At 69.8% G+C, this 54,878-nt stretch carries 55 protein-coding genes (2 of these 55 running past the window's edge); 38 read left to right on the top strand and 17 right to left on the bottom strand.

Annotated features, from left to right (window positions below):
- From dnaX to ACFQZQ_RS05045, 4 genes are all read left to right on the top strand, one after another.
- Positions 1 to 1,685: the 3' portion of a DNA polymerase III subunit gamma/tau gene (gene dnaX / locus ACFQZQ_RS05060; protein WP_386811566.1), read on the top strand. The gene continues 94 nt to the left of window position 1, outside the view; only the last 1,685 of its 1,779 coding nucleotides appear in the window; its start codon lies off the left edge, out of view; it ends in the stop codon at positions 1,683 to 1,685.
- A gap of 127 nt (positions 1,686 to 1,812) precedes the next feature.
- Positions 1,813 to 2,136 carry a YbaB/EbfC family nucleoid-associated protein gene (locus ACFQZQ_RS05055; RefSeq protein WP_386811565.1) on the top strand — a complete coding sequence of 108 codons (324 nt, stop codon included), beginning with the start codon at positions 1,813 to 1,815 and terminating at the stop codon, positions 2,134 to 2,136.
- 95 nt (positions 2,137 to 2,231) lie between these two features.
- Positions 2,232 to 2,828, top strand: a complete 597-nt coding sequence (gene recR / locus ACFQZQ_RS05050; RefSeq protein WP_386811564.1) for a recombination mediator RecR — start codon at positions 2,232 to 2,234, stop codon at positions 2,826 to 2,828.
- A gap of 118 nt (positions 2,829 to 2,946) precedes the next feature.
- Positions 2,947 to 3,300, top strand: coding sequence for a histidine triad nucleotide-binding protein (locus tag ACFQZQ_RS05045; RefSeq protein ID WP_386811563.1), 354 nt, complete (start codon positions 2,947 to 2,949; stop codon positions 3,298 to 3,300).
- 53 nt (positions 3,301 to 3,353) lie between these two features.
- On the opposite strand, the gene ACFQZQ_RS05040 is transcribed toward ACFQZQ_RS05045, so the two are convergent.
- The 4 genes from ACFQZQ_RS05040 to ACFQZQ_RS05025 are packed head-to-tail and all read right to left on the bottom strand — an operon-like array spanning position 3,354 to position 7,779.
- Complete coding sequence (locus tag ACFQZQ_RS05040; protein WP_386811562.1) at positions 3,354 to 3,839, bottom strand: Slp family lipoprotein; 486 nt, start codon at positions 3,837 to 3,839, stop codon at positions 3,354 to 3,356.
- Positions 3,836 to 5,839 carry a transglutaminase TgpA family protein gene (locus ACFQZQ_RS05035; RefSeq protein ID WP_386811561.1) on the bottom strand — a complete coding sequence of 668 codons (2,004 nt, stop codon included), beginning with the start codon at positions 5,837 to 5,839 and terminating at the stop codon, positions 3,836 to 3,838. Before ACFQZQ_RS05035 ends, ACFQZQ_RS05040 begins: the two co-directional genes overlap by 4 nt.
- A complete protein-coding gene (locus ACFQZQ_RS05030) occupies positions 5,832 to 6,797 on the bottom strand; it encodes a DUF58 domain-containing protein (protein WP_386811560.1) in 966 nt (321 codons plus the stop codon). The genes ACFQZQ_RS05035 and ACFQZQ_RS05030 overlap by 8 nt, the downstream gene beginning before the upstream one ends.
- A gap of 28 nt (positions 6,798 to 6,825) precedes the next feature.
- Positions 6,826 to 7,779, bottom strand: a complete 954-nt coding sequence (locus ACFQZQ_RS05025; RefSeq protein ID WP_386811559.1) for an AAA family ATPase — start codon at positions 7,777 to 7,779, stop codon at positions 6,826 to 6,828.
- Positions 7,780 to 7,824: 45 nt separating this feature from the next.
- Here ACFQZQ_RS05025 and ACFQZQ_RS05020 point away from each other — a divergent pair, with 45 nt between their 5' ends.
- Positions 7,825 to 9,702, top strand: coding sequence for an ArnT family glycosyltransferase (locus ACFQZQ_RS05020; RefSeq protein WP_386811558.1), 1,878 nt, complete (start codon positions 7,825 to 7,827; stop codon positions 9,700 to 9,702).
- Positions 9,703 to 9,716: 14 nt separating this feature from the next.
- Here the strand turns inward: ACFQZQ_RS05020 and ACFQZQ_RS05015 are convergent, their stop codons facing one another.
- Together ACFQZQ_RS05015 and ACFQZQ_RS05010 are read right to left on the bottom strand one after the other, a co-directional pair.
- Positions 9,717 to 10,289 (bottom strand): Maf family protein, encoded by a 573-nt coding sequence (locus ACFQZQ_RS05015; RefSeq protein WP_386811557.1) that lies wholly within the window; start codon positions 10,287 to 10,289, stop codon positions 9,717 to 9,719.
- 45 nt (positions 10,290 to 10,334) lie between these two features.
- Positions 10,335 to 10,706, bottom strand: coding sequence for a hypothetical protein (locus ACFQZQ_RS05010; RefSeq protein ID WP_386811556.1), 372 nt, complete (start codon positions 10,704 to 10,706; stop codon positions 10,335 to 10,337).
- Positions 10,707 to 10,851: 145 nt separating this feature from the next.
- Here ACFQZQ_RS05010 and ACFQZQ_RS05005 point away from each other — a divergent pair, with 145 nt between their 5' ends.
- The 13 genes from ACFQZQ_RS05005 (at position 10,852) to ACFQZQ_RS04945 (ending at position 22,085) form a co-directional block, all read left to right on the top strand.
- Positions 10,852 to 11,379, top strand: a complete 528-nt coding sequence (locus ACFQZQ_RS05005; RefSeq protein WP_386811555.1) for a YceD family protein — start codon at positions 10,852 to 10,854, stop codon at positions 11,377 to 11,379.
- Between the two features lie 98 nt (positions 11,380 to 11,477).
- A complete protein-coding gene (gene rpmF / locus ACFQZQ_RS05000; RefSeq protein ID WP_386811554.1) occupies positions 11,478 to 11,672 on the top strand; it encodes a 50S ribosomal protein L32 in 195 nt (64 codons plus the stop codon).
- Between the two features lie 202 nt (positions 11,673 to 11,874).
- Positions 11,875 to 12,930 (top strand): beta-ketoacyl-ACP synthase III, encoded by a 1,056-nt coding sequence (locus tag ACFQZQ_RS04995; protein ID WP_386811553.1) that lies wholly within the window; start codon positions 11,875 to 11,877, stop codon positions 12,928 to 12,930.
- Between the two features lie 117 nt (positions 12,931 to 13,047).
- A complete protein-coding gene (gene fabD, locus ACFQZQ_RS04990; RefSeq protein WP_386811552.1) occupies positions 13,048 to 14,040 on the top strand; it encodes an ACP S-malonyltransferase in 993 nt (330 codons plus the stop codon).
- The gene (gene fabG, locus ACFQZQ_RS04985) at positions 14,037 to 14,783 is read left to right on the top strand and encodes a 3-oxoacyl-ACP reductase FabG (RefSeq protein WP_386811551.1); all 747 of its coding nucleotides are present in this window, start codon (positions 14,037 to 14,039) and stop codon (positions 14,781 to 14,783) included. Before fabD ends, fabG begins: the two co-directional genes overlap by 4 nt.
- Before the next feature lie 118 nt (positions 14,784 to 14,901).
- Positions 14,902 to 15,141, top strand: a complete 240-nt coding sequence (gene acpP / locus ACFQZQ_RS04980) for an acyl carrier protein (RefSeq protein WP_386811550.1) — start codon at positions 14,902 to 14,904, stop codon at positions 15,139 to 15,141.
- Positions 15,142 to 15,364: 223 nt separating this feature from the next.
- Positions 15,365 to 16,633 carry a beta-ketoacyl-ACP synthase II gene (gene fabF, locus ACFQZQ_RS04975; protein ID WP_386811549.1) on the top strand — a complete coding sequence of 423 codons (1,269 nt, stop codon included), beginning with the start codon at positions 15,365 to 15,367 and terminating at the stop codon, positions 16,631 to 16,633.
- A 135-nt stretch (positions 16,634 to 16,768) separates the two neighbouring features.
- Positions 16,769 to 18,139: an aminodeoxychorismate synthase component I gene (locus ACFQZQ_RS04970; RefSeq protein WP_386811548.1), complete on the top strand. Its 1,371-nt coding sequence runs from the start codon at positions 16,769 to 16,771 to the stop codon at positions 18,137 to 18,139.
- Positions 18,136 to 18,984, top strand: a complete 849-nt coding sequence (gene pabC / locus ACFQZQ_RS04965) for an aminodeoxychorismate lyase (protein WP_386811547.1) — start codon at positions 18,136 to 18,138, stop codon at positions 18,982 to 18,984. Before ACFQZQ_RS04970 ends, pabC begins: the two co-directional genes overlap by 4 nt.
- 35 nt (positions 18,985 to 19,019) lie before the next feature.
- Positions 19,020 to 20,042: an endolytic transglycosylase MltG gene (mltG, locus tag ACFQZQ_RS04960; protein WP_386811669.1), complete on the top strand. Its 1,023-nt coding sequence runs from the start codon at positions 19,020 to 19,022 to the stop codon at positions 20,040 to 20,042.
- A complete protein-coding gene (gene tmk / locus ACFQZQ_RS04955; protein WP_386811546.1) occupies positions 20,039 to 20,689 on the top strand; it encodes a dTMP kinase in 651 nt (216 codons plus the stop codon). Before mltG ends, tmk begins: the two co-directional genes overlap by 4 nt.
- Entirely contained in the window at positions 20,686 to 21,723 is a 1,038-nt protein-coding gene (locus tag ACFQZQ_RS04950; protein WP_386811545.1) for a DNA polymerase III subunit delta', read from the top strand. Before tmk ends, ACFQZQ_RS04950 begins: the two co-directional genes overlap by 4 nt.
- Positions 21,720 to 22,085 (top strand): PilZ domain-containing protein, encoded by a 366-nt coding sequence (locus ACFQZQ_RS04945; RefSeq protein ID WP_386811544.1) that lies wholly within the window; start codon positions 21,720 to 21,722, stop codon positions 22,083 to 22,085. Before ACFQZQ_RS04950 ends, ACFQZQ_RS04945 begins: the two co-directional genes overlap by 4 nt.
- 222 nt (positions 22,086 to 22,307) lie before the next feature.
- On the opposite strand, the gene ACFQZQ_RS04940 is transcribed toward ACFQZQ_RS04945, so the two are convergent.
- On the bottom strand, positions 22,308 to 24,380 hold the full coding sequence (locus tag ACFQZQ_RS04940) for a 3-hydroxyacyl-CoA dehydrogenase NAD-binding domain-containing protein (protein WP_386811543.1): 2,073 nt from the start codon (positions 24,378 to 24,380) through the stop codon (positions 22,308 to 22,310).
- Positions 24,381 to 24,671: 291 nt separating this feature from the next.
- On the opposite strand from ACFQZQ_RS04940, the gene rpoE reads away from it, so the two are divergent.
- The 9 genes from rpoE to recO all read left to right on the top strand — a co-directional run bounded on the left by rpoE (position 24,672) and on the right by recO (position 33,610).
- Entirely contained in the window at positions 24,672 to 25,265 is a 594-nt protein-coding gene (gene rpoE, locus ACFQZQ_RS04935) for an RNA polymerase sigma factor RpoE (RefSeq protein WP_386811668.1), read from the top strand.
- On the top strand, positions 25,262 to 26,209 hold the full coding sequence (locus ACFQZQ_RS04930) for an RseA family anti-sigma factor (RefSeq protein WP_386811542.1): 948 nt from the start codon (positions 25,262 to 25,264) through the stop codon (positions 26,207 to 26,209). The genes rpoE and ACFQZQ_RS04930 overlap by 4 nt, the downstream gene beginning before the upstream one ends.
- Positions 26,210 to 26,303: 94 nt before the next feature.
- On the top strand, positions 26,304 to 27,830 hold the full coding sequence (locus ACFQZQ_RS04925) for a DegQ family serine endoprotease (RefSeq protein ID WP_386811541.1): 1,527 nt from the start codon (positions 26,304 to 26,306) through the stop codon (positions 27,828 to 27,830).
- Positions 27,831 to 27,946: 116 nt separating this feature from the next.
- Entirely contained in the window at positions 27,947 to 29,740 is a 1,794-nt protein-coding gene (gene lepA / locus ACFQZQ_RS04920; RefSeq protein WP_386811540.1) for a translation elongation factor 4, read from the top strand.
- A gap of 149 nt (positions 29,741 to 29,889) precedes the next feature.
- Entirely contained in the window at positions 29,890 to 30,675 is a 786-nt protein-coding gene (gene lepB / locus ACFQZQ_RS04915; protein WP_386811539.1) for a signal peptidase I, read from the top strand.
- A gap of 38 nt (positions 30,676 to 30,713) precedes the next feature.
- Positions 30,714 to 31,091, top strand: a complete 378-nt coding sequence (locus tag ACFQZQ_RS04910) for a DUF4845 domain-containing protein (protein ID WP_386811538.1) — start codon at positions 30,714 to 30,716, stop codon at positions 31,089 to 31,091.
- A 6-nt stretch (positions 31,092 to 31,097) separates the two neighbouring features.
- Positions 31,098 to 31,775: a ribonuclease III gene (gene rnc, locus ACFQZQ_RS04905; RefSeq protein ID WP_386811537.1), complete on the top strand. Its 678-nt coding sequence runs from the start codon at positions 31,098 to 31,100 to the stop codon at positions 31,773 to 31,775.
- Between the two features lie 139 nt (positions 31,776 to 31,914).
- Complete coding sequence (gene era, locus ACFQZQ_RS04900) at positions 31,915 to 32,823, top strand: GTPase Era (protein WP_386811536.1); 909 nt, start codon at positions 31,915 to 31,917, stop codon at positions 32,821 to 32,823.
- A gap of 19 nt (positions 32,824 to 32,842) precedes the next feature.
- Positions 32,843 to 33,610 (top strand): DNA repair protein RecO, encoded by a 768-nt coding sequence (recO, locus tag ACFQZQ_RS04895; protein ID WP_386811535.1) that lies wholly within the window; start codon positions 32,843 to 32,845, stop codon positions 33,608 to 33,610.
- On the opposite strand, the gene ACFQZQ_RS04890 is transcribed toward recO, so the two are convergent.
- Positions 33,586 to 34,335, bottom strand: coding sequence for an Hpt domain-containing response regulator (locus ACFQZQ_RS04890; protein ID WP_386811534.1), 750 nt, complete (start codon positions 34,333 to 34,335; stop codon positions 33,586 to 33,588). The two genes, recO and ACFQZQ_RS04890, sit on opposite strands and share 25 nt — an antisense overlap.
- A gap of 33 nt (positions 34,336 to 34,368) precedes the next feature.
- On the opposite strand from ACFQZQ_RS04890, the gene ACFQZQ_RS04885 reads away from it, so the two are divergent.
- From ACFQZQ_RS04885 to ACFQZQ_RS04845, 9 genes are all read left to right on the top strand, one after another.
- Complete coding sequence (locus ACFQZQ_RS04885) at positions 34,369 to 36,450, top strand: hypothetical protein (protein WP_386811533.1); 2,082 nt, start codon at positions 34,369 to 34,371, stop codon at positions 36,448 to 36,450.
- Positions 36,451 to 36,507: 57 nt separating this feature from the next.
- Positions 36,508 to 37,107 (top strand): YdbL family protein, encoded by a 600-nt coding sequence (locus ACFQZQ_RS04880; protein ID WP_386811532.1) that lies wholly within the window; start codon positions 36,508 to 36,510, stop codon positions 37,105 to 37,107.
- Positions 37,108 to 37,317: 210 nt separating this feature from the next.
- Positions 37,318 to 38,676, top strand: coding sequence for a 23S rRNA (uracil(1939)-C(5))-methyltransferase RlmD (gene rlmD, locus ACFQZQ_RS04875; RefSeq protein WP_386811531.1), 1,359 nt, complete (start codon positions 37,318 to 37,320; stop codon positions 38,674 to 38,676).
- A 131-nt stretch (positions 38,677 to 38,807) separates the two neighbouring features.
- Positions 38,808 to 39,323: a CYTH domain-containing protein gene (locus ACFQZQ_RS04870; protein WP_386811530.1), complete on the top strand. Its 516-nt coding sequence runs from the start codon at positions 38,808 to 38,810 to the stop codon at positions 39,321 to 39,323.
- A gap of 28 nt (positions 39,324 to 39,351) precedes the next feature.
- Positions 39,352 to 40,347 (top strand): beta-N-acetylhexosaminidase, encoded by a 996-nt coding sequence (gene nagZ, locus ACFQZQ_RS04865; RefSeq protein ID WP_386811529.1) that lies wholly within the window; start codon positions 39,352 to 39,354, stop codon positions 40,345 to 40,347.
- Positions 40,347 to 40,901 carry a hypoxanthine-guanine phosphoribosyltransferase gene (locus tag ACFQZQ_RS04860; RefSeq protein ID WP_386811528.1) on the top strand — a complete coding sequence of 185 codons (555 nt, stop codon included), beginning with the start codon at positions 40,347 to 40,349 and terminating at the stop codon, positions 40,899 to 40,901. Before nagZ ends, ACFQZQ_RS04860 begins: the two co-directional genes overlap by 1 nt.
- A gap of 1 nt (position 40,902) precedes the next feature.
- The gene (locus ACFQZQ_RS04855; protein WP_386811527.1) at positions 40,903 to 41,667 is read left to right on the top strand and encodes an S-methyl-5'-thioinosine phosphorylase; all 765 of its coding nucleotides are present in this window, start codon (positions 40,903 to 40,905) and stop codon (positions 41,665 to 41,667) included.
- 139 nt (positions 41,668 to 41,806) lie between these two features.
- On the top strand, positions 41,807 to 42,013 hold the full coding sequence (locus ACFQZQ_RS04850) for a cold-shock protein (RefSeq protein WP_386811526.1): 207 nt from the start codon (positions 41,807 to 41,809) through the stop codon (positions 42,011 to 42,013).
- Positions 42,014 to 42,166: 153 nt separating this feature from the next.
- Positions 42,167 to 43,783 (top strand): acyl-CoA dehydrogenase family protein, encoded by a 1,617-nt coding sequence (locus ACFQZQ_RS04845; RefSeq protein WP_386811525.1) that lies wholly within the window; start codon positions 42,167 to 42,169, stop codon positions 43,781 to 43,783.
- A gap of 45 nt (positions 43,784 to 43,828) precedes the next feature.
- On the opposite strand, the gene ACFQZQ_RS04840 is transcribed toward ACFQZQ_RS04845, so the two are convergent.
- The 4 genes from ACFQZQ_RS04840 to ACFQZQ_RS04825 all read right to left on the bottom strand — a co-directional run bounded on the left by ACFQZQ_RS04840 (position 43,829) and on the right by ACFQZQ_RS04825 (position 45,776).
- Complete coding sequence (locus tag ACFQZQ_RS04840; RefSeq protein ID WP_386811524.1) at positions 43,829 to 44,425, bottom strand: dioxygenase family protein; 597 nt, start codon at positions 44,423 to 44,425, stop codon at positions 43,829 to 43,831.
- Between the two features lie 158 nt (positions 44,426 to 44,583).
- The gene (locus tag ACFQZQ_RS04835) at positions 44,584 to 44,973 is read right to left on the bottom strand and encodes a hypothetical protein (RefSeq protein WP_386811523.1); all 390 of its coding nucleotides are present in this window, start codon (positions 44,971 to 44,973) and stop codon (positions 44,584 to 44,586) included.
- An 84-nt stretch (positions 44,974 to 45,057) separates the two neighbouring features.
- Entirely contained in the window at positions 45,058 to 45,261 is a 204-nt protein-coding gene (locus ACFQZQ_RS04830; protein ID WP_386811522.1) for a hypothetical protein, read from the bottom strand.
- 173 nt (positions 45,262 to 45,434) lie between these two features.
- Positions 45,435 to 45,776, bottom strand: coding sequence for a hypothetical protein (locus ACFQZQ_RS04825; protein ID WP_386811521.1), 342 nt, complete (start codon positions 45,774 to 45,776; stop codon positions 45,435 to 45,437).
- A 241-nt stretch (positions 45,777 to 46,017) separates the two neighbouring features.
- Between ACFQZQ_RS04825 and ACFQZQ_RS04820 the strand changes: the two genes are divergently transcribed.
- Complete coding sequence (locus tag ACFQZQ_RS04820; RefSeq protein ID WP_386811667.1) at positions 46,018 to 46,962, top strand: integron integrase; 945 nt, start codon at positions 46,018 to 46,020, stop codon at positions 46,960 to 46,962.
- Between the two features lie 191 nt (positions 46,963 to 47,153).
- Here ACFQZQ_RS04820 and ACFQZQ_RS04815 read toward each other — a convergent pair whose 3' ends face one another.
- The 4 genes from ACFQZQ_RS04815 to ACFQZQ_RS04800 form a co-directional block, all read right to left on the bottom strand.
- A complete protein-coding gene (locus ACFQZQ_RS04815; protein ID WP_386811520.1) occupies positions 47,154 to 48,914 on the bottom strand; it encodes an ABC transporter transmembrane domain-containing protein in 1,761 nt (586 codons plus the stop codon).
- A gap of 192 nt (positions 48,915 to 49,106) precedes the next feature.
- Entirely contained in the window at positions 49,107 to 49,760 is a 654-nt protein-coding gene (locus ACFQZQ_RS04810) for an IMPACT family protein (protein WP_386811519.1), read from the bottom strand.
- Positions 49,761 to 49,866: 106 nt separating this feature from the next.
- Entirely contained in the window at positions 49,867 to 50,886 is a 1,020-nt protein-coding gene (locus ACFQZQ_RS04805) for a hypothetical protein (RefSeq protein ID WP_386811518.1), read from the bottom strand.
- A complete protein-coding gene (locus ACFQZQ_RS04800; protein ID WP_386811517.1) occupies positions 50,883 to 51,437 on the bottom strand; it encodes an RNA polymerase sigma factor in 555 nt (184 codons plus the stop codon). Before ACFQZQ_RS04800 ends, ACFQZQ_RS04805 begins: the two co-directional genes overlap by 4 nt.
- Positions 51,438 to 51,680: 243 nt before the next feature.
- Here ACFQZQ_RS04800 and ACFQZQ_RS04795 point away from each other — a divergent pair, with 243 nt between their 5' ends.
- Complete coding sequence (locus tag ACFQZQ_RS04795) at positions 51,681 to 54,572, top strand: bifunctional diguanylate cyclase/phosphodiesterase (RefSeq protein WP_386811516.1); 2,892 nt, start codon at positions 51,681 to 51,683, stop codon at positions 54,570 to 54,572.
- Positions 54,573 to 54,750: 178 nt separating this feature from the next.
- On the opposite strand, the gene ACFQZQ_RS04790 is transcribed toward ACFQZQ_RS04795, so the two are convergent.
- Positions 54,751 to 54,878 carry the final stretch of an aldehyde dehydrogenase family protein gene (locus tag ACFQZQ_RS04790; RefSeq protein WP_386811515.1) on the bottom strand. Its footprint extends 1,306 nt past the window's final position, so only the last 128 of its 1,434 coding nucleotides appear in the window; its start codon lies beyond the right edge, outside the window — the gene reads right to left on this strand; its stop codon occupies positions 54,751 to 54,753.

Here is a 54,878-nt window from a genome sequence, read left to right as displayed (position 1 = left end):
TCGATTCGGGCCGCGTGCACCACGCGTTCCTGTTCAGCGGCACCCGCGGGGTCGGCAAGACCACCATCGCGCGGATCTTCGCCAAGTCGCTGAACTGCGAGCGGGGCACCTCGGCCGAGCCATGCGGAGAGTGCAACAGCTGCCGCGACATCGACGCCGGCCGCTTCCTCGACCTGCTCGAGATCGATGCGGCCAGCAACACCGGTGTCGACGACGTGCGCGAGGTGATCGAGAACGCGCAATACATGCCGTCGCGCGGGCGCATGAAGGTGTACCTGATCGACGAAGTGCACATGCTGTCGAAGGCGGCGTTCAACGCGCTGTTGAAGACGCTCGAGGAGCCGCCGGGGCACGTCAAGTTCCTGCTCGCGACCACCGACCCGCAGAAGCTACCGGTGACGGTGCTGTCGCGTTGCCTGCAGTTCAACCTCAAGCGCCTGGACGAGGCGCAGATCGGCGGCCAGATCACCAGGATCCTCGCCGCCGAGGGGATCGCCGCCGAACCCGGCGCGATCCGCCAGCTCAGCAAGGCGGCCGACGGCAGCCTGCGCGACGGCCTGTCGCTGCTCGACCAGGCGATCGCCTACACCGGCGCCGGCGGCGGAGTCGAATTGGGCGACAACGCGGTGGCGGCGATGCTCGGCACGGTCGATCGCACCCGCGTGGGAGCGTTGCTGGATGCGCTGGCCGATGGCCATGGCGAGGCGCTGCTCGCCGAGGTTGCGGCGCTGGCCGAGTTCTCGCCCGACTGGGGCGGGGTGCTCGAGGCGATGACCGACGCGCTGCACCGGATGCAGGTGCGCCAGCTGGTGCCCGATGCGGCGATCGAAGTCGATGGCGTCGACGTCGACGCGCTGGCCGGCCGGCTGCGCCCGGAAGTCGTGCAGCTGTGGTACCAGATAGCGGTTAACGGCCGGCGCGACCTGCCGCTGGCACCGAGCCCGCGCGCCGGGTTCGAGATGTGCGTGTTGCGGATGCTCGCGTTCCGGCCGGCAGCTGCGGACGATGCCCGGCCATCCGCGATACCGGCGCCCGCGCGAACCGCCGCGCCGCCGCACGCGGCGGCAATGAGGCCGACGCGCGCGCCCGCGCCAGCGATGCGCGCCCCGGCCGAACCGCGCGCCGAGTCCGCGACACCCACCGCCCCGCAGGCTCGTCCAGATCCCCGCGATGCCGCCGTTGGCGAGCCCGTGACCGCATCAGCGTCGCTGGCTTCGGCCGCGATACGCGAACCCTCACCACCGGTCTCCGCCGCGCCCCCTGGCGCCGTCGGCGCGGCGGCGATCGAGGGCATCGCCGACGGCGAGGCCTGGCACGCGCTGGTCGCGCGCAGCGGGCTGAAAGGCCCCGCGCGCCTGCTGGCCGAACACGCCGGCTTCGTGGCCTACGGCGACGGCGTGCTGAGCCTGTCGCTGGCGCCGACCGACGACCACCTGCGCGGTGCGGCGATGGTCAAGATGGTCGCCGATGCGCTGGCTCCGGCCTTGGGCGCGTCGCCGCAGATCAAGTTCGAGACCGCCGACAAGCCGGTCGAATCGCTGCGCGACCGCAACGAGCGCGCCCGCGACGAGCGCCAGGCCAGCGCCGAACAGCTGTTCATGGGCGACCCGGACGTGCAGCGGCTGATCTCGCAGCACGGCGCTAAGGTCGTTCCCGACTCGATCCGGCCGTTCGAGGACTCTTGAGGGTCGCGCATTCGACCCAATGACGTGCTGATCGGACAGCACCGCAGCAGCGGCCCGGCCGCGGTTCGCCCGTCCCCGGCGGGATCGCGGCCCGCCCACCCACCACCCTTTAGACGAGTACACGACCATGCGCGGAAACATCGCCCAACTCATGCAGCAAGCGCAGAAGATGCAGGAAAACATGCAGCGTGCGCAGGAAGAACTGGCCAGCCTGGAAGTCACCGGCAACGCCGGCGGCGGCATGGTCAGCGTGACCCTGACCGGCCGCATGGAGTGCCGCAAGGTACGCATCGACCCCAGCGTGCTGTCCGACCCGGAGATGGCCGAGGACCTGATCGCGGCGGCGTTCAACGACGCGGTCAACAAGGCCAACGCCGAATCGCAGGCGAAGATGGCCGGCGCCACCGCGGGCATGCCGATCCCGGCGGGCATGAAGATTCCGGGCTTCTGATCGGTGCCTAAGGTAGGCCAGGTTTCAACCCGCTGCCCCCAGCCAGCCCAAAGACGGCGGGTTGAAACCCGCCCTACGGACCGACGCCTTCGAACGTGAGCGCCTTACTAGAACAACTGATCGACGCGCTGCGCGTGCTGCCCGGCGTCGGCCCGAAATCGGCGCAGCGCATGGCCTACCACGTGCTCGAACGCGAACGCGCCGGTGGCCAGCGGCTGTCCGAGGCGTTGGCCGCGGCGGTCGAGAAGATCGGCCACTGCGAACGCTGCCGCGACTTCAGCGAGACGCCGGTGTGCGCCACCTGCGCCAGCGCCTCGCGCGACGCGCACCTGCTGTGCGTGGTCGAGTCGCCGGCCGACCGGCTGGCGATCGAGCAGGCCACCGGCTACCGCGGCCTGTATTACGTGCTCCAGGGCCGGCTGTCGCCGCTGGACGGGATCGGCCCGCGCGAACTCGGGCTGGACCGCCTGTCTGAGCGCCTCGCCCAGGGCGAAGTGCAGGAACTGATCATCGCCACCAACCCGACGGTCGAAGGCGAGGCGACCGCGCACTATCTCGCGCAACTGGCGCGCCAGCAGCGGGTGCGGCCGAGCCGGCTCGCGCACGGCGTGCCGCTGGGCGGCGAGCTGGAGTACGTCGATCGCGGCACGCTGTCGCATGCGTTCGGCAGCCGCAGCGAGATGGTGGATTGAGGCGGGGAACAGGGAACTGGGAAGCACCAGCTTCGCTGTTTCGGGTTTGGCGTCCCCGTTCCCCGTTGCCCGTTTCCTCCCGCTACGCTTGATCGCCGCCCACGCCGGAGTGCCAGACATGCCCAGCGACACCATCTTCGACAAGATCATCCGCCGCGAGATTCCCGCCGACATCGTGTTCGAGGACGAGCACCTGATCGGGTTCCGCGACATCGCGCCGCAGGCGCCAGTGCATGTGCTGTTCGTGCCGAAAACGCCGATCGCGACCCTCAACGACGTGCAGCCGTCGCAGGCCGAAGTGCTGGGACGGCTGGCGATCGCCGCGGCGGATTTCGCCAAGCAGCAAGGTTTCGCGCAGGACGGCTACCGCGTGGTGATCAACTGCAACGGCCATGGCGGGCAGACCGTGTTCCAGGTCCACCTGCACCTGTTGGCGGGCGCGCCGTTGGGCCGATTCGGTACCGCGCGCTAGTCGTAAAAAAAGCCCGGCAATGCCGGGCTTTTTCATTCAAGTCGACCAGCGGCTCACCACCAGCCCCACCACGGCCACGGCGCCGGCCGGGTGACGACGTCGACGCGTTCGCGCACCGGCCACAGGTAGACGATGTCGGCTTCCACGCGCGGGAAGCGGTAGTCGTACTGGCCGATGCGGCGGTTTTCGTAGCCGTCGATGCGCCCGGTGAAGGACACCTCGCGGTTCTTCTCGAACAGTGCCGGGTCGTAGAAGCCGGTGCGGCAGGCGATGAAGCGGCCGCCGACGTCGTCTGTGGCCCAGTACGGGCGCGCGTAGACGTCCAGCCGGGTCGAGATCATCTCGAAGCAGGTGCGGTTGGCCTGCGGTTCCACCTGCACGATGCGGCCGCCCCAGCGCACCATCGCGCCGGTGCTCTCGGTGGCCGCGGCGTCACGCGGGCTGATCTGCGCAAACGTGCCCTGCAGCGGCTTCGGCTGCGTCGCACAGGCGGACAGCAGTGCGGTGGCGGTTGCGAGTACGGCGAGTCGGGTGTTCATCGGCGTTCTCCATGGAGGCGTGGGCGGTGCGCGCGCAGGTCGCGGATCAGGGCATGGGCGGCGCGGCGTTCCGGTTCGGTGCGAGCGTACCGCCAATCATTGAAACGGCGGGTGAGCGATTGCAGTGGGCCGGCCAGTTCCGGGCGGGCCTGGCTGACTCGTTCAGCCCACTCGTGGGCGGGCTCGTGCGGTTCGCGCGCCAGGTCCAGGCGCGCGTAGCGGCGGCCGAGCCGGTGCCAGGCACGCAGCACCGGATCGGCCTGGCGCGGGCCGCGCGCACTGAGCCAGGCCATCCACAGCAGGGCGAGCGCGGCGGCCATCGCGAACAGCACGATCAGCGTGCGCGGCTCGAGCTTGTCGACGCCCAGCGGCTTGAGCAGGCGTTGCTGGCGGTCGGCGTTGAAGCCGAGAACGAAGTCGTTCCAGCCGCGGCGCATGAAATCGCGGACGTCGAAGAGCCGCGTACCCGCGGCGCGGTCACCCCACACCGAGCCGAGCAAGCCGGCGATCAAGCCGTCGGCGCCAGGCGCGCGGTCGGCGAGGGTGTCGTAGATGCGCTCGGGCGCGACCGCGGCGGTCGGGTCGACCCGCACCCAGCCCCGACCCGGCAGCCAGGCCTCGGCCCACGCGTGCGCGTCGGAACGCCGCACCAGCCAGTAGTCGCCGATCGCGTTGCGGTAACCGCCGGCGTAGCCGGTGACCACCCGCGCGGGGATGCCGGCGCCGCGCATCAGCACCACGAACGCAGAGCTGAAGTGCTGGCAGAAGCCAGCCTGCTGGTCGAACAGGAACTCGTCGACGCCGTGGCGACCCGGACGCGGGGTGTCAAGCGTGTAGGCGAAGCGCGCCCTGATCCACGCCAGCGAGCGCTGCACGATCGCGGCGTCGTCGCGGCCGGCCTCGCTGCGCCATTGCCGCGCCAACGCCAGCGTGCGCGGGTTGTAACCCGGCGGCAACGCGAGGGCCATCTGCCGCAGCACCGGATGCAGGCGCGGCTCGTAGCGCGCCGGCGGTGCCGACTGCACGCGCCAGCGGGTCAGCGCGCTCAGCGGGGCCGCCGCGTACAGGCCGTGGTCGAGCGTCAGTTCGCTGCCCGTCGGCGCGGACAGCGGCAGGTCGAGCGCGACCAGTTGCCGGCGGTCGGTGGGCTCGATCGCCATCTCGTAGTCCCAGCGCGTCGCCGCGGGTTGGGTCGCGGCGGGCGGCAGGCCGCGCAAGCCACCCGGCTGGGTCCAGGTCTGGCCGTCGAAGTCCCACAGCACCGGCCCGCGCCAGTACAGCTGCGCGGGCAGGGGCGCGGCGCCAAAGAAGCGCGCGCGTAGGACCGGCGTCTCGTCGTTCATCAGTTCGGCCCATTCCCCCGGCGACATCCGGTCCGACAGGCCCGGACGCGCCAACGCGCGGTCGGGCACGCCCCACGCGGGCGTGGCCAGGCGCGGGAACAACCAGAACACCGCCAGCGCCATCGGCAGGCCGATCGCCAGCAGCCGGCCGATGCCGAGCAGCCGGCGCACGGGCGAGGGCGGCGCGGCGCTGTCGCCCGATTCGATCTCGGCGAACCGCTGCAGCGCGGTCAGCGCGAGGACCGCGGCGATCAACCCCAGCGCGAGCGACAGGGGCCCTTGGTCGAGCAGGAAGGTCGCGAACGGCGCGAACAACGCGAACCCGACCAGGCTGCGCGCATCGCGCAGGCTGAAGGTTTCCGCCGGCTTGATCGCCAGCATCGCCGCCAGCAGCGCGCAGCCGGTGTCGCGGCCGAAGCGGAACCCGGACAGGCTCAGCACGATCCCCAGCACCGACAGCGCGAGCAGCAGCCGCAGCCAGCCGGGCAGCGGCCGGCGCCAGGTCAGCAGCGAGATCGCCACGCTCGCCGCGCCGATCAGCAAGCCCTGCAGCAGCGGCAGCTGCAGCAGCAGCGGCAGCACGCACACCGCGCCGACCAGCAACGCCCAGCGGCGGCTGGCCGGATCGAAGGCGAGGCTGGCCCGGGGCTCAACCATGCGGCATCAGGGCCAGCGCGCGCAGGCAGGCGTGGCGGTGGAACGGGCCGTGGTCCGCGCCCAGGTCGGCGTGGCCGGGCAGCACCAGCCGGTAGCGGCGGTCGTCGCGCTCGGCTTCGTCGATCCAGCGGGCGAGGCGGGCGATCCGTGCCTCGTAGGGCAGCGAGTCCATCGCGTGCCAGTCGAGCAGCACGTCGGCGCCCAGCGGCTGCTCGTACTCGCGCACGAGCAGCGTGTCGCGACGCGCCGAGGGCTTCCACGCGATCGCGCGGCGCGCATCGCCGGCGCGGTAGGCGCGCAGGTGGTGGACGTCGTCGCCGCTCGGGTGCAGGCGCGCCTGTACCGGGTCGCCGGAGCCGCTGGGCAGCGGCGGGCCGTGTGGTTCCGGCGCCGGGTAGACCAGCAGCGGCGCCTCCGACCAGACATAGGCCCACGCCCGCGCCAGGCCCAGCGGACGGGTAGTGGAGACGCGCAACTTCGGCAGGTCGAACCAGCCGCGGCGCTCGGTGGCGAACGCCAGTTGCACCTCGCCGTGGTCGCCGTCGAGGTTCAGCACCGCCTGCGCGTCGGAGGCGCGGTCGTCGTCGACCTGCAACCCGCGGCGGACGCGCTTGACCACGCCATGCGCGTGCACCCGCACCTGCAGCGGCGTGCCGGCCGCGACCGGCTCGGCCTCGATCGCGACCACGCGCAGGCCGGTCAGCTGCAGCTGCGCGGCGACCAGGCTGGCCAGCCCGGCGCCCGCGAGCAGCAGGCCCAGCAGCAGCGCCGGGTTGTTGTTGTAGTTGAGCGCGCCGCCGACCATCACCAGCAGCAGCGCCGCGTAGAACATCCCGAAACGGGTCGGCAGCACATACACGCGGCGCGGCACGAACTGCACCGGCAGCGCTTCAGGATCGCGCGGGCGGGTCAGCGCCAGCATGCGCGCGCGCAGGCGTGGCCAGCGGGTCCTGCTCATCTGGCGTCCACCGCGTCGCGCACGGCGCTCAGTCGACCGCCACCGCGTGCAGGATCGACTTGGCCAGGGCGTTGCCGGCCCCGGCCTGGGTTTCGGCCACCAGGCGGTGCGCGGCCACCGCCTCGAACAGCGCCTGCACGTCCTCGGGCAGCACGTGCGCGCGACCAAGCAGCAGCGCATACGCGCGCGCCGCGCGCAGCAGCGCCAGGCCCGCGCGCGGCGACAAGCCGACCCGCACGCCCGGGTGCCGGCGGCTGCGCGCGAGCAGCGCCTGCACGTAATGAACCAGCGCCTCGCTGGCGTGGACCGCGCTGACCGCGTGGCGGGCGGCGACCACCTCGTCGCTGCCGAGCACCGCGCGCGTCTGCGCGATCAGGCTGCGGCGGTCGCTGCCGGCCAGCAGGTCGCGCTCGGCCGCCTCGCCGGGGTAGCCCAGCGCCAGCCGCAACAGGAAGCGGTCGAGCTGCGAGTCCGGCAACGGATAGGTGCCCGACACATCGACCGGGTTCTGCGTGGCGATCACGAAGAACGGGTCCGGCAGTCGATGGCTGACGCCGTCGACGGTGACCTGGTGCTCGGCCATCGCTTCCAGCAACGCGCTTTGCGTACGCGGCGGCGCGCGGTTGATCTCGTCGGCCAGCAGCACCTGGGTGAACACCGGGCCGGGATGGAATTCGAAACGCCGCGCCTGCGGGTCGAACACCGACACGCCAACGACATCGGCCGGCAACAGGTCGGAGGTGAACTGCACGCGCTGGAACTGCAGCCCGAGCGTCGCGGCCAGTGCGTGCGCCAGGGTGGTCTTGCCCAGCCCGGGCAGGTCTTCGATCAGCAGGTGGCCGTCGGACAGCAACGCCACGAACGCCAGCCGCACCTCGTGGGCCTTGCCCAGCACCAGCCCGTTGACCTGTGTCTGCGCGCGGTCAAGGGTCGTGCGCAGGCCATCGGTTAGCATGTGCGCCGCCGAGGGGGATGCTGCCATCGGATTTCTCCTGAAAGTCATTCGAGTGTAGCGAGGCAGGGACTGATGCGGTACGAGAACGGGCTGGATGCCAGCCGACCGGATCGGTCACAAGCGGCGTTCTGGTGCCTGTGGGCAGTGGTGCTGCTAGCGAAGGTGTTGATTGCCGCACACTTGCCGTTGTTCGTCGACGAGGCGTTCTACTGGCAGGAAGGCCAGCACCTGGCCGCGGCGTATTCCGACCTGCCGGGCCTGACCGCCTGGCTGGCGCGGCTCGGGGTCGAGATCGGCGGCAACCACCCGCTGGCGTTGCGCGCGCCGTTCCTGCTGATCGCCGCGGGCGTGCCGCTGCTGCTGGTACGCATCGCGAGCCGCGAGTTCGGTGCGCGCAACGGCTGGCTCGCCGGGTGCTTTGCCCTGCTGTTGCCCCTGGCCGGTTCACTGGGCCTGCTGGCACTGCCCGATGCGGCGATGGCGCTGGCGACGCTGCTGTGCGTGGACGCCGGCGCGCGCCTGCTGCGCGAGGTATCCGCCGCTGCCGCGCTGGAGCTGGCGTTGGGCCTGGCGATCGGCGCGCTCAGCCATTACCGCTTCATCGCGGTGATCGCGGTCGGCCTGGTTGCACTGCTGCTGCTCGTCGACGGCCGCCGGGTGCTGCGTGACGTGCGCGTGTGGACCGCGATCGCGTTCGGCGCGTCGGCGTGGGTGCCGCTGCTGGCGTGGAACTTCGACAATGCCGACGCCGGCCTGCGCTTCCAATTGGTCGACCGCCATCCGTGGGCGTTCCACGCCGATGGCCTGTGGTTCATCGCGGTCCAGGCGTTGCTGGTCACGCCGCTGCTGTTCATCGCGCTGGCCCACGCCGGCTGGCGCGGCCGTACCAGCGCGATGCCCGCGGCGCGTTACTTCGCACTGCTCGGCGGGCTGGTGGTGCTGGGCTTCTTCGCGCTGGGCTTCTTCGCCGACACCGAGCGGGTGAGTTTCCACTGGCCGCTGCCGGGCTACCTGGCCTTGCTGCCGTTGCTGCCGGCCGCGCTGGCGACCTGGCCGCGCTGGTCGCGGCTGCTGACCTGGGCGATGGCCGGCATCGGGCTGGCGGCGATCCTGGGCTACTACGTGGCCGTGTCGGTTCCGCAGCTGCGCGCACGCAGCGCGGCGCAGAAGTGGTACCCGTCCAATTTCGCCGGCTGGGACGCCCTGGCCGACGCCACGCGCAGGCAACTGCGCCAGATGCCGGCCGGCACCCGCGTGGTCGCCGACAACTTCAAGGTCGGCGCCGAGCTCGGGTTCGCGCTCGGCGACGCGAACATCGCGGTGCTCGACCACCCGCTCAACAGCAAGCACGGGCGCGCCCCGCAACTGCAGTTGTGGGGCCTGCAGACGCCCGGCCGCCAGGCCTGGGGTGCGACGCCGGTGCTGCTCGTCGTCGGCGCCAGCGAGGTCGAGTACAAGCACCTGCTGCGCCGCTACCACGACCTGTGCGCGATGGTCGGACCGCTGCCGCCGCCTACGGTGCTCAACATCGATCATGGCCGCCAGCGCTTCCTGCTGTTCGCGTTGGATGGCAAGCGCGAGGGCGCGTGCACGACGCCGGCGATGGCGTGGATCGACGCACCTATCGGCGGCGCGCGGGTCGGCCGGGTGTTCGACGTGCGCGGTTGGGCGTTCAAGGACGGCGTGGGTTTGTCCCGCGTCGAGGTACTGCTCGACGGACGCATCGTCGCGCCGGCGCGGTATGGCCTCGACTACGACGGCCTGCAGCAGAGCTGGAAAATCTCGAACGACCCGCAGCACCCGCGCGTCGGCTTCACCGCGGCCGTGGACCTGCGCAGCGAGCGTGGCATCGCCGCGGGCCAGCATTGGCTCGGCCTGCGCCTGCACGGTCGCGATGGCAGCGTCGAGGACTGGCCGGAGCAACCGGTCGAGATCAGCGGCGCCGACTAGCCGGCCAGTCCGGCTCAGGGCAGGGCGAACCCGGCCTCGCGCAGCAGCCGCGCGGTCGCGATCAGCGGCAGCCCGATCAGCGCGGTCGGGTCCTGCGTGTCGATCGCGTCGAACAGGCTGATCCCCAATCCCTCGCACTTGAAACTGCCGGCGCAGTCGTAGGGCTGCTCGGCGTCGACATAGCGGGCGATCTCGTCCACCGCCAGCGTCCGGAACCGCACCGTCGTGGTGTCGACGACCACCTGCGCCGCGGCGTCGGCGCGCGCCACGCACACGCCGGTACGGAACCGCACCGCGTGTCCCGACATTGCCGCCAGTTGCGCGATCGCCGCCGCGCGCCCGCCGGGCTGGCCGAGCGGGCGACCGTCCAGCTCGGCCACCTGGTCCGAGCCGATCACCCATGCGCCTGGTTCGCGCTGCGCGACGCTGGTCGCCTTGGCGATCGCCAAGCGTCGCGCCAGTGCCGGCGGCGTTTCGCCGGCCAGGGGGGTTTCGTCGGTGTCCGGGAGCAGCGCCTCGAACGGCAGGCGCAGGCGCGCGAGCAACTCGCGCCGGTAGCGCGAGGTCGAGGCGAGGATCAGGCGCACGGCCGAACCGGCATCGTTGGGGGTTCGGGCTGCGCCACGCGGGGTTCAGGCCAGCGGCGCGCGGGCCTGCTCGATCCGCGCCAGTTGCTGCTCGATCCGGCCGCGCGCGGCGTCGATCGAGGCGCGTACCTCGGTCAATTGCTCCAGGCTGGCGCCCTTGCCGTGGTCGCGCAGCCACAGCCGCTGGCGCAGCATCTCGCGCATCGCATCGCGGACCGGGTCTTCGACGTGGTCGCCGACCACCGCGGCGATCTCGGCGCGGGCCACCCGCAGCCGTGCTTCCAGCGCGTCGGCGGCGTCAAGCAGTTCGCGCATCGCGCGCTGGCGGCGGCTGGGCGCCCCGCGCAGCAGGCGGAATGCCACCAATCCCAGCACCACGGCCACGATTAACGTCAGGATGAACGGGCTGGCGGTCACGGTGGCGGTCTGAAGGGCGGCCCCGCAGTCTGCCGTGGCCGGGCGGCTGCCCGCAAATCGGTGGCTAAACCCTCGCCACGACAGGGTTTTAGCGTCATCCCCGGGTTTGACAAGGGAGGGCGCGGTCACTAACATTCCCCGGCTTATGTCAGCGAACCTGCCCGAAGTGTTGGATGCTTGGCGCATGGTGGCGGCGCGGCGCGGCGTGGAAGGCCGTCTCCCGTTGTCGACGCTGGCCCGGTTACGCGACAGCCTGGTCGATACCGAAGGTGAGGTGGTTTTCGCCCTCGACTTCGGCCAGGACGCGCTGCGGGTCCCGTACGTGGAGTTGCGAATCGATGCCGAGTTGCCGCTGCTGTGCCAGCGCACCCTGCAACGGTTTCTGTTTCCGGTGCGGATCGTGCAGCGGCTCGGCCTGCTTCGTGAGGGTAGTGGCAGCGAGGAGCTGGACGAAGCCGGGTTGCCGGAAGGCTACGAGCCGCTGTTGATGCCCGAAGACGGCATGCTGCACACCGCCGAGCTGGTCGAGGACGAATTGATCCTCGCCGTTCCGGTCGTGCCGCTGATGCCCGGCACGGAAGCGATGGAGCGCGACTGGCCGGCCGAAGAAGCCGAGCCGGAGCGCGTGAACCCGTTCGCGGCGTTGTCGGCATTGAAGAACAAGTCCAACTAGTTCCACCTCGGGATGCCTAGTTCCGACTAGATCGGTTCCCAGCACATCTACCAGCACATTTATTAGTAGTTACCAGCAGTTTTTCTTGGAGCAAGACCATGGCTGTCCAGAAGTCCCGCGTTTCCCCGTCCAAGCGTGGCATGCGCCGCGCCCACGATTCGCTGACCAGCAAGCAGCTGGCCACCGATCCGACCACCGGCGAGACCCATATCCGCCACCATGTCACCGCCGACGGCTACTACCGTGGCAAGAAGGTGATCGAGACCAAGTCCGCGGTCGCCGACGAAGAATAAGTTCGTCCACACCTGCTGCGCCGCGCTTGCATCCGTGCCAGGCGGCGCCGTCGCCGACGCTCGACAGCGCCGCGACAGCAGAACCCCGCGATCAACGGCACTGGCAACCCAGTCCCGGGATCGATTTTGGCGTCGCGCCGGCGAGAACCCGTCGCCAGCGTGACTGGCGAGTCCTCGCAGCGGCCGTGCCGCGGGAGTGGTGATGAGCGATCACGCAACAGACCAGCACGCTGCACGTCAGCCTGGTGTATCGAAGCCAGGCTCATCGGGATCAGCCGCGTTCCAGCGCATCTATTCCCGCATCGCGGGCACCGGCAGCTACCTGCCGGAGAAAGTGCTGACCAACAGCGACCTGACCCAGTTCGTCGATACCAGCGACGAGTGGATCGTCGCCCGCACCGGCATCCGCGAGCGGCATGTCGCCGCCGAAGGCGAGACCACCGGCGACCTTGCGTATCACGCCTCCATGCGGGCGCTGGAAGCCGCTGGCGTCGACCCAAGCGAGATCGACCTGATCGTGCTCGGCACCACCACGCCGGACCTGATCTTTCCCTCGACCGCCTGCCTGCTGCAGCACCGCCTCGGCGCCAACGGCTGTCCCGCGTTCGACGTCAATGCCGCCTGCTCGGGCTTCATCTACGCGCTTACGGTGGCCGACCAGTTCATCCGCTCCGGCGCTGCCAAGACCGCGCTGGTGGTCGGTGCGGAAACCCTGACCCGGATGCTCGACTGGTCCGATCGCGGCACCTGTGTGCTGTTCGGCGACGGCGCTGGTGCGGTCGTGCTCAAGGCCGACACCGAAACCGGCATTCTCAGCACCCACCTGCACGCCGATGGCGGCAAGAAGGAGTTGCTGTGGAACCCGGTCGGCGTCTCGGTCGGCTTCAAGCCCGGGGAGCACAACGTCGGCGTGAAGGTGCTGATGACCGGCAACGAGGTGTTCAAGCACGCGGTCAAGGCGCTCGACTCGGTGGTCGAGGAAACGCTCGATGCCAACGGCCTGGATCGCCACGACATCGACTGGCTGATCCCGCACCAGGCCAACCTGCGCATCATCGAGGCCACGGCCAAGCGCCTGGACATGCCGATGGAGCGGGTGGTGGTCACCGTCGACAAGCATGGCAACACCTCGTCGGGCTCGGTGCCGCTGGCGCTGGACGAGGCGGTGCGTACCGGCCGGGTGCAACGCGGCCAGTTGCTGCTGCTGGAAGCGTTCGGCGGCGGCTTCACCTGGGGCTCGGCGCTGCTGCGCTACTGAGTCCGGCCGTACGACCGATATGCCGAAAACGCCCCCGCATTGCCGGGGGCGTTTTCGTTTGTCGCGTCGCAGCACTGTACGCGCGGGTACAGACGCGTTAGAGCAATCGCTCGTATCATGGCGCGTTCTTCCGCCAGGGCTTGGCGCGTGACCGATCCGCAACATCTCCCATCACATCTCGCGTTCGTGTTCCCGGGGCAGGGCTCGCAGTCGCTGGGCATGCTCGGCGAACTGGCGACGCTCGATCCGATCGTGCGCGCGACCTTCGACGAAGCCAGCCACGGCGCCGGTGCCGACCTGTGGGCGCTCAGCCAGTCCGGCCCCGAGGACGAACTCAATCGCACCGAATTCACCCAGCCGGCATTGCTCGCCGCGGGCGTGGCGGTGTGGCGCCTGTGGCTGGCGCGTGGCGGCGAACAGCCCGTCGTGCTGGCTGGCCACAGCCTCGGCGAGTACAGCGCGATGGTCGCCGCCGGCGTGCTGTCGCTGCACGACGCCGCGCGCCTGGTGCGCCTGCGCGGGCAGTTGATGCAGGATGCCGCGCCCGCCGGCAGCGGTGCGATGGCCGCCGTGCTCGGCGCCGAGGACGCGTTGGTACTGGAAGTCTGCGCCGCGGTGTCCGGCAACGAGGTGGTGGTGCCGGCCAATTTCAACTCACCCGGCCAGATCGTGATAGGCGGCCACGCGGCGGCGGTCGACAAGGCGCTCACGCAACTGGCCGAACGCGGCGTGCGCAAGGCGGTCAAGCTCGCGGTCAGCGTGCCCTCGCATACGCCGCTGATGCGCGAAGCGGCCAACCGCCTCGCCGACGCCATGAACGGTCTGGACTGGCAGACGCCGGGCCTGCCGATCGTGCAGAACGTCGATGCCGAAGTGCACCAGGGCGTCGAATCGATGCGCGATGCGCTGGTGCGCCAGTTGTACCTGCCGGTGCAGTGGACCGGCTGCGTGCAGGCCCTGGCCGCCGGCGGCGCGACACGGATCGCCGAATGCGGGCCGGGCAAGGTACTCACCGGGCTGGCCAAGCGCATCGACAAGTCGCTCGACGCGCGCGCGCTCGCTACGCCGGTCGATTTCGAATCCGCATTGAATGATTGGAAGCATGCATGAACCATGAAACCTTGAAGGGCGAAGTCGCCCTGGTCACCGGCGCCAGCCGCGGCATCGGCGCGGCGATTGCCGACGAACTGGCCGCGCAGGGAGCGACCGTGATCGGCACCTCCACCTCGGAGGCCGGCGCGCAGGCGATCGGCGAGCGCCTGGCGGCGCGCGGTGGCCACGGCCGCATGCTCGACGTCACCGACGCCGGCTCGATCGAAACGCTGATCGACACGATCGGCAAAGAGGTCGGCGCGATCTCGATCCTGGTCAACAACGCCGGCATCACCCGCGACAACCTGCTGATGCGGATGAAGGACGAGGACTGGCAGGCGATCCTCGACACCAACCTGACCAGCGTGTTCCGCACCAGCAAGGCGGTGATGCGCGCGATGATGAAGGCGCGCCGCGGCCGCATCATCAACATCGCTTCGGTGATCGGCGTGACCGGCAACGCCGGGCAGGCCAACTACGCGGCGGCCAAGGCCGGCATCATCGCCTTCAGCAAATCAATGGCGCGCGAGATCGGTTCGCGCGGCGTGACTGTCAACGTGGTGGCCCCGGGCTTCATCGACACCGACATGACCAAGTCCCTGCCCGAGGACGCGAAGAACGCGATGCTCGGGCAGATCGCGCTGGGCCGCCTGGGCGAGCCGGCGGACATCGCGCGCGCGGTGGCGTTCCTGGCCGGCCCGTCGGCGGCCTACATCACCGGCGAGACGCTGCACGTCAACGGCGGCATGTACATGCCATGAGCCGCCTGCGTTTGGCGGTAAGTGGTTGAAGAGAAAGGGCTTTCGTCACTATTCGCGACAGCCCCGGATTCCATTAGACTATTCCATCGAAAATCCCGTCCGGGAGGAGTGAGCACCCATGAGCAGCATCGAAGAACGCGTCAAGAAGATCGTGATCGAACAGCTTGGCGTCAAGGAAGAAGACGTCACCAACAACGCCTCGTTCGTTGACGACCTCGGCGCGGATTCGCTCGACACCGTCGAGCTGGTGATGGCGCTCGAGGAAGAGTTCGAGTGCGAGATCCCCGACGAGGAAGCCGAGAAGATCACTTCGGTGCAGCAGGCGATTGACTACGTCAAGACCCACGTCAAGGCGTAACGCGTCCGGTGGGAGCAGGCGGGCGCGGTTCGCACGGCCGGCCTTGTTTCCAGCACGCCAACACGGGGCCGCTAATGCGGCCCCGCGTTTTTTGAAGCTGCGTAGCGTCAGGCATTCGTGTTTCCGGGCCGTCCTGGCCGCCTGCGCAGCAGCAGTCCCAATCCGTGGATTCGCTGGTGAGTAGCCGGCGCGGTTCGCAAGCAGATCGTAGATGGAGTCCTCCATGTCCAATAGTCCGGCCTTCAACCGACCCGCATTCAACAGGCGTGTAGTCGTCACCGGCCTCGGCATCGTTTCCCCGCTGGGCAATGACCTGGCCAGCAGTTGGGACGGCATCGTCAACGGCCGTTCCGGCATCGGCCCGATCACGCACTTCGACCCGGCCGCGTTCACCACGCGCATCGCCGGCGAGGTCCGCGACTTCGACATCACCCGATGGGTGAACCCGAAGGACGCCAGGAAGATGGAGGAATTCATCCACTACGGCGTGGCCGCATCGCTGATGGCGATGGAGGACGCGGGCGTGGTGGTCGACGATTCCAACGCCGAGCGCATCGGCGCGCTGATCGGCTCGGGCATCGGCGGCCTGCTCGGTATCGAAGAGCAGACCATCAAGTACCACGAGGGCGGCCCGCGCAAGATCTCGCCGTTCTACGTGCCCAGCACCATCATCAACATGCTGCCCGGCCAGGTCTCGCTGCTGACTGGCATCAAGGGTCCGAACTTCTCCGCCGTGTCGGCCTGCGCGACCTCGAACCATTCGATCGGCATGGCGATGCGCATGATCCAGTACGGCGACGCCGATGTGATGATCGCCGGCGGCGCCGAACGCGGCTCGTCGCCGACCTCGGTCGGCGGCTTCTGCTCGATGAAGGCGATGTCGACCCGCAACGACGACCCGACCCGTGCCTCGCGCCCGTGGGACAAGGACCGCGACGGCTTCGTGCTCGGCGACGGCGCCGGCATCCTGGTGCTCGAGGAGTACGAACGCGCCAAGGCGCGCGGCGCGCGCATCTACTGCGAGCTGGCCGGCTTCGGTGCGACCTCCGACGCGTTCCACATGACCGCGCCCAGCGAGAACGGGGAAGGCCCCGCGCGCTGCATGGTCGCGGCGCTCAAGGACGCAGGGGTCAATCCCGACGAGGTCGGCTACCTCAACGCGCACGGCACCTCGACGCCGCTTGGGGATCTGGCCGAAACGCTGGCGATCAAGCGCGCGCTTGGCGAGCACGCCTACAAGACCATGGTCAGCTCGACCAAGTCGATGACCGGGCACCTGCTCGGCGCGGCCGGCGGCGCCGAGGCGATCTTCTCGGTGATGGCGCTGCACGCGGGCATCATCCCGCCGACGATCAACCTGGACGAGCCCGGCGAGGGCTGCGACCTCGACTACGTGCCGAACGTGGCGCGCGAGGCGAAGATCGACGTGGCGGTGTCGAACGGTTTCGGCTTCGGCGGCACCAACGGCACGCTGGTGTTCAAGCGGATCTGACATCGCGTGCAAGGTGGGCGCGTTTTCCGCGCCCGCCCGCCCCGGATGTCACTGGTCGGCACCACCAAACGTGCCCACCTCACCCCAGATGACGTTGTCGATCTTTCTCGCGCAACCACGGCTTGCCGGAATCCGATGCTGCTGACCCGCGCGCTGCCTTCGACGACCGACCTGCTGTCGCTGCATCGGCTCGCGCCGCAGCGCTACCCGATGCTGCTCGAGTCCAGCGCCCATGGCACCGCGCAAGGCCGCTGGGACCTGCTGCTCGCGGCGGATGGCACTTCGCTGCAACTCGCTGCCGATGGCCGCACGCGCGACCAGGACGGTCGCGAAATCGCCGGCGATTTCCTCGCCGTGCTCGGTTCGCGCTGGCAGGCGTGCCGGACCGCGCGCGACGAGCCGCGCTGGCCGTTCCGCGGCGGCTGGGCGTTGCTGCTCGGCTACGAGCTCGCCGCGCAGGTCGAGCCGGTGCTGCAGCTGCCACCAGCACCCGGAGCGTTGCCCGTCGCCCTGGCCTTGCGCTGCCCGGCGGCGGTGTTGCGCGACCGCGCCAGTGGCGAGTGCGTGGCGGTGGCCGAGCCGGAGCATGCGGCGTTGCTGGAGGCGATCGTGGGCGATCTTGGACCCGCGACACGTCTGCCGTCATTGCCGGCATGGCAAGCGCCGTCACGGCTGGACGAAGACGCGCCCGATCGCTACACCAACGGCGTGGCGCGGGTGCTCGCTTACCTGGCCGCGGGCGACGTGTTCCAGGCCAACCTCTCGCGCGGCTGGTGCGCGCACTTCGACCGCGCGCTGGAGCCAGCTGCGTTGTTCCAGCGCCTGCGTCTCAACAACCCGGCGCCGTTCGCCGGAATATTCGCCGGCGACGGCTGGGCGGTGATCAGCGCCTCGCCGGAGCGGCTGGTGTCGGTGCGCGGCGACGTGGTCGAAACCCGACCGATCGCCGGCACGCGCCCGCGCACGCCCGGCGACGACGATGGTGCACGTATCAGCGAGCTGGTCGGTCATCCCAAGGAACGTGCCGAGCACGTGATGCTGATCGACCTGGAGCGCAACGACCTCGGCCGGGTGTGTACGCCGGGTAGCGTCGAGGTCGACGAACTGATGACGGTCGAGAGCTACGCCCATGTCCACCACATCGTCAGCAACGTGCGCGGCCGTCTGCGCGACGAAGTGACGCCGGGTGAGGTGATCCGCGCGGTGTTTCCCGGCGGCACCATCACCGGCTGCCCAAAGGTGCGCTGCATGCAGATCATCGCCGAGCTCGAAGGCGCGGGCCGTGGCGCGTACACCGGCGCGATGGGCTGGTTGAACCGCGATGGCGACCTGGATCTCAACATCCTGATCCGCAGCGCCGAACTCGAAATGGTTGCGGGGCCGGGCGCCACCCTGCGTTTCCGCACCGGCGCCGGCATCGTCGCCGACTCCGACCCGCAGCGCGAACTCGACGAGACCCGCGCCAAGGCGCGCGGCATGCTGCGCGCGCTGGGTGTCGGCGAATGAGCACGGACGCGACCAGCGCGCGCGTTTTCGTCGGCACCGAGCCCGCCGCTGGCATCCCGGCGGGCGATCGCGGCTTCGCGTACGGCGACGGCGTGTTCGAGACCATGCGCGCGCACGCGGGCCGCGTGCCATGGTGGGACACGCATTGGGCGCGGCTGGTGCGGGGCGCGCAGCGCCTGCGGCTGGTGCTGCCCGACGCGGCGCAGGTCCGTGCCGAAGCCGGGTTGCTGCTGGCCGACGGCGGCGACGCGGTGCTGAAGCTCGTCGTCAGCCGCGGCGCGGGGGAGCGCGGTTATGCGCCGGCGCCCGATCCGATCCCCACCTGGGTGCTGTCGCGCCACCCACCGCCGCCGCCATGCCGGGCCGATGGCCTCGCGCTGCGCTGGTGCGAGACGCGGCTGTCGATCCAGCCCGCGCTGGCCGGAATCAAGCACTGCAACCGGCTCGAGCAGGTGCTGGCGCGCGCCGAATGCGACGCTGCCGGCGTCGACGAAGGCCTGATGCGCAGCACCGACGGGGATGTCGTGTGCGCGACCGCGGCCAACCTGTTCGTGCTCAAGGCCGGCCGTTGGGCGACGCCCGCCGTGGAGCGCTGCGGCGTGGAGGGCGTGTGCCGGGCTTGGGCGCTTGATCAGCTGGGCGCCACGCAAATGCAACTCGACGTGACCGACGTCGAAGCCGCCGACGCGCTTTTCCTGTGCAATGCGGTGCGCGGTATCCTGCCGGTCACACGGTTGGCCGACCGCCGCTGGCCGCTGCACGCTGAAGTGCTCGCATTGCAGCGCCGCCTGGCGACCGAACACCCCGCCTTCGCCACGCCCGCCCACCGTCCGGAGCATCCGTGAGTCGCAAACCCAAGTCCCAGCGCCGTTTTGGCGCGATGTTCCTGATCCTGGTGTTGGCCGCCGGCGCCGCCGGCTTCTGGCTGTGGCAGCGCTATGCCGGCTTCGCCGATGCGCCGCTGTCGGGGCTGGAAAGCGGCGAGAGCCTGATGGTCGAGCGTGGCGATTCGCTGCCGATCGTGCTGCGCAAGTTGCGCGAGGCCGGTGCCAGCGAAGGCGAGGCGCTGGAGTGGCGCGCGCTGGCGCGGCAGCTGGGCGCCGACGGCAAGCTGCAGGTCGGCGAGTACCCGCTGGAGCCGGGCACCTCGCCGCGCGAACTGCTGACCGCGATGCGCGATGGGCGGGTGATCCAGCGCCGCTTCACGATCGTCGAAGGATGGAACATCCGCGAGCTTCGCGCCGCGCTGGCCAAGGCCACGCCGCTGGAGCAGGAAACCGCGCAGCTCGACGATGCCGCGCTGATGAAGCTGCTCGGCCATCCCGGCCAGCATCCCGAGGGCCGATTCCTGCCCGAGACCTACCAGTACACCCGTGGCGACAGCGACCTGGACCTGCTCAAGCGCGCGCATGAAGCGCTGGCCAACGCGCTCGCCGCCGCGTGGCGGAAGCGCGATGCCGATACGCCGCTGAAGTCGGCCGACGAGATGCTGGTGCTGGCCTCGATCGTCGAAAAGGAAACCGGCATCGCTTCGGAACGGCCGCAGATCGCCGGCCTGTTCGAGCGCCGCCTGAAGATCGGCATGCGCCTGCAGACCGACCCGACCGTGATCTACGGCATCGGCCCGACCTACGACGGCAACATCCGCAAACGCGACCTGCTCACCGATACCCCGTACAACACCTACACGCGCGCCGGGTTGCCGCCGACACCGATCGCGATGGTCGGGGTCGACGCGCTGAACGCGGTCGCCAAGCCAGCGCCCGGCGAGCACCTGTACTTCGTCGCGATGGGCGACGGCAGCGGTCGCCACCTGTTCGCCAAGACCCTGGCCGAGCACGAGGCCAACGTGCGCGCCTACCTGCAGAAGTACCGCGCCGCGCAATCGCAGGGCGCGCAGTGACGCGCGAGCAAACGCTGCAGACCCAGCCGCGCTTCGTCACCCTGGAAGGCGGCGAAGGCGCCGGCAAGTCGACCGTGCTGGCGGCGCTGCGCGAGGCGCTGCAAGGTGCGGGTGCCGACGTGGTCTGCACCCGCGAACCCGGCGGCACGCCGCTGGCCGAGCAGATCCGCGGTTTGCTGCTCGACACCCACCACGAGGCGCCGTCGGCCGACACCGAGCTGCTGCTGATGTTCGCGGCGCGCGCGCAGCACGTGCGCGAAACCATCGCGCCGGCGCTGGAGCGCGGCGCGTGGGTGCTCAGCGACCGCTTCACCGACGCCAGCTATGCCTACCAAGGCGCGGCACGTGGCGGCGACGTCGCGTTCATTGCCGAACTCGAACGCCGCGTGGTCGGCATCGCGCCGGCGCTGACCTTGCTGCTCGACGTGCCGGCCGCGGTGGGCCTGCAGCGCGCGCGCGGCCGCGGCGCGGCGGACCGCATCGAAAGCGAGCAGGACGAATTCTTCGAGCGCGTGCGCGGCGGCTACCTCGCGCGCGCCACGGCGCATGCCGCGCGCTTCCGGGTGATCGATGCCGCGCAGCCGGCGCACGCCGTGGCCGCACAGGCCGTCGCGCACCTGCGGGCGCACATGGATGCGCTGCGATGAGCGCGTTCGCGCCATGGCAGCAGCGCGTGTACGAACAGGCCGCCGCTGCGATCGATGCCGGCCGGCTCGGCCACGGACTGTTGTTCTGCGGCCCGGCGCAGCTGGGCAAGCGCGCGGTCGCCGAACGGCTCGCGCAGCGCCTGCTGTGCACCGATCGTCGCGCGGACGGCGAGCCGTGCGGCCAATGCCGCGGTTGCCAGATGTTCGCCGCACGCGCGCAGCGCGACCCGCCCGAGACCCGCCCCGACGGCTCGCTCGCCCATCCGCACGGCCACTCGGGCCACCCCGACCTGGTGTTCGTTGGCTACGAGATCAACGCCAAGGCCAAGCCGCCCAAGGCGCGCTCGGAGATCGTGATCGAACAGGTCCGTGCACTGTCCGAACAGATGGCGTTGACCACCCGCCTGGGCGGCGTGCAGGTGGTGATCATCGATCCGGCCGAGGCGATCAACCACGCCGCCTGCAATGCCCTGCTCAAGACGCTCGAGGAACCCGTACCCGGACGCTACCTGTGGCTGCTCAGCGCGCACCCCGCGCGCCTGCCGGCGACGATCCGCAGCCGCTGCCAGCGGCTCGAGTTCCGCCTGCCGCCGCGCGACGAGGCGTTGGCCTGGCTGAAAGCGAACAAGCACAGCGACGCCGCCGCAAACGAAGCGCTGGACGCCGCGCGCGGCCACCCCGGCCTGGCGCACGAGTGGCTGCAGGGCAGCGGCATGGCACTGCGGCGCGAGGTCGCCGCCGACCTGGCCAAGCTCGCCAGTGGCGACGCGGCCGTGGTCGCCACCGCGCAGCGCTGGGTCGCCGACGACGACGCGGCGCTGCGCCTGGGCCACGCCGCCGACCTGGCCCTGGTTGCGGCCGCGCGCTTGACCGACCCGCGACGTGCGCGCAGTCTGGCCGCGTGGTTCGACAAGGCGAACCGCACCCGCGACCTGCTGCGGACCACGGTCCGCGCCGACTTGGCGGTAGTTGAATTGTTGATGGCCTGGCGTGCCGGGGAAGGCGCGCGGGCTGCTGGAGGAAACCCGGGATGAGTGGCATGAGCGGAGCAGCCGGCGCACGACAGGGCATCCTGTCGCTGGCCGTCAAGGACAAGGCAGCGCTGTACAACGCGTACATGCCGTTCCTCAAACACGGCGGGATCTTCGTGCCGACGCCGAAGCGCTATTTCCTCGGCGACGAGGTGTTCCTGCTGCTGACCCTGCCCGAATCCAGCGAGCGCCAGCCGGTCGCCGGCAAGGTGGTGTGGGTGACGCCCGCGGGCGCGCAGGGCAACCGCCCGGCCGGCATCGGCGTGCAGTTCGCCGAGACTGCCGAGGGCGATGCGATCAAGAACAAGATCGAGGCCCTGCTGGCCGGCACGCTCAACGCGGAGCGCGCGACCCACACGATGTGACGTTTCGGCCCGCGCGCTGAGCGCGGCTTTGCCGAAACGTCATGCCCGCGAACGCGGCGATCCAGCCACTTGCTTCCCAGCATGGCTGCGTCGACCTTCACCGTCACTGGTTCTTGCGATCCCCGGCCATCGAGCACAGCTCGATGGCGTTCGGTGCCGCGCGACATGCGCTTCAACCATGTCGCATGCGCGGACCCTCACCCCGCCTGCGCGGGATGACGATCAAGAACGCAATGCCGGGCTGTCCCAGCCGGGGCGCGGCGCGAAGCGATCGCCGTAACGCGCGTGCAGCTGCTTGAGGCGTTCGAGCAGGGCGTCGGCGCCGGTCTGGCGGATGTACTGGATCGGGCCGCCGCGGAACGGCGCGAAGCCGGTGCCGAAGATCACGCCGGCATCGAGCAGGTCGGCATCGCTGACCACGCCGTCGTGCAGGCAGGCCACCGCCTCGTTGAGCAGCGGCAGGATCAGCCGGTCCTCGAGATCCGACGGCGCTTGATAGTCCTTCGGCAGTTCCGGCTTGAGCGCCTTGCCGTTCTCCCACTTGTACAGGCCCTGGCCGTCCTTCTTGCCGCGCTTGCCGGCTTCCGGCGGCGTCGACAGCGCGGCCGGGATGGGCAGGCCGAGGAACGGCGCCAGCTCGTTGCCGACGCCCGAGGCGACATCCAGGCCGACCGTGTCGACCAGCTCGATCGGCCCCATCGGCATGCCGAATTTCACCGCAGCCTTGTCGATCGCCGCGCCCGGGATGCCTTCCGAGTACGCAGTCACCGCTTCGAGCATGTACGGGAACAGCACCCGGTTGACCAGGAACCCCGGGGTGCCCGTGACCGGCACAGGCAACTTGTCGATCGCCTTGCAGAAACCGGCGAGGCGCTGCTCGGTTTCCGCGGCCATGCCGTCGTGGCGGATGATCTCGACCAGCGGCATCATCGCCACCGGATTGAAGTAGTGCAAGCCGGCGAACTGCGCCGGGCGCGCGATGTGGCCGCTCAACTCGGTCAGCGGGATCGACGAGGTGTTGGTGGTCAGCAGCGCGTCGGCCTTCATGCGCGGTTCGACCTGCGCGTACAGCTCGCGCTTGGCTTCGGCCTTCTCGATGATCGCCTCGATCACCAGGTCGGCCTGCGCCGCGCCGTCGCCGGACAGGTCGCCCTTCAGGCGTGCGGCTACGGTCGCCCGCTTGCCTTCGTCCTTGACCTTCTTCGCGAACAACGCCTGCGCGCGGGTCATGGCGGCGTCGATGAAGCGCTGCTCGCGATCGGCCACGGTGACGTTGAAGCCCTTGTAGGCCGACCACGCTGCGATATCGCCGCCCATCACCCCAGCGCCGACCACGTGCACGTTGGCGATGCGGTGATCCTTGCCGCCCTGGCCCTTCAGCCGTTCCTGCAGGAAGAACACCCGGATCAGGTTGCGCGCGGTCGGGGTCGAGGCGAGCTTGACCACCGACTTGCGCTCGGCTGACAAGCGCGCCTGCACGCCGCCGCCGCTACGTTGCCAGGTGCTGATCAGCGCGTATGGGGCGGGGTAGTGCTCCTTGCGGGCCTTGCGCGCGACCTGCTTGGCCAGCATCGGTGCGAGCAGCTGGCGTGCCGGCCAGGTGTTGCTGGCCCAGCCCAGCGCGCGCTGCTTGAACGGCCGTTGCGTGCCCCTGAGAGCAAGCTTCGCGGCTTCGTCGACCAGCAGCGCCGGCTCGACGACCTTGTCGACCAGCCCGTTCGCGCGCGCGGCCGCGGCCGACAGCGCGCGGCCGGTCAGCATCATGTCGAACGCGGCCGGCGCGCCGATCAGCGGTGGCAGGCGCACGCTGCCACCCCAGCCCGGGTAGATGCCCAGCTTCACTTCCGGCAGTCCGATCCGGGTCGACGGATCATTGCTGGCGACGCGGTAGCGACAGGCCAGCGCGATCTCGGTGCCGCCGCCCATGCAGAAGCCGTGGATCGCCGCGACGGTCGGGAACGGCAGTTCGGCCAGGCGCTGGAACACCTGCTGGCCGCGGCGGATCGCATCGCCGACCACGCCCTTCTCGTCGAAGGCCTGGAACTCCTTGATGTCGGCGCCGGCGATGAAGCCGCTGCTCTTGGCCGAGCGCAGCACCAGGCCCTTGGGCGGGTCCAGCGCGAGCCGCTCGAGCAGGCCGTCCAGTTCGATCAGCACGTCCTGCGCGAAGGTGTTGACCGTCGCGTCGGCGCGATCGAACGACAGCACCAGCACGCCGTCGTCGCGCAGGTCGGTCTTCCAGTGCCGGGCGCGCAGGCCGTCGAAGCTCGTGGGGGCGTGGGGGCCGGCAGTCATGCGGCACCATCCGTTCAGGTATGGAGTAGGCCGCTATCATCCCGATGTTGTTTCGCCTGCGTCAAATGCGCGGGCCGTCGACCCCGTCGCATCCGGCTGCACGCGCCCGCGGGGTCCGATCCGTTGTCGTGACGCTTGGCGGTTGCGCCCGGGCGGGCGCACCCCAATTCTTTAACGGTTCGGTCTTCGCCGATTGAACTTTGTCCCGACAGGGTTGTCCCATTGTTCGGCCACGGCCGAGCTGACAGGAGTGCCGGCGCGGTCATGGCCGAAAAAGTGTTGTCCCCTGAAATGGAGTTGGACCAGGAGCTGGTCAGTCGCGTGCAGCGTGGCGACAGCACCGCGTTCGATGCCTTGGTGCGCAAGTACCAGCATCGGATCACGGGGCTGATCGGGCGTTACATCGCCGACTGGAGCGAATGCCAGGACGTCGCCCAGGAAACCTTCATCCGCGCCTACCGCGCGATGCCGAACTTCCGCGGCGATGCGCAGTTCTATACATGGTTGCACCGGATCGCCGTGAACACCGCCAAGAACCACCTCGTCGCGCAGAACCGCAGGCCGCCGACTGACGACGTCGATGCCGGCGATGCCGAGCAGTTCGACACCGGCATCCGGCTGCGCGACAACGACACCCCGGAACGTGAACTGCTGCGGCAGGAGATTGAACGCACGCTGATGCGCGCGGTCGAAGCCTTGCCGGAGGAGCTGCGGACCGCGATCACCCTGCGTGAGATGGATGGCCTGAGCTACGAGGAAATCGCTTCGAGGATGGCTTGCCCGATCGGCACGGTGCGTTCGCGCATCTTCCGCGCGCGCGAGGCGATCGACGCCGAATTGAAGCCCTTGCTGGACAACGACACCCGGGAGCACACCCCCACATGACACCCGATACCCCAAATACCGGCTTGGCCACCGACCTGGACACCTGCAGCGCGCTGTTCGACGGCGAGTTGCGCGGCGATGCCGCGCGCTTCGCGCTGAAGCGGCTCGGCCACGACGCGCACTGGCGCCAGGCGTGCGGGCGTTGGCAACTGCTTGGCGACGTGCTGCGTGGGCAGACCACGGCGATCGCACCGGGCGATTTCGCCGACCGGGTCGCCGCCGCGATCGCGATCGAGCCCGTGCACGCGATCGATCCGGCGTTGCAGGCGGCAATGGGGTCGGCTGTGGCGGCGGGGTCGACACCGCGTCGCAGCACCCGTCCACGCTGGAGTGCAGGTTGGGTGGGCGGCGCGGCCCTGGCCGCGTCGGTGGCGCTGGTCGCGTTGTTCGTCGCGCGCCCGTTCACGCCCGGCACCGCCCCGCCGGTTCCACTGACCCAGCTGGCCGCGGTGGATCCGTCCGTACCGGCAAATGCAGGTGCGGGTCTGACCTCGGTCGATCCGGGCCGCGTGGAGCCCATCGCCCCGGCACCGTCGGCTGACAACGCAGGGCTGGCCGTGGCGGCAGCGGCGGTTGCCGAAGTGCCGCGTCGTGTCGCCGAGCGACGTTCGCGTGGGCAAAGCCAACGCGCGGCGTTGCGCGTGGCGCAGCGCCGAACCGAGACACCCGTTGTTGCCGCGGCATCGGCCACCGCGATCGCGGTCAACGCGCCAATTGCGTCGGCCACGACCGGCAACCCATTCCAGCCGGCGCAGGCCGAAGTCGCGACCCGTCCGTGGCCCCGTGCGGTGTTGCCGAACTACCCCGCGGCGTCCGGTGCGCTGACGGCGGGTTTCGGCAGCAGCACCGCCAGCTCGCCTTCGTTCTATCCGTTCGAGCCGCGCATGCCGGCCGACGAAGGCGCGGCCGCGGCCGTGCCGGGCGGCGACGGGCCGCGTCCCTGACCGGCCACCGCGAGCACCCCGACCGGCACACCGCGCGTGCTCCCCGCGTGGCGCCCCTGACTCTCTCTTCCCCCGAGACTTCGAGGCCGATTCCATGAACCGACCGCTCCACACCATCGCCTTGCTCGGCGCGCTCGCCGCCGCACTGCCGATCGCCTGCACCGCGCAGGCCCCGAACGCTGCCCCCATCCTGCCGGTGCCCTCGACCGCGCCGCCGGCGGTGCCGATGGTGTCCGGGCTGCCGGATTTCACCAACCTCGTGCAGCAGGTCGGCCCGGCCGTGGTCAGCATCAGCGCCGAGATCGCCCCGCGCCGCCCGGTCCGCGGGCAGCTGCCAGACGATGCCGAGATTCCGGAGTTCTTCCGCCGCTTCTTCGGCGACGAAATGCCCGTGCCCGGCCCGCAGGGCCCGCAAGGTCCCGGTGGCCCGCGCGGTGGCGGCATGTCGCAGGGCACGGGCTTCCTGATTTCCGACGACGGTTTCGTACTGACCAACCACCACGTCGTCGACGGCGCCGGCACGGTCACGGTGCGTCTGTCCGATCGCCGCGAGTTCACCGCCAAGGTCGTCGGCAGCGACGAACAGTCCGATGTCGCGCTGCTGAAGATCGAGGGCAAGGGCCTGCCGGCCTTGCGCACCGGCAGCTCGCAGCAGCTCAAGGCCGGGCAGTGGGTGGTCGCGATCGGGTCGCCGTTCGGGCTCGATCATTCGGTCACCGCCGGCATCGTCAGTGCGGTCGGCCGCGCCAACCCCTATGCGAACCAGCAGTACGTGCCCTTCATCCAGACCGATGTCGCGATCAACCGCGGCAACTCGGGCGGGCCGCTGCTCAACACCCGCGGCGAGGTGGTCGGCATCAACTCGCAGATCTTCTCCAACTCCGGCGGCTACATGGGCGTGAGCTTCGCGATCCCGATCGACGTGGCGATGAACGCGGTGCAGCAGCTGCGCGCGACCGGCCGGGTCAGCCGCGGCCAGCTCGGCGTGCAAGTGCAGCAGATCGACAGCGAAACCGCGCGCGGCCTGGGCTTGCCCGACTCCAGCGGCGCGCTGGTGGCCGACGTCGTGGCCGGCAGCGCCGCGGCCAAGGCCGGCATCCAGCGCATGGACGTGATCCGCGCGGTCAACGGCCAGCCGGTCAACCTGTCCAGCGACCTGCCGCCGTTGGTCGGCGCGATGGCGCCGGGCTCGCGCGCGAAGATCACGGTGCTGCGCGAAGGCCGGCCGCGCGAATTGAGCGTGGTGCTGGGCGAACTCGACGGCGGGGTCGCCGCGAATGCCGGCACCGCGCCGGCCCCGGACGCCGCGCCGTCCGCCCCGGCCGCCGCCAATGCGCTGGGCCTGATCGCGCAGGACATCGCGCCCACCGAGCGCCAACGCCTGGGCCTGCAGGCCGACGAAGGCGTGCGCCTGGCCCAGGTCACCGGCGAGTCCGCGCGCGAGGCCGGCCTGCGCGCCGGCGACGTGATCCTCTCGGTCGGCCGCAACGCCGTCGGCAGCGCGGCCGCGCTCAATCGTGAACTGGCCGGGGTCAAGTCCGGGCAGACGGTGATGCTGCTGGTTCGCCGCGGCGGCGCCACCCAGTTTGTGGCGGTCACCGCGGGCGCCGACGTCGGCTAAGCCCTCGGGGCCGCGACAGGGCCATTCCGGCCGGCACCTGCCGGCCGGGAGGGCGCGGGTTCATGCGATAATCGCGCGTTATTTCATCGATTTATCGCGAGCCGACGCGTCCTAGCATGCAGCTGATCCGAAACTTTTCCATCATCGCCCACGTCGACCACGGCAAGTCGACGCTCGCCGACCGCATCATCCAGCTCTGCGGCGGCCTGCAGGCCCGCGAGATGGAAGCGCAGGTGCTCGACAGCAACCCGATCGAGCGCGAGCGCGGCATCACCATCAAGGCCCAGTCCGTCTCGCTGCCGTACACGGCCAAGGACGGGCTGACCTACCAGCTCAATTTCATCGATACCCCCGGCCACGTCGACTTCAGTTACGAGGTCAGCCGCTCGCTGGCCGCCTGCGAGGGCGCGCTGCTGGTGGTCGACGCCGCGCAAGGCGTCGAGGCGCAGTCGGTCGCCAACTGCTACACCGCGGTCGAGCAGGGCCTGGAAGTGGTGCCGGTGATCAACAAGATCGACCTGCCCACGGCCGACGTCGAGCGCGCCAAGGCCGAGATCGAGGCGGTGATCGGCATTGATGCCGAGGACGCGGTCGCGATCAGCGCCAAGACCGGCCTCAACGTCGTCGACGTGCTCGAGGCGATCGTGCACCGCATCCCGCCGCCGAAGCCGCGCGACACCGACAAGCTGCAGGCGCTGATCATCGACTCGTGGTTCGACAACTACCTCGGTGTGGTCTCGCTGGTGCGGGTGATGCAGGGCGAGATCCGGCCCGGCAGCAAGATCCTGGTGATGTCGACCGGGCGCACCCACCTGGTCGACAAGGTCGGCGTGTTCACCCCCAAGCGCACCGACCTGCCCAAGCTGGGCGCCGGCGAAGTGGGCTGGATCAACGCCTCGATCAAGGACGTGCACGGCGCCCCGGTCGGCGACACCCTGACCCTGGCGTCCGATCCCGCGGCCAAGCCATTGCCGGGCTTCCAGGAAATGCAGCCGCGCGTGTTCGCCGGCCTGTTCCCGGTTGACGCCGAGGATTACCCCGACCTGCGCGAGGCACTGGAGAAACTGCGCCTCAATGACGCGGCGCTGCGCTTCGAGCCGGAGAGCTCCGAGGCGATGGGCTTCGGCTTCCGCTGCGGATTCCTGGGCATGCTGCACATGGAGATCGTGCAGGAGCGCCTGGAGCGCGAGTACGACCTCAACCTGATCAGCACCGCGCCCACGGTGGTCTACGAAGTGCTCAAGACCGATGGCACGGTGATGCCGCTGGACAACCCGGCCAAGCTGCCGCAGACCAACCTGATCGAGGAAGTCCGCGAGCCGATCATCCGCGCCAACATCCTCACCCCGCCGGACTACGTCGGCAACTGCATCACCTTGTGCGAGGAGAAGCGCGGCAGCCAGATCGGCATCACCTACATGGGCAACCAGGTGCAGATCAGCTACGAGCTGCCAATGGCCGAGGTGGTGCTGGATTTCTTCGACCGCCTCAAGTCGGTGTCGCGCGGCTACGCATCGCTGGACTACCACTTCGTGCGCTTCGAGGCCGGCCCGTTCGTGCGTGTCGATACTCTGATCAACGGCGACAAGGTCGACGCGCTCAGCATCATCACCCACCGCGCCCATGCCGACCGCCGCGGCCGCGAGATCGCCGAGAAGATGCGCGAGCTGATCCCGCGGCAGATGTTCGACGTCGCCATCCAGGCCGCGGTCGGCTCGCAGATCATCGCCCGCAGCACGGTCAAGGCGATGCGCAAGAACGTGCTGGCCAAATGCTACGGTGGCGACATCAGCCGCAAGAAGAAGCTGTTGGAGAAGCAGAAGGCCGGCAAGAAGCGCATGAAGCAGGTGGGCAGCGTGGAGATTCCGCAGGAAGCGTTCCTGGCGGTGCTGCAGGTCGATAACAAGTAAAGGCGGGAACAGGGAACAGGGAACGGGGATGCTGGCCCGCGACGGCGGTTTTTCGCGGCTTCATCCGGACAGGCGGTGGAATACGCCCCGCAGTTTCATTTTCCCGTTCCCCATTCCCTGTTCCCGCTTTTGAACCCTAAGGAAAAGGTATGCGTTGGTTCGAAATCGCACTGGTGGTCCTGACGGCGTTTACCGGCCTGGTCTGGCTGCTCGACAAGCTGGTCTTCGCCAAGCGCCGTGCCGCCGCGCAGGGCCTGCTCGACGACGGCAGCGAGCCGCTGGTCATCGACTACTCGAAGGCGTTCTTCCCGGTGCTGCTGGTGGTGCTGGTGTTGCGCAGCTTCATCGCGGAACCCTTCCGGATCCCGTCCAATTCGATGATGCCGACCCTGCTCACGGGCGACTTCATCCTGGTCAACAAGTTCACCTACGGCCTGCGCCTGCCGATCACCAACAAGAAGTTCGTGGGCCTGGGCGCGCCCGAGCGCGGCGACGTGGTGGTGTTCCGGCCGCCGCACCACCCGGACCAGGACTGGATCAAGCGCGTGGTCGGGCTGCCGGGCGACCGGGTGGGTTACCACGACAACCAGGTCACCCTGAATGGCGAACCGCTGGGCTACGCGCCGCTGGGCGTCTACGAGGGCAAGGGCAACGGCACCGAGATGACCGGTGCCGAGGAGTTGCGCGAGACGTTGCCCGGGCGCGAGCATCGCGTCCTGGAGCGCACCGACCTGCCGTTCCTCGATCAGGGCGAGGGCGAATGGGAAGTCCCGCCGGGGCACTATTTCGTGATGGGCGACAATCGCGACAACAGCGAAGACAGCCGATACTGGGGCTTCCTGCCGGAGCAGAACCTGCGCGGGAAGGCGTTCCTGATCTGGATGCACATCGACGGCGGCGTGGATTTCTCGCGCGTCGGCAGCCGCATCCAGTAATCGTTTCTTGGGGTCCGTGACAAATGGGGAGTGATCGGATGAAGCGTACGCAAAGTGGCATGACCCTGATCGGGTTCATTATCGTACTGGCGGTGGTCGGCGTGTTCGTCTACATGGGCATGAAGCTGATCCCGATGTATTCGGAGTACTACGCCGTCAAGCAGGCCATGGCGGGGCTGGCCAACGAGCCGGGCATCGCCAACCAGGACACGGCCAAGATCAAGGACCTGTTTTTCCGCCGGCTGTACATCAGCTATGCCGAGAACATCAAGCCCGAGCACGTCAAGATCGTTCGCAAGGACGCCGGCTTCGAGATGACGGTTGACTACGAAGTGCGCAAACCGCTGATCGCGAATATCGATGTGGTTGGCAAGTTCAACGCGGTCAAGGAACTTCGGCGCTCGGCAGTCGAGTGACGCGGCTTGATTGAACGTATCGACCAGCGCTTCGCGCCATACAGTTTTCGCGATACGCGCCTGCTCACGCAGGCCTTGACCCATCGCAGTGCCGGCGCGCCGCACAACGAGCGCCTCGAATTCCTCGGCGATGGCCTGGTCAACCTGCTTATCGCCGAGGCGCTGTACTTGCGCTGGCCGCAGGCCGACGAAGGCGCCCTGACCCGCACCCGCGCCGAGCTGGTGCGCGAGTCGGCGCTGGCGCCGATCGCGCGCGAACTCGACCTGGGGTCGCGCCTGATCCTCGGACCCGGGGAGATGAAGTCCGGCGGCCACCGCCGCGATTCGATCCTGGCCGATGCGCTCGAGGCATTGGTCGCGGCGATCTACCTCGATGCCGGCTTCGAGGCCTGCCGCGCCGCGGTGCTGCCGTGGTTCGAGCCGGCGATGGCCGCGCTACCACCGCCGCACAAGGTCGGCAAGGACGCGAAGACGCGTCTGCAAGAGTGGCTGCAGGGCCGCCAGAAACCGCTGCCGGTGTACACCCTGCTGTCGGAAACCGGCGAGGAGCACGCCAAGAGCTTCCGCGTCAGTTGCACGCTGGCGCAGCCGGCGCTCGTCAGCGAAGGCGAGGGCGGTTCGCGGCGTGCGGCCGAGCAGCTCGCGGCGGAAGCGGCGTTGCTGCAGCTGGCCGCGGCCGACTGACGGCCGCGCAGCCAGGTGCTGCGCGTTTCGCATCCGCTTCCGGCGCACGTGCCGGACCTGTCGGCGGGTTTGACTCTGCCTACGTCCGGCCCCCTCGGGGGACGCCCCGAAGGAAGTCCGCTTGGGGGACAATGGCGGCATGAACACCACCCCCTATCGCGCCGGCCACGTCGCCGTCATCGGCCGCCCGAACGTCGGCAAGTCGACCCTGACCAATGCCCTGGTCGGGGCCAAGGTCAGCATCGTCTCGCCGCGGCCGCAAACCACCCGCCACCGCCTGCTCGGCATCGCGACGTTTCCCGAAGGCCAGCTGCTGCTGGTCGACACCCCGGGCCTGCACCGCGACCAGGGCACGTCGACGTCCTCGGCCATGCACCGCTGGATGAATCGCGCCGCGCGCGGCGCGCTGGAGGGCGTGGATGTCGCCTTGCTGGTGGTACGTGCCGGCCAATGGACGGAGGCCGACAGCTTTGCTTACGAGGCCCTGCGTGGCGCCGGCCTGCCGGTGGTACTCGTGGTCAACCAGATCGATCGCATCAAGAACAAGACCGAGCTGTTCCCGTACCTGGGCAAGGTCAGCGAGGGCCGCGACTTCGCCGGCGTGCACCCGATCTCCGCGCTCAAGCGCAACGGACTGGAAGGCCTGGTCAAGACGGTGCTGTCGCACCTGCCCGAACAGGACGCGCTGTACGCCGAAGACGAGATCACCGACAAGAGCCAGCGTTTCCTCGCCGGCGAACTGGTGCGCGAGCAGCTGATGCGCCAGCTTGGCGAGGAGTTGCCGTACGCGACCACGGTCGAGATCGAAAGCTTCTCGGTCGACGGCACGATGCTGCGCATCGGCGCGGTGATCTGGGTCGAACGCGACGGCCAGAAGGCGATCGTGATCGGCAAGGGCGGCGAGCGCCTGCGCGAGATCGGCACCAAGTCGCGGATCCAGATGGAGCGCTTGTTCGATGCCAAGGTGTTCCTGCAGACCTGGGTGCGCGTGCGCGAGGGCTGGTCGGACGACGAGGCCGCGTTGCGCGCGTTCGGGTATCACGATTAGCGACGGGCGCGACTGAGCCATGCGTTTCGTGGCCGAACCGGCGTTCGTCCTGCACGCGCGGCCTTGGCGCGAGACCAGTTTGCTGGTCGAGGTACTGACCGTCAGCCAGGGTCGTGTCGGCCTGGTCGCGCGCGGCGTGCAGGGACCGAAGCGGCAACCCCTTCGTGCGGCCCTGCAGCCGCTGCAGTGGATCCGCTTCGATGCGGTGCAACGCGGCGAGCTGGCCGGGTTGTCCTCGGCCGAGGCGCTCGACGCCGCGCCGCGGCTGGTGGGCGAGGCGATGCTCGCCGGCTTCTACCTCAATGAATTGACCCTGCGGCTGGCGCCGCGCGACGACCCGCAGCCGGAACTGTTTGCCGCCTACCGGCACGCGCGCGAGCGCCTGCGTGCCGGTGAGTCGCTGGCCTGGACGTTGCGTCGGTTCGAACGCGACCTGCTGGAGGCGATCGGGTTCGGCTTCGACTGGAGCCACGACGGCGACGTCGCGGTCGACCCCGCCGCGCGTTATCGCCTGGACCCGGAGCAAGGCCCGGTGCGCGTACTCAGCGATCGCGGCCACGGCGACCGCAGCAGCGCGGCGACCGGGCAGGCCTTGCTCGCCCTGGCGCAGGACGCGATGCCGGCGGCCGCGGACCTGGCCAGCCTGCGGCGGGCGATGCGCGGGGTGCTCGCGCACCACCTCGGGCCGCGCGGGTTGAAGTCGTGGGAGATGCTCGGTGACCTCGCGCGCGTGTCGCCGGCGCGGCTTGCCATGCCCGACCCTCAGCCGGACACCGGGACGTCCTGAACCCGCTCGTACTCGGCCAACGTGTCCTGCGCGGCATCGACGAAGCGCGCCAGCAGCACCGGCGAATCGGCCTGGTGGTGCAGCTCGCGCACGGCCACGCCCAGGCGCGCGGCACCGACGAACCCGCAACTCGCGCGCAACTTGTGCAAGCTGGCGCGCACGCTGTCCAGGTCGCCCGAGCGCGCGTCGGCGCGGATCCGCTCGCGCACGTGCGGTAGTTCGTGCACGAACAGCCCGCGCAGGGTGGCGATATGCGCGCGATTGCCGTTGAGCGCCAGCGCGGCCGCCTCGTCGTCCCATGCCGGCGGATCGGCCTGTGGCTCGTCCCGGGACGCCTGGCCGACGGCGTCGCCCAATCCCAGCACGCTGCGCACCGCGCGCTGCAGCGTGGCCGACGGCAGCGGTTTGACGAGCACTCGGGCAAACCCGGCCACGGCCAGCGTATCGAGCACCGCCTTGTCGTCGCTCGCGGTGTGCGCGATCGCAGGCGTGTGCGGGTGGCGGTGGCGCAGGCGCGCGAGCAATTCGACGCCGCTGCCGTCGGGCAGGTTCGCGTCGAACAGCCACAACGCGTAGTCCTGCGCATTGGCCAGCGCCAGCGCGGCGGCGAGGCTGTCGGCGCTGTCGACTTCGGCCGGCACGGCCTCCAGCGCCACGCTCATGAAGGCGCGGCTGATGGGGTCGTCCTCGACCAACAGCACCCGCGGTGATGGCAACGGTTTCATCGGCGGTTCGCGTCCCGACGGTATCCTGCGCGGATGTCGCCGATCATCCTACGCCTGCCAGTCCGCAAGCTGCGACCGGCGATGCTGCGACCGAAAGTGGCGTGGCTGGCGTGGTTGCTGCTGCCGGCGTTGTGGCTGGCCGCCACTGAGGCCGCCGCGCGCACGGCCACGGCGCGCTTGGCCCGCATCACTACGGCGGTGGCGACCCTCGAGCAGGTGCGGGTGGAACTGGAATGGTCCGCGGACGCGAGCGCCGGACGCCTGCGGTTGCAGGCGCGCGCCGTCGACGCCCCCGAGCTGGGCTACCGCTTCCGCAACCTGGACTGGCGCTGTCCCCTGCAACGCGATGGAAACGGCGGCTGGCGTTGTGACGGCGACCTGCGTGGCGGCAGCGGCGGGCCGTTGCGGCTGGCGATCGACCTGGGCGTGGCCAGCACCGACGCGCGCCTGTCGCGCGGGCCCGCAAGCCTGACGCTGCGGCGCGACGCGGCCACCCCCGACGTGACCCGGATCGACCTCACCCGCGTGCCGCTGGCATGGACCCAAGCGCTGCTGGCGCAGGCGTGGCCGCAGGCGCGCCTCACCGCCGGCACGCTAGATGGGCAACTGGCGATCACCGCCGCGAAGGCGACGCCACTGCACATCGCCGGACCGCTGTCGTTGCGCGGCGCCGCGCTCGACACCCCCGACGGCATGATCGCTGCGGAGAACCTCGGCGCGCGCCTGGCGCTGGATGCGACCCTGGGCGCGCGCGATCGCGTCATCGTCGATGGCCAGCTGCTGGGCGGCGAGCTGCTGTTCGGCACCACCTATGTCTCGCTGCAGCAGCGGCCGGTGGCATTGCGGATAGAGGCGACCCAACAGGACGGACAAGGCTGGCAGCTGCCGCACATCGCCTGGCGCGACGACGGCTTGCTCGCGCTTGAAGGCAGCGCCGCGCTCACGCCCGGCATGGATATCCGCGCGCTCGACCTGCGCCTGCGCAGCGACAACCTGGCGCCTTTACGCGATGGCTACCTGTCGGGTTGGCTGGGTCTGGCTGGCCTGGCCGACCTGCAACTCAGCGGCGCGGCCGATGCGCGGGTGCGGGTCGCCGAAGGAGTCCTGCGTGAGGCGACGGTGGCGTTGCATGGCGCCGGGTTCGACGACCCGCAAGGCCGCTTCGACTTCGACGGGCTCGACGGCGACGTGCGGTTTTCCTCCGACGCCGCCACGCCGGTGCACAGCGAACTGCGCTGGCGCGCGGGCGCGCTCTACGGCCTCGCGTTCGGGCCGGCGCGGTTGCCGTTCGCCAGTGGCGACGGCGCGCTGCGCCTGCGCGAGGCGGTCGCGCTGCCGATGCTCGGCGGCCACGCCAGCTTCGACCACCTGCAGTTGCGTCCGCCATCGGCCGGGCAGGGCCTGGACATCCGCTTCGGGCTGACCCTGGAAAAGCTCGATGTCGCCCAGCTGGCCGAAGCACTGGACTGGCCGGCGTTCACCGGTGAACTCAGCGGCCGCATCCCGCAGGCGCGCTACGCCAACGATCGGCTCGACTTCGACGGCGGCTTGGCGATGCAGTTGTTCGGCGGCAGTGTCGCGGTGTCGTCGCTGGCGATGGAACGGCCGTTCGGGGTCGCGCCGACGCTGTCGGCCGACATCGCGCTCGACGACCTCGACCTGGAATCGCTGACCGGCGTGTTCGGCTTTGGCACCATCACCGGGACCCTCGACGGTCGCATCGCCGGCTTGCGGCTGGTCGACTGGGAGGCGGTCGCGTTCGACGCGGAATTGCACACCGACAGACAGCGTGGCGTGCGCCAGCGCATCAGCCAACGCGCGGTGCAGGACCTGTCGAGCGTCGGCGACGCGTCGTTCGTGACCAGCCTGCAGTCGCAACTGATCGGCCTGTTCGACGATTTCGGCTATTCGCGCCTGGGCATCGCCTGCCGCCTGGCCGACGAGGTGTGCACGATGGATGGTCTGAGTTCAGCGGGGCAGGGCTTTATTATCGTGCAGGGTTCGGGCCTGCCACGGCTGACCGTGGTCGGCTTCAACCGCCGCGTCGACTGGCCGACCCTGGTCGAGCGGCTCGCCGCGGTCGGCAAGGGCGACGTCAAACCGGTGGTCGAGTGATCGCCGTCTTTCATTGCTACCGTTACGTCATCAAGCGTCACACCTGAGGAGAGCAACATGCGTCGTTGGATGGGGTTACCGGTCGCCGCCGTGCTGTTGACGGCCTGCGTCACGATCAACGTGTACTTCCCGGCCGCCGAGGCCAAGGAAGCGGCGAAGGAGTTCGTCGAGAAGGTGATCGGCGACGAAGTGTCGCCGCCCGCGCCGGCCCAGCCGGACAAGTCCGGCGCTCCCAGTGCCTCGTTGCACCGGCACATCGACTGGCTGTCGCTGGTCGGCATCGGCACCGCCCATGCGCAGTCGCAGCCAGACATCACCATCAAGACCCCGGCGATCCAGGCGATCCAGGCACGCATGGCCGCTCGTTTCGACGCGGACCTGCGCGCGGGCTTCGATGCCGGTGCGCTGGGCTTCGCCAGCGACGGCACTGTGGTCGTGCGCGATGCGAGCCAGTTGGCGCTCAAGGACCGGGTTTCGGTGAACCAGGCCGTCGCCGACGACAACCGCGACCGCAAGGCCGTCTATCGCGAGGTCGCGGTGGCCAACGGCCATCCCGAATGGGAAGCGCAGATCCGCGAGGTGTTCGCCCGGCAGTGGGTCGCCAGCGCGCGCCCGGGCTGGTGGTACCAGAGCGGCGGCAGCTGGAAGCAGAAGTGAGTTCGTCCACAGCGAAGTCATCCTGAGCGCAGCGAAGGATCCGCTTCGTCCAAGCCGCATCCTGTAGCTGAGTCCCTGGCTGCACCCCCGAAATGACCCCAGGGACGGCCCGCTTCGGCGGGCCTTCTGAATTCCGGGTCAACTCCTCCGGTGGGCGCCGTGTTCCGTGCATCTGAGACAATGCCCGGCCCGACGCAACCGCACGATCCCGTGGCCCGTACCCGCAACCGCATCGACCAGACCCCCTTCGAAGCCCAGATCACCGGCCTGACCCACGACGGCCGCGGGGTCGCGCGCCGCGCCGATGGCAAGGCGGTGTTCGTCGCCGGGGCGTTGCCGGGCGAGCGCGTGATGGCGTCGCAGACCGGCCGCCACCGCAGCTTCGACGAGGCCAAGGCCGTCGAGGTGCTGGACGCCGCGCCCGAGCGCGTGACCCCGCGTTGCCCGCACTTCGGCACCTGCAGCGGCTGCGCGTTCCAGCATTACGCCGAAGACCAGCAGATCCTCGCCAAACAGGGCGTGCTGCTCGACAACCTCGCGCGCATCGGCCACGTGACCCCCGAGCGCGTGCTGCCGCCGCTGAGCGACGCCGCCTGGGGCTACCGACGCAAAGGCCGATTCTCGGTGCGCCGGGTCGAGAAGAAGGACAAGACCCTGGTCGGTTTCCGCGAGGTCGATCCGCGCTTCGTCGCCGACCTGGGCGAGTGCCACACCGTGATCCCGCAGATCGGCAACGCGATACCGGCACTGGCGGCGCTGGTCGAAAGCCTGGATGCACGCCGCGACATCCCGCAGATCGAGTTCATCGCCGGCGACCGCATGAGCGGCACCCATGGCGACGCGCACAGCGGCATCGCGCTGACGTTCCGGCATATGGCGCCGTTGTCGCACGGCGACCGCGAAGCGCTGACCGCGTTCGCGCAGGCGCACGACTTCGCGGTGTTCCTGCAGCCCGGCGGCGTCGACAGCGTGCACCCGTTGTGGCCGGCCGATCCGAAGCTGGCGTTCTCGCTGCCGCAGTGGGACCTGGAGTTCCACTTCCGCCCGCTCGACTTCATCCAGGTCAACGCCGGGCTCAACGGCAAGATGATCCGCAGCGCGCTCGACCTGCTCGATCCGCAGCCCGACGAGCGCGTGCTCGACCTGTTCGCGGGCCTGGGCAACTTCACCCTGCCTCTGGCGCGCCACGTGCGCGAGGTGGTCGGCGTCGAGGGCGAGACCGGGCTGGTGCAGCGCGCGCGCGACAACGCCGCGCACAACGGGATCGGCAATGCACAGTTCCACGCCGCCGACCTGGGCAAGGACCTGAGCGACCACACCTGGATGCGCGAAGGCTTCGACAAGCTGCTGCTCGACCCGCCACGTTCGGGCGCCGACTTCGTGCTGACCCAGCTGCCACTGGAGCAGTTCAAGCGCATCGTCTACGTCAGCTGCCACCCGGCCTCGCTGGCGCGCGACGCCGGCTACCTGGTCAACGAGCGCGGCTGGAAGCTGCGCGCGGCCGGCGTGATGGACATGTTCCCGCACACCGCGCACGTGGAGTCCATCGCGATGTTCGAACCGCGCTGATACGCATTCCCCCCTTTGGGAAAAGGGGCAGGGGGGATTCGCTCTTTGTGCTTCTCCCTGCGACAGCGCTAAAAGCAAATCCTCCCCAACCCTCCTTTTGCAAAGGAGGGAGACCAGCAAAGGCAGGCAGCATGGGCATCGAAATCGAACGCAAGTTCCTGGTCACCAACGACGGCTGGCGCGCGGCTGCGCGCGAGGTCGTGCCGATGGCGCAGGGCTATCTCAACGACCTCGCGGCGATGGACACGGGCGCGATGAAGGCCTCGGTGCGCGTGCGCATCGCCGGCGACGCTGCGTTCCTCAACCTCAAGTCGCGCGAGCTCGGCCACACCCGGCAGGAATTCGACTACCCGATCCCCGTCGCCGATGCGCGCGCGCTGCTGGCGCTGGGCGTCGGCGGCTTGATCGACAAGCGCCGCCACTACGTCGAACACGAAGGCCACCTGTGGGAGATCGACGAATTCCTCGGCGACAACGCCGGGCTGGTGGTCGCGGAAATCGAGCTCGAATCGGCCGATGAAGCCTTCGCCAGGCCCGTCTGGGCCGGCCGCGAGGTGACCGACAGCCCGCGCTACTACAATCTGGCCTTGGCCACCCGGCCGTACTCGCGCTGGAGCGAGGCGGAGCGGGACGGCACCGCCGCCTGATGGCCCGCATTTCCACGGAGACATTGCAATGCTCGTAATCGGCGTCGCCGGAACCGAACTCACCGCGCAGGAGCGCGACTGGCTGCAGCACGACGCCTGCGCCGGCGTGATCCTGTTCACCCGCAACTTCGCCTCCAAGGCGCAGGTGGCCGAGCTGTCGCAGGCGATCCGCGAAGCCGCGCCGCGCCCGCAGCTGGTCTGCGTCGACCAGGAAGGCGGTCGCGTGCAGCGCTTCCGCGAGGGCTACAGCGCGCTGCCGCCGCTGGAGGGCTTCGGCAAGCTGTTCGCGCAGGATCAAACCGCCGCGCTCAAGCTGGCCGAGGAGCACGCCTGGCTGATGGCCAGTGAGATCAAGGCCAGCGGCGTCGACCTCAGCTTCGCGCCGGTGGTCGACCTGGGCCGCGGCAACCTGGCGATCGGCAATCGCGCGTTTTCCGAGGATCCCGCGGTGGTCGCCGAGTTCACCCGCGCCTACGTGCGCGGCATGCACGCCGCCGGGATGGCCGCGACCCTCAAGCACTTCCCCGGCCACGGATCGGTGCTCGAGGACACCCATTTCGACGACGCGGTCGATCCGCGTTCGCTGGCCGAGATCCGCGCGCTCGACCTGGTCCCGTTCGTCGCTGGCATCGAGGCCAAGGCCGACGCGGTGATGATGGCGCACGTCGTCTATCCGGCCGTGGCGCCGGACCCGGCCGGTTACTCGAAGGTCTGGATCGAGGACATCCTGCGCCAGGAGATGGGTTTCCGCGGGGTGGTGTTCAGCGACGACATCGGCATGGCCGCCGCGTTCTCCGCCGGCGGCATCAAGGCGCGCGTCGACCTGCATCTGGATGCCGGCTGCGACGTGGTGCTGGTCTGCCACCCGGAACTGGTCGAAGAATCGCTGGCCGCGGTCAACGACCGCAAGCTCAACACGATGGCGCTGGCCGGCCTGATCGGCCGCGGCGCGATGGGCTGGGATGGCCTGCTCGCGGACGCCCGCTACGGCGACACCCGCGGCCGCCTCGAAGGCCTGGCGTGATGCACGCGCCCAGCCTCGCCAAGGCGCTCGTCCACGCCGACCTGATCCACGACCGCAAGACACTGGAGCAGGCGATCGCGCACATGGCGGTGCCGATCCGCAACGATTACGCCGGCAGCACTCCCGTGTACCTGACGGTGATGCACGGCGGCCTGCCGTTCGCCGCGCAGTTGGCGATGGAACTGGGCGCGCGCGGCCTCGACCTCGAGTTCGACTACCTGCACGCCACCCGCTACCGCGGTGCGACCTCCGGCGGCGAGCTGGTCTGGAAGCACCGCCCGGTCACGCCGCTGCGCGGGCGCCGGGTGTTGCTGGTCGACGACATCCTCGACGAAGGCCACACCATGGCCGCGATCACCCGCTGGTGCCGCGAACAGGGCGCGACCGACGTGCGCATTGCCGCGCTGGCGGTCAAGCTGCACGACCGCTGCGTGCCGGGCCTGGCCGCCGACTACGTCGGCGTCGAGGTGCCCGACCGCTACGTGTTTGGTTATGGCATGGACTACCACGAGCAGGGTCGCAACCTGCCGGCGATCTACGCATTGAAGGACTGAGATGAACGTTGCCGCCGCACCCATCGACCTTGCCGTCATCGGCGGCACCGGCCTCTACCAACTCGCCGACCTGCAGGACGTCGAGTCGCACCAGCCGGTCACGCGTTACGGTGCGCCGTCCGGGCCGGTGCGCATCGGCACGCTCGATGGCCACCGCGTCGCGTTCCTCGCCCGTCACGGCGAAGGCCACTCGCTGCCGCCGCACCAGATCAACTACCGCGCCAACCTCGCCGCGCTGCAGGCCCTGGGCGCGCAACGCGTGCTCGCGCTCAACACGGTGGGCGGCATCACCGAGCGGTTCGGGCCGCGCGTGCTCGGTTGCCCCGACCAACTGATCGACTACACCTGGGGCCGCATCTCGACGCTGTGCGAGGAACCGGGCACCGAGGTGCTGCATGTCGATTTCGGCGAGCCGTACACGCGCTCGCTGCGCGAAGCGGTCGTCGCCGCGGCCGCGCGTGCCGGCGTCGCCCTGGTCGATGGCGGTTGTTACGGCGCCACCCAGGGGCCGCGACTGGAAACCCGCGCCGAGATCGCGCGCATGAAACGAGACGGCTGCGACCTGGTCGGCATGACCGGCATGCCCGAAGCCGGTCTCGCAAGAGAGTTCGGCCTCGACTACGCCTGCCTGGCGATCGTCGCCAACTGGGCCGCCGGGGCAGGCCAGGACCCTGATGAGGTGATCACGCTGCAGGACGTGCTCGACAACGTCGCGGCAGCCTCCAGCGGCCTGCCGCCGCTGCTGCGGGCCGTGCTTGCCGGGTGACCCTGCCGGGGCGACCGGCACTTTGCCCCAATTGTCTTTACGGCGTTCAGTTTGCATACTCGCGCTGCGACTCGGCCCGCAGCACTCGCCAGCGCACCACACCGCAACACAACGCACCCAGCATGAGGTCATCCAGGATATGCAGTACGGCACCGTGAAATGGTTCAACGACGCCAAGGGCTTCGGCTTCATCTCGCCCGAGGACGGCTCCGCGGATGTGTTCGCGCATTTTTCCGCGATCGCTGCCAAGGGCTTCCGCAGCCTGCAGGAAGGCCAGCGCGTCAGCTACGAGCTGACCCAGGGCCCGAAGGGCGCGCAAGCGTCCAACATCACGCCGGCCGAGTAATCAGCCCGCGCGTCGATCGGACGTTTGGATCGATCAGGCCCCGCTTCGGCGGGGTCTCTTTTTTGCGGCTGCGATCGCGCCGCGGAGGTTCGCCTCGCGGACTCGCGCGCGCTAGTCTCGCCCCGTCCCCATCGCGGCACCCGGGAGCGATCCATGGCCGAGCAGACCCCGTTCGAGACCCACCTGGTCGACAACCAGCCGCCGGAGTTCGCGCCGCGCGACCTGTGGGCAGACGACGTCGCGCTGCGCGAAGCCGTCGCGCGCGAGGGCGCCAACGCATGGGCCGAACGCCTCGCCGATTACGGCGCGCTCGCCGGCGGCACGCTGTACGCACTCAGCTTCGACGCCCACCGCGACCGCCCGCGGCTGCGCAGCCACGACCGCTACGGCCAGCGCATCGACCTGGTCGAGTTCCACCCCAACTACCACGCGACCATGCGCGCGGCGATCGAGCACGGCGTCGCCGGCCTGTCGTGGAGTGACCCGCAACCCGGCGCGCACGTCGCGCGCGCGGCGCTGAGCTACCTGCACCACCAGGTCGAGCCCGGCAGCAGCTGCCCGCTGACGATGACCCACGCCGCAGTGCCGGTGTTGCGCCACGCCCCGGCGCTGGCGCAGTGGGCGCGCAAGGCGGCCGCGCCGCACTACGACCCGCGCGACGTCGCGATCGCGCACAAGGCCGGCGTCACCGTCGGCATGGGCATGACCGAGAAGCAGGGCGGCAGCGACGTGCGCGCCAACACCACCACCGCCACGCCGCTCGCAGGCGACCACGAATACACCCTGGTCGGCCACAAGTGGTTCTTCTCCGCGCCGATGTGCGACGGCTTCCTGGTGCTGGCACAGGCGCCGGGCGGCCTGACCTGCTTCCTGCTGCCGCGCTGGCGGCCGGACGGCAGCCGCAATGCGCTGCGGCTGATGCGGCTCAAGGACAAGCTCGGCGACTGGTCCAACGCCTCCTCCGAGGTCGAGTTCGCCAACGCCTGGGCGCACCGCATCGGCGACGAAGGCCGCGGCGTCGCCACCATCATCGAGATGGTGATGCTGACCCGGCTCGACTGCATGCTCGGTTCCGCCGCGCAGATGCGCATGGCGCTGGCGCACGCGATCCACCACGCGCGCCACCGCCGCACGTTCGGCAAGCCGCTGCTCGAGCACGTACTCATGCAGAACGTGCTGGCCGACCTCGCGCTCGAAGCCGAGGCAGCACTGGTGTTCTCGATGCGCGTCGCGCGTGCGGTCGACGCTGCGCCGCGCGACCCGGCCGAAGCGGCGTTCGCGCGCGTCGCCACCGGGATCGGCAAGTACTGGATCTGCAAGCGCGCGCCGGCGTTCGTCAACGAGGCGCAGGAATGCCTCGGCGGCGCCGGCTACGTCGAGGAGTCGATCCTGCCGCGCCTGTACCGGCAGGCGCCGCTCAACTCGATCTGGGAAGGCAGCGGCAACATCCAGTGCCTCGACGTGCTGCGCGCGCTGGCGAAGGAGCCGGCAACCGGCGCGGCGCTGTGGGCGCAACTGCAGTCGGCGCTCGGCGGCGACTACGACGTCGCGATGCAGCGCTTGCGCGCACCGCTGCTGTCCGCGGCGCCGATCGACGAGCTCGCCGCGCGCGCGTTCGTCGAGCAACTGGCGCTGGCATTGCAGGCGTTCTGTCGCAGTCGGCTGGGTGGTGCGCACGGGCTCGCGTTCGGCACGCTCGGGACTGGGGTGCGGCCGGGGCCGATCATCGACCGGGCCCTGGCCGCCCGCGCGGCTGGAGCGACGCCCTAGCCGCCGCCGAACAGGTCGCGCGGGCAGGTGACGGACCAGCGACGACTAGTCCGCGATCCGTCGCACGCACGGCCTATAGCCGGGAATGTTGTGGCCGAGGCGGATGTCGCGCGTGATGTGCCACACCCCTTTGTGCCGCTTCGGCGTGCCGATGCCGGGGCCGCCGCGGCCGAGCCTGCTGCGCGCGTGCGCGTCGGACAGCAACGGGTCGTCCTTGAACAGGATGTCGTCGATGTAATAGGTCGAGCACCCGCGCTCGAGCACGTGCAGATGGATGTGCTGGGGCGTGTCCCGGCTTGGATAGCTCGCGGGCCGGATGGTGTCGAACGCGTAGCGCCCCTCGCCGTAGCTCGACACCCACGCGCGAAGCGCGCCGTGCCGGTGCGATACCCGGCCGCGCGATGGTGGCGGATAGATGCCGCGGTCGTTGATCTGGTACGCGTAGACGACGATCCCAGCCCGTGGCGCGCCTTCCGGGCCGAGCACGCGTCCGCTCACCAGCATCGGCTCGCCCGGTTCCGCGGTCGGCACGATGCGCGCACGCGAGGCAAGGGTGGCGGGCAAGCCATCGAACACCGCCTCGCAACCTTCGCAGGGCAGGCCGACGATTGGCTCGCGTGCCTGCGCCAATGCCGCGGCCATGATCGAGCACAAGACAAGCAGCATAGGCAGGCGACGCATTGGGGTTTCCTTCAACAGGCCCTGGGAGGTGGCCTGGCGTGGGCATGGAAACCCTCCTGATCGTTAGCTCAGGGTGTCCACTGAACCGAAGGAACTACCGCTTCGGCTTGAATGAATTGTTAGGCGGCACCGATGGCCACCCACGACAGGATGCCGACCGCACCGAGTGCCACCCAGCCGGGATGACGACCGCGAGTACCGACCAGGACAAGCAGTGAGCCGGCGAGGAAAGCGAATGCCGAGGCGCCCAGCACCGAGCTGGCCGCAACCGAACCTTGTGAAAGCTGCAAGAGCAGCCCGGCTAGCGCCCATGCCAGGACCGAGGCCAGATGCCAAGTGGCCCAGAGAATTCGCACATGACGTGACTGCAAAGGTGGCGCCGCCAACGATGGCACCAGTGAGCCAGCACGCAGGTGGCGAAATATAAGCCGCTCGCCAAGCAGCGAATGGACGACGCCGGTGGCAATGGCGAGAACAGCAGCAGTAACGAGTAAAGGTTGCATGGTCATCCTTGAAGTTGCTGTGCCGCCTAACGCCTGAATTAAGCCGACGCCACTTGTGGCGTTCGGCTTGAATGAATTGTTATGCGGCGACTAGAAGACGGTGACTAACACCATGTCTTTAAGCGCGCCGCCACGAAAAAGAGCGTACCCAATGCCGGCGTTGTGGCGAACGTGACGCACCTCGTCAGTGGGCAGCACGCCGCCTTTGAACATTGCCCACGCTCCATCAGCGCCGATCAGTTCCTTGTCTCTTGCCTCAGCAAGTGTCAGCGGCTGAGATATCTCCCAATCCAACTGCAATAGCTGGCGGAGGGTTTTGCCTGGCGCAACAAGATCAGCCGGCTCCGCCGACTCTTGTGGAGTGGCACAGGAGCAGGACAAGAAAGCTACGAGAGCGAGGGTAAGGATTAGCCGCATAACGCCTGAGTTAAGCCGCGCCGCGAAGCGGCGTCGGCTTGGACGAATTGTTAGCGCGCTGCCGAGATGACTATCAACGCGAGCGACAACCAGGGGATAACGGCGGCGATGCGAGCTAAGGTGCCTATCGCTGAAACGCGAACATTGTATGCACACCGCCAAGTGCTGATTGAAAGAAACAACAGGTAGGCAAAAAGCACTGCTGCGCAGAACTCATCCGCTAGCGGCACAGCTAGTGGCCCCCGCAAAAGCGCATTGATAACCGCCACGAGCAGGGCTACTGCGATCAGTCCGATGAAGCCGAGGCCCCAATAGACTTCGCGAAGCCGAGCGGATCCGTTCCAGCTCCGACGGAAAAAGCTGCTCTTTGCATCAGCCGCGACAGGGTTCATAAGCGCTAACGCCTAGTAGACCCCGGCACGGGGCGTATGAGCCGGATGTTCAGGTCGGACAACGAAGGTCGTCAAGAAAAATCCTACAAAAGATCAGTAGGTTGCCCGGCTGCGGGATGAGTCGGCGGGGAGCACAGTCGCGTTGCATATCTCACGGATGGAGGTGGTGATGTTGCGTATTGCGGAAACCGAGCCGGTGTACGGGGTTGGCGAGGGCGGGGAAGGCGCGCCCTCGCCGCGGTTGTTGGACGAAGTTCGCAGGCATTTGCGGCTCAGGCACTACAGCTTGCGCACCGAGGTGGTGTACCTCGGGTGGATCAGGCGGTTCATCCTGGCCAACGGCAAGCGCCACCCGCGGGACATGGGCGCGGCGGAGGTGGAGTGCTTCCTGTCGGCGCTGGCGGTGCAAGGGCAGGTTTCGGCCAGCACCCAGAACCAGGCGCTGTCGGCGCTGCTGTTCCTCTACCGGCAGGTGTTGCAGGTCGAGCTGCCGTGGATGGAGGGGGTGGTGCGCGCGAAGCGGCCGCGACGGCTGCCGGTGGTTCTGGCGCAGGCCGAGGTCCAGCAGCTGCTGGCGCAGATGGAGGGGCGGCCGTGGTTGCTGGCCAGCCTGCTGTATGGCAGCGGCATGCGGTTGATGGAGGGCCTGCGCCTGCGGGTCAAGGACGTGGACTTCGCGCGCAACGAACTCACGGTGCGCGAAGGCAAGGGCGGCAAGGATCGGCGGACGGTGTTGCCCAAGTCGCTGGTCGAGCCGCTGCAGCGCGAAGTGGAGCGCGCGCAACTGCTGCACCGGGCCGATCTGGGCGAGGGCTTCGGCGCTGTAGCCTTGCCGTTCGCGCTGGCGCGCAAATATCCGCCCGCGGCGCGCGAGTTCGGCTGGCAGTTCGTGTTCGCTGCCGCGCAGCGTTCGATCGATCCGCGCGACGGCGTGGAGCGCCGCCATCACCTCGACGACGGGTTGCTGTCGCGCGCGATCAAGCGCGGACGGCTGCGCGCGGGGCTCGCGAAACCGGTCAGCGCGCATACGCTGCGGCACTCGTTCGCCACCCACATGCTGGAGGCCGGCTACGACATCCGCACGGTGCAGGAACTGCTGGGGCACAAGGATGTGGCCACGACGCAGATCTACACCCACGTGCTCAACCGTGGTGCGGGCGGCGTGCTTAGTCCGCTGGATCGGTGATTGCGATCCAGCGCTCGGCATAGTTGATCAACAGCCACAGCCACGTGGAGCGGCAATTCGCGTCCGCCTCGACAGGGTTGCTCCTTGCATTGTCGGTCGAGCTGGACTTGGTGTTGAGAGCAGGAGCAAATCCTCCCCGACCCTCCTTTTTCAAACGAGGGGGCTTGGTGCCAGGGTAGGGAAGGCGGGGCTCAATCCAGGAACTGCAGCTTCGCCAGTTCCGCGTACAGGCCGCCTTCGGCGAGCAACTGCTCGTGGGTGCCCTCGGCGATGATGCGGCCGTGGTCCATCACCACGATGCGATCGGCCTTGAGCACGGTCGCCAGGCGATGCGCGATCACGATCGTGGTGCGGCCTTGCATCAGCGCTTCCAACGCCTGCTGCACGGCGCGCTCGCTTTGTGCGTCGAGCGCGCTGGTGGCTTCGTCGAGCAACAGGATCGGCGCGTCCTTGAGCAGCGCGCGGGCGATCGCGATGCGTTGCTGCTGGCCGCCGGACAGGCGCGCGCCGCGTTCGCCCAGTTCGGTGTCCAGGCCTTGCGGCAGGGCGCCGACGAAGTCGCTGGCGTGCGCGGCGTGCACCGCGGCCTCGACCTCGGCGTCGCTCGCCTGCAGCCGGCCGTAGCGGATGTTGTCGCGGGCGCTGGCGGCGAAGATCGTCGGCTGCTGCGGCACCAGTGCGATCGCCTCGCGCAACGCGGCCGGGTCCAGTGCGCGGATATCGGCGCCGTCGACGCGCAGGGTGCCGGCTTGCGGGTCGTGGAAGCGCAGCAGCAGCGAGAACACGGTGCTCTTGCCGGCGCCGGACGGGCCGACCAGGGCGACCGTCTCGCCCGGGCGCACGTGCAGGTGGAACGCGTCGAGCGCGGGCAGGTCCGGGCGCATCGGGTAGTGGAAGGTGACGTCGTCCAGCGCGATCTCGCCGCGCACCGGGGTCGGCAGCGCCTGCGGGCTCGCGGGCGCGGTGACCGCCGGAGTCTCCTCGAGCAGTTCGCTGATCCGGCCCATGCCGCCGGCGGCGCGTTGCAGTTCGTTCCAGACCTCGGCCAGCGCGCCGATCGAGCCGCCGCCGATCAGCGCGTACAGCACGAACTGGCCGAGCGTGCCGGCGCTCATGCGGCCGGCGACGACGTCGTGCGCGCCCGACCACAGCACCAGGGTGATCGCGCCGAAGATCAGCGTGATCGCGACCGCGGTAACCGTGGCCTGGGCGCGGATGCGCCGGCGCGCGGTGTCGACCGCAACCGCGATCGCGGCGCCGAAACGGTCGCGCTCGTACGGCTCGCGCGCGTGCGCCTGCACCGTGCGCACCGCGCCGAGGGTTTCGCTGGCCAGGGTGTTGGCGTCGGCCACGCGGTCCTGGGTGGCGCGCGAGATCTTCTGCAGGCGGCGGCCGCCGAGCACGATCGGCAGCACCGCCAGCGGGATGCCGATCAGCGCGTACGCGGCCAGGCGCGGGCTGGTGACGAACAGCATCGCCAGGCTGCCGACCACGGTGATCGTGCTGCGCAACGCCACCGACATGCTGGTGGCGACCACCGAGCGCAGCAACTCGGCGTCGGCGGTCAGGCGCGAGACCAGTTCGCCGCTGCGGTTGCGGTCGTGGAAGCCGGCATCGAGCGCGATCAGGTGCGCGTACAGCTGCCCGCGCAGGTCGGCGACCACGCGCTCGCCCAGCAGCGACACGAAAAAGAAGCGCGCGGCAGTGGCCAGCGCCAGCGAGACGGCCACGGTGAACAGCAGCACGAACGCGCGGTCGATCGCGCCGCCGCCGCCTTGTGCGAAGCCCTGGTCGATCATGGTGCGGAACGCCAGCGGCAGGCTGAGGGTGGCGGTGCTGGACGCGGCCAGCGCGACCAGCCACGCGGCCAGCAGCCCGCGGTGCTTGCGCACGAACGGCCACAAGGTGCGCAGGCTGCCGATCGGGGCTTTGGTGGGTCGGGTGTCGGTCATGGGAGCAATGATGAGGGCTGGAGCGCGTGGCCGCGAACGCGGGTTGTCGTAGGAGAGGCTTCAGCCGCGAGCTTGGGCGTGTGGTGCGGCGCGACCTGGTTCAGCCCTCGCGTGGGGGCCGTACGCGTTGCGCCGATGCGCGCGGCGGGACGGGAGGTGGCATTCAAAATGAGCTCGCGGCTGAAGCCGCTCCTACGCCCCGAAGGAGGTGCCCTTGGGGGACGCCCCGGAGGAAGTGTCCTTTGGGTGCGAGGGGAGTTGATCGGGGATTACGCGCACCCGGTCACGGGTGGCGTCGCGCAGTTGGCTTTTCAAGCCATCGACGCGGCCTGTGGGCAGGCGCATTCGCAGCCGCGCGCCACCGGTGTCGAACTGCTCGTCGAGTTTTTCCGCGCCGTGCTGGGCCAAGGCCGCGTGCACCGCGCCGGTGTCCTCGAACGGGTAGACCAGGATGAGGTCGACGGTGGCCACCAGCGGCAGCCGCGGTGCGGCGCGCAGGCATTCGGCCGCGCTGCCGCCGTAGGCACGCACCAACCCGCCGGCGCCGAGGTTGATACCGCCGTACCAGCGCGTGACCACCACCATCACCCGGTCGTAGCCCTGGCCGTCGATCGCGGCGAGGATCGGCCGCCCCGCGGTGCCGGCCGGTTCGCCGTCGTCAGTGGAACGGTACGCCGCGCCGATCCGGTAGGCCCAGCAGTTGTGGGTGGCGGCCGGATCGGCGACCTCGTCGAGGAAGGCGAGCGCGGCCGCGGGCGTCTCCACCGCCGCGGCCTGGACCAGGAAGCGGCTGTGCTTGACCTCCAGCGTGTGCGCCGCGCGCGCAGCGAGGGTGTCGAGCGTCATCGTGCTGACGTGCGTCGGTGCGCGGCGGGTGTCGGCGCGCCGCGATCGGATTCTACCGGCGCGCATCGCCGCGGCCCGCACGCGCGCTGCCGCGTCGCCGGCATGCTCAGCGAGCCAGTGGCAGCAGGTCGGACGGCACGCGGATCCGCGGGTGCTGCTGGCGGAACAGCCGCAGGCTGGCGCGCGCACCATCGAGGTCATCGCCATCGCGGCGTTCGCGGATGCGCTCGAGCCATGCGCTCGGCGCGAGGCGGGCGTCGTCGCGCACCGGCAGGTCGGCGATGCGGATGCGCGAGCCGGTGACCTCGATGCGGTCGAGGCTGCTGTCCTCGGCGACCGATCCGGGCGGTACCGACGTCGGCATCGCCTTGCGCATGGCGCTGGCAGACCCGGCCGCATCCTGCCGGGTCGTGTTCGCCGCAGCAGCGGCCTCGCGGTCCGATCGGGCTTCCGGGAACGCGCTCGGCGCCGCCATGGCCGCGCGCCGCTCGCTGGACTTGGCATGCGACGCCGCGTCGGCCGCGGCTGCCGCCTGGACCGCGCTACTGGCGTCCGAGGCGACTTCCGCGGTGGCGGGCGCCGCCATCGGCGCCGGTTCGTCGCCGATCGCCTCGTCCTGAAAGTGTGGCGGCGGTGGCGGTGCGGCGGGCGCCGGGGGCGCGGCGGGGGCCGCGGCGACCGCTGCCTGCGCTTTCGGTTGGCGCGCGCGAAGTGGTAGCTGCGACGCCTGCGGTGGCGGTGGTGGACTCGCGACGCGCTCGCGGGCCAGCGGTTCGGCGGCGGCCAGCACGTCGGCGGACAGCGTGCCTTCGTCGGGCGGCAACTGCGCCGCGGCGGTGGCCGCCTCGCTCACCGGCGGACGCACCCGCCACAACGGCCGCAACTGCCACGCCAGCCCGACCGCGACCACCAGGCTGGCGGCCACGCCGAGATAGGCCGGCCAGCGCCGCGGCGTGGCCACGGGGCGTCGGCCGCCGGCGGCGGCGTACGCGGCGGCGAGGATCTTCGCGTCCAGCGCCGGCGGCGGGCCGTCGTGCGGGCCGATGCGGGCCAGTTGCTGCGCCCACGCGCGTTCTTCCGGGGTCAGCGGTTCGTCAGTGCGGGGCGGGTCGGGGCGGTGGCTCATTCGCTCAATCTCGCGCGCAACTTGTCCATCGCGTATCGCAGCCGCGATTTCACTGTCTCGCGACCGGCGCCGGTGATCGCGCCGATCTCCTCCAGGCTCAATTCCTGCTCCAGCCGCAGCAGCACCACCTCGCGCTGCTCCTCGGGCAGTTCCTCGATCGCCAGCTGCAGGCGGCGGCGCTGTTCGAAGTGCGACAGTTCGCGCTCGGGGGTGGTCGGGTCGGGCACACGCGCGGCGCGTTCGTCGCCGTCGCCGGGCGTCGCGGGCCGGTGCTTGAGGCCGCGCCAGTGGTCGTTGAGGCGATTGTGGGCGATCCGGAACAGCCAGGTGCTGAACGCGGCCTCCGGTTTCCAGCCGGCGCGCGCGGCGATCACGCGCTGCCAGGTGTCCTGAAAGAACTCGTCGGCGAGCGCCGCGTCGCGGGTTTGGCGCAGCAGAAACCGGTACAACGGCCCGCGGTGGCGCGCGTACAGCGTCTCGAACGCCAGTGCGTCGCCGCCCGTCCAGGCCAGCATCAGCACATCGTCGCCCGCGTCCGCGCCCGAATTCATCGGCAGCAGGGTACGGGCTGGTGGGTCCGGCGGGAAGCCGCGCGGCCGCGTCGGCGCGATCGCGGGACGGTTCAAGGCAAGATCCATGCCCGGTTGAACGGCCGAACCCGCTGCGCGGGGTTGGATGCGCGCCGCTGCCGGACAATCGGGCTCCCATCGCCGGCCCGCCACGCTATCCTGCGACAGCCGCGGGGGGCGGGAATGAACCAGATAGAGCATCTGACGATGGCAGGTTCGCAGGCAATGACCGCGTCCGGGGACGCGCACCCGGCGACGGACTCGCTGGCCGCTGCCCTGCAGGAAGCGTTGCCGAGCGGTTCGCAGGTAGTGGTGCGCTGGCGTGACCCGCACGGCGCCCAGGCGGCCTCGGTCTCCGACGGTGCGCAATCGCAACTGTTGAGCCTGGCCGAACAGGTGCTGGCCGACGTCGCCCCGGCCGACGACGACCCGCACCGGGTGACGCTGGCCTGGGACGCGGCCGACGGCACCCGCGCGACGATCGCCGCGCTGCTGGCCGAACCGCTGTCGCCGCCGTCGCGCGCCGCGTGGCTGGCGCTGGCGCGCCGCACCGTCACCTCCAACCTCGCCGCCGCGCGCGCGCAGGCCCGCGCCGAATCGCTGGAAAAATCCGAGCGCCTGCAGCAGGCGCTGTACGAGATCGCCGACCTGGCCGGCTCGGACCTGGAGATGGCCGACATGCTGCGCCGCATCCACGGTGTGGTCGCCGGCCTGATGTCCGCGGAGAACTTCTACATCGTGCTCTACGACGGCGAGCACGAGACCATGCGTTTCCTGTACTTCGCCGACCAGGTCGACTCCTATGTCGCCGACCCGGGTCGGGCGATCCATGCCGAGGAGATGCCCAACAGCCTGACGCTCGCGTTGCTGCGCCACGGCGAACCGGTGCTGGGCTCGTCCAACCGGGTGCGCCAGCAACTGGGCGTCGCCGCGGACCGCAATCATGGGCCCGACAGCGAGGACTGGCTGGGCGTGCCGATGCGCCGCGACGACCGCGTGTGCGGCGCGATCGTGGTGCAGAGCTACGACCGCCCCGACAGCTACCGCGACGAGGAACGCGCGCTGCTCGCGTTCGTCGCCCAGCACATCCTCACCGCGCTCGACCGCCACCAGGCGCGCGAGGAACTCGAGTTGCGCGTCGAGGAACGCACCAAGGCGCTGCAGCTGAGCAACCGCGACCTGCAGGCCGAGATCATCGAACGCCAGCGCGCCGAGCGCCTGCAGCGCGCGCTGTTCCGCATCGCCGAACTGTCGATCACCTCCGAAACCCTGGAACGCTTCTACGCCCAGGTCCACGACGTCGTCGGCGAGCTGCTGTACGCGCGCAATTTCTACATCGCGCTGCTGTCCGAGGACGGCGAGCGGATCGAATTCCCGTACTCGATTGACGAACGCGACACCAGCCGCGCCAGCCGCCGGCTCGGCCACGGCCTGACCGAATACGTGATCGCGTGCGGCCAGGCGCTGCTCGCCGACCGCCCGAGCATCGACCGGCTCGAGGAGCAAGGCCTGGCGCGCAGCCAGGGCGCGCTCGCCCACTGCTGGCTCGGCGTGCCGCTGTTCCGCGAGGACACCGTGGTCGGTGTGATCGCGGTGCAGAGCTACTCGCCGACGGTGGCGTTCAGCGCGCGCGACCAGGAGCTGCTGACCTTCGTCGCGCACCACATCGGCATCGGCCTGGTGCGCAAGCAGGCACAGGACCGGCTGGTCACCGCGCACGCCGAACTCGAGCAGCGCGTCACCTCGCGCACCCACCAGCTGGCCGAGGCCAACGCCGAGCTGCTCGCGCAGATCGGCGAGCGCCTGCGCGCCGAGCAGCAGCTCACCCACCAGGCCCAGCACGACGCGCTGACCGGCCTGCCCAACCGCGCGCAGCTGCTGCAGCGGCTGGCCGCGGCGATCGCGCGCGCGCAGGCCGATCGCAACCGCCTGTTCGCGGTGCTGTTCCTCGACCTGGACCGTTTCAAGCTGATCAACGACAGCGCCGGTCACACCGCCGGCGACGAGCTGCTGGTCGAGGCGGGCCGGCGGATCGTGGCCACCGTGCGCGGCGGCGACATCGTCGCGCGCCTGGGTGGCGACGAGTTCGCGATCCTGATCGAGGACATCGCCGGCCTGCACGTCGCGCAGGACCTGGCCGAGCGCGTGCTCGAGTCGCTCGGCGAACCGTGCTGGGTCGCGGGCCGCGAGGTGTTTCCGTCGGCCAGCGTCGGCATCGCGATGTCGAACCAGCGCTACAGCACCGGCGTGGAAATGCTGCGCGACGCCGACGCGGCGATGTACCGCGCCAAGGCCAGCGGCCGCGACAGCTGCGCGGTGTTCGACGAGGCGATGCGCGAGGACGCGATGCGAATCCTCGACCTGGAGGGCGACCTGCGCCGGGCGATCAACGGCGACGGCTTCATCGCCTACTACCAGCCGATCGTGCGCCTGAGCGACCGCGCCGTGATCGGCCACGAGGCCCTGCTGCGCTGGCGCCACGAGCGCCGCGGCCTGTTGCTGCCCGGCGAGTTCATCGGCCTGGGCGAGGACAGCGGACTGATCGAGGAGGTCGACTGGCTGATCTACGCGCAGGTGATCGAGCGCATCGCCCAGGGCGGCGAGGACGACGGCTACATTTCGGTCAACGTCTCGCCGCGGCATTTCCGTGCCGCGGATTTCGCCGACCGCCTGCTGCGGATGCTCGAGGCCGCCGGCGCCGACCCGCGCCGGCTGCGCCTGGAGATCACCGAGGTCGCGCTGCTCGACGACGTGCCGCGCGCGCTGCGGATGCTGCGCGTGCTGCGCGGCCACGGCGTGCTGGCGCAGCTGGACGACTTCGGTACCGGCTTCTCGGCGTTGTCGTACCTGCACCGGTTCCCGATCGAGTGCCTGAAGATCGACCAGAGCTTCGTCGCCGGCCTGGTCGGCGACACCCGCCCGGAAAGCGTGGCCGTGGTCCGCGCAATCCAGGCGCTGGCCGGCACGCTGGGCATCCACACCATCGGCGAGGGCATCGAGACCGAGGCGCAACGCGCGGTGCTGCGCGAGCTGGGTTGCGTCCTTGGGCAAGGCTATTTGTTCGGTCGTCCGGCGCCGGAAATGGTGCCGATCCTGCCGCGAGTGGGCGTTCGCTGAACCCGGCGGAATCGCGTCGGTCTCCGCTCGATTTGGGATCCACGACCGCACGCTGGACCAGTCGCGTTGCTCTTGTTCCTTGTAGATCCGAGCCTGCTCGGATCGGTTGGATCCCGCCCGTGAGGCGTTCCGGGCAGGCTCGGACCTACCGGGGCGATCCTGATCGGCAATGCGGCATTTATGCGGGGTCGCGGATCACCAGCAGGCGCGGCTCGGTCATGTCCTCGATCGCATGGCGCACGCCTTCGCGGCCGAGTCCGGAGTGTTTGACTCCGCCGTAGGGCATGTTGTCGACGCGGAAGCTCG

Source organism: Lysobacter koreensis, from assembly GCF_042677045.1.
GTDB classification, from domain to species: Bacteria; Pseudomonadota; Gammaproteobacteria; order Xanthomonadales; family Xanthomonadaceae; genus Lysobacter_K; species Lysobacter_K koreensis.
This window is presented reverse-complemented; position numbering and strand designations above follow the sequence as displayed.

Bases quoted from the DNA above. Each gene is read 5' to 3' on its own strand.
- ACFQZQ_RS04925 (WP_386811541.1), top strand. From the start codon at position 26,304: ATGAACCGACCGCTCCACACCATCGCCTTGCTCGGCGCGCTCGCCGCC.
- lepB (WP_386811539.1), top strand. From the start codon at position 29,890: ATGCGTTGGTTCGAAATCGCACTGGTGGTCCTGACGGCGTTTACCGGC.
- ACFQZQ_RS04970 (WP_386811548.1), top strand. From the start codon at position 16,769: ATGCTGCTGACCCGCGCGCTGCCTTCGACGACCGACCTGCTGTCGCTG.
- pabC (WP_386811547.1), top strand. From the start codon at position 18,136: ATGAGCACGGACGCGACCAGCGCGCGCGTTTTCGTCGGCACCGAGCCC.
- ACFQZQ_RS04840 (WP_386811524.1), bottom strand. From the start codon at position 44,425: ATGGCCGCGGCATTGGCGCAGGCACGCGAGCCAATCGTCGGCCTGCCC.
- ACFQZQ_RS05055 (WP_386811565.1), top strand. From the start codon at position 1,813: ATGCGCGGAAACATCGCCCAACTCATGCAGCAAGCGCAGAAGATGCAG.
- ACFQZQ_RS05005 (WP_386811555.1), top strand. From the start codon at position 10,852: ATGTCAGCGAACCTGCCCGAAGTGTTGGATGCTTGGCGCATGGTGGCG.
- ACFQZQ_RS04845 (WP_386811525.1), top strand. From the start codon at position 42,167: ATGGCCGAGCAGACCCCGTTCGAGACCCACCTGGTCGACAACCAGCCG.
- ACFQZQ_RS04835 (WP_386811523.1), bottom strand. From the start codon at position 44,973: ATGACCATGCAACCTTTACTCGTTACTGCTGCTGTTCTCGCCATTGCC.
- rpoE (WP_386811668.1), top strand. From the start codon at position 24,672: ATGGAGTTGGACCAGGAGCTGGTCAGTCGCGTGCAGCGTGGCGACAGC.
- mltG (WP_386811669.1), top strand. From the start codon at position 19,020: ATGTTCCTGATCCTGGTGTTGGCCGCCGGCGCCGCCGGCTTCTGGCTG.
- ACFQZQ_RS04855 (WP_386811527.1), top strand. From the start codon at position 40,903: ATGAACGTTGCCGCCGCACCCATCGACCTTGCCGTCATCGGCGGCACC.
- ACFQZQ_RS05040 (WP_386811562.1), bottom strand. From the start codon at position 3,839: ATGAACACCCGACTCGCCGTACTCGCAACCGCCACCGCACTGCTGTCC.
- ACFQZQ_RS05035 (WP_386811561.1), bottom strand. From the start codon at position 5,839: ATGGTTGAGCCCCGGGCCAGCCTCGCCTTCGATCCGGCCAGCCGCCGC.
- ACFQZQ_RS04860 (WP_386811528.1), top strand. From the start codon at position 40,347: ATGCACGCGCCCAGCCTCGCCAAGGCGCTCGTCCACGCCGACCTGATC.
- ACFQZQ_RS04885 (WP_386811533.1), top strand. From the start codon at position 34,369: ATGTCGCCGATCATCCTACGCCTGCCAGTCCGCAAGCTGCGACCGGCG.
- ACFQZQ_RS04810 (WP_386811519.1), bottom strand. From the start codon at position 49,760: ATGACGCTCGACACCCTCGCTGCGCGCGCGGCGCACACGCTGGAGGTC.
- ACFQZQ_RS04850 (WP_386811526.1), top strand. From the start codon at position 41,807: ATGCAGTACGGCACCGTGAAATGGTTCAACGACGCCAAGGGCTTCGGC.
- nagZ (WP_386811529.1), top strand. From the start codon at position 39,352: ATGCTCGTAATCGGCGTCGCCGGAACCGAACTCACCGCGCAGGAGCGC.
- ACFQZQ_RS04880 (WP_386811532.1), top strand. From the start codon at position 36,508: ATGCGTCGTTGGATGGGGTTACCGGTCGCCGCCGTGCTGTTGACGGCC.
- ACFQZQ_RS04950 (WP_386811545.1), top strand. From the start codon at position 20,686: ATGAGCGCGTTCGCGCCATGGCAGCAGCGCGTGTACGAACAGGCCGCC.
- ACFQZQ_RS04870 (WP_386811530.1), top strand. From the start codon at position 38,808: ATGGGCATCGAAATCGAACGCAAGTTCCTGGTCACCAACGACGGCTGG.
- ACFQZQ_RS04930 (WP_386811542.1), top strand. From the start codon at position 25,262: ATGACACCCGATACCCCAAATACCGGCTTGGCCACCGACCTGGACACC.
- era (WP_386811536.1), top strand. From the start codon at position 31,915: ATGAACACCACCCCCTATCGCGCCGGCCACGTCGCCGTCATCGGCCGC.
- lepA (WP_386811540.1), top strand. From the start codon at position 27,947: ATGCAGCTGATCCGAAACTTTTCCATCATCGCCCACGTCGACCACGGC.
- ACFQZQ_RS05030 (WP_386811560.1), bottom strand. From the start codon at position 6,797: ATGAGCAGGACCCGCTGGCCACGCCTGCGCGCGCGCATGCTGGCGCTG.
- ACFQZQ_RS04795 (WP_386811516.1), top strand. From the start codon at position 51,681: ATGACCGCGTCCGGGGACGCGCACCCGGCGACGGACTCGCTGGCCGCT.
- ACFQZQ_RS04805 (WP_386811518.1), bottom strand. From the start codon at position 50,886: ATGAGCCACCGCCCCGACCCGCCCCGCACTGACGAACCGCTGACCCCG.
- ACFQZQ_RS05020 (WP_386811558.1), top strand. From the start codon at position 7,825: ATGCGGTACGAGAACGGGCTGGATGCCAGCCGACCGGATCGGTCACAA.
- ACFQZQ_RS04890 (WP_386811534.1), bottom strand. From the start codon at position 34,335: ATGAAACCGTTGCCATCACCGCGGGTGCTGTTGGTCGAGGACGACCCC.
- ACFQZQ_RS04815 (WP_386811520.1), bottom strand. From the start codon at position 48,914: ATGACCGACACCCGACCCACCAAAGCCCCGATCGGCAGCCTGCGCACC.
- ACFQZQ_RS04800 (WP_386811517.1), bottom strand. From the start codon at position 51,437: ATGAATTCGGGCGCGGACGCGGGCGACGATGTGCTGATGCTGGCCTGG.
- ACFQZQ_RS04940 (WP_386811543.1), bottom strand. From the start codon at position 24,380: ATGACTGCCGGCCCCCACGCCCCCACGAGCTTCGACGGCCTGCGCGCC.
- ACFQZQ_RS04995 (WP_386811553.1), top strand. From the start codon at position 11,875: ATGAGCGATCACGCAACAGACCAGCACGCTGCACGTCAGCCTGGTGTA.
- ACFQZQ_RS04945 (WP_386811544.1), top strand. From the start codon at position 21,720: ATGAGTGGCATGAGCGGAGCAGCCGGCGCACGACAGGGCATCCTGTCG.
- ACFQZQ_RS05045 (WP_386811563.1), top strand. From the start codon at position 2,947: ATGCCCAGCGACACCATCTTCGACAAGATCATCCGCCGCGAGATTCCC.
- ACFQZQ_RS04825 (WP_386811521.1), bottom strand. From the start codon at position 45,776: ATGAACCCTGTCGCGGCTGATGCAAAGAGCAGCTTTTTCCGTCGGAGC.
- recO (WP_386811535.1), top strand. From the start codon at position 32,843: ATGCGTTTCGTGGCCGAACCGGCGTTCGTCCTGCACGCGCGGCCTTGG.
- fabD (WP_386811552.1), top strand. From the start codon at position 13,048: ATGGCGCGTTCTTCCGCCAGGGCTTGGCGCGTGACCGATCCGCAACAT.
- ACFQZQ_RS04910 (WP_386811538.1), top strand. From the start codon at position 30,714: ATGAAGCGTACGCAAAGTGGCATGACCCTGATCGGGTTCATTATCGTA.
- acpP (WP_386811550.1), top strand. From the start codon at position 14,902: ATGAGCAGCATCGAAGAACGCGTCAAGAAGATCGTGATCGAACAGCTT.
- ACFQZQ_RS05025 (WP_386811559.1), bottom strand. From the start codon at position 7,779: ATGGCAGCATCCCCCTCGGCGGCGCACATGCTAACCGATGGCCTGCGC.
- rpmF (WP_386811554.1), top strand. From the start codon at position 11,478: ATGGCTGTCCAGAAGTCCCGCGTTTCCCCGTCCAAGCGTGGCATGCGC.
- fabF (WP_386811549.1), top strand. From the start codon at position 15,365: ATGTCCAATAGTCCGGCCTTCAACCGACCCGCATTCAACAGGCGTGTA.
- fabG (WP_386811551.1), top strand. From the start codon at position 14,037: ATGAACCATGAAACCTTGAAGGGCGAAGTCGCCCTGGTCACCGGCGCC.